The organism is Microbacterium sp. SORGH_AS_1204, from assembly GCF_030818935.1.
Lineage (GTDB): Bacteria > Actinomycetota > Actinomycetes > Actinomycetales > Microbacteriaceae > Microbacterium.
Map to the genome: position 1 here is coordinate 2,288,578 of NZ_JAUTBD010000001.1, position 55,333 is coordinate 2,343,910.

Sequence of the window (55,333 nt, forward strand, 5' to 3'; positions counted from 1 at the left end):
TCACGCCCCCACCAATGCCCCCTCCCCGGCCCGCGAAGACGTCGCTCGCGTCTCCGACGGCACGACCGACGCCGTCGACACTTCCGTCGGGATCGGCTCCGGCAGCGCTCCCCCACGCGCCTCCTCCCCCTTCGCGAACACACTGCCCAGCGTGCGCTCCGCCGCCGCGGCATCCGCCGCCACCCGCGACGCGAGCAGCCGGACGCGAGCGACGACGCCGCACGCCGGCCCCGCCGGCTGCGCACCGAGCGCTTGCGCTGCGGCATCCATCACGTCCGACAGTCGCTCGTCATGGCAATGAGCGTCGTCGGAGGCCACCCACTCGAGAAGACGGGTGATGGTCCAATCGGGGGCGAGTGGACCGAAGAACGGGGGCTGGGGCGAGATCGATCGGGTCATTGGCCCAGAATCGGGGGGTATGACCCTCGTCGACAGAGCCACTTCCGGCCTGGTGGACCACCGCACGGCCATCGTCTCGGCCGAACGCCTCGCCGAGCGCCTGGGCAAATGGGCACGCACGGACGCGACCCTCGCGGCGAGCCTCGCCGACGGCATCGCCCGGCTCGTCCGCGAGGGCGAACTTCGAGGCGGCGACCGGCTGCCCTCGGAGCGCACGCTCGCCGCCACCGTCGCCGTCTCGCGCGGCACGGTCGTCAGCGCCTACGCACGGTTGTACGACGACGGCATCCTGGACCGCCGGCAGGGCAGTGGAACGCGCGTCGCGGGCACGGCGCCGGCCACGCCTCGTCAGGCCGCCGGCCGCGGCGAGGCGTTGTACGCATCGCTGTCGTCGAACATCGACCTGCTCCGCGCGGTGCCGGCGATCGCACCCCGCGCCGTCGAGATCGTGCACCGACACCGTCCCGTGCTCGACGCGACCACGGTCGAGGCGGACCCCGCAGGACTCCCCGCCCTGCGCGAACTCATCGCGCGAACGATGACCGATGACGGCACGCGCACGACAGCCGCGCAGATCCTCGTCACCCACGGCGGCCAGCAGGCGCTGAGCCTGCTCGTCGACGAACTCGTCGCGCCCGGCGACACGGTTCTGACCGAGGACGTGAGCTGGCCCGGACTCACGGATGCCGTGCGGCGACGCGGGGGCCGGGTCCACGGCATCCGCCTGACCCCCGACGGCGTCGACGTCGACGAACTCGAAGCGGCGATCGTGGTGCGTCGACCCGTTCTCATCGCTCTGAATCCGCACAACCACAACCCCACCGGTCTGCAGACGCCTCCGCGCGTGCGGCAACGGATCGCCGATCTCGCCGCGGAGCACGGCGTCACCGTGGTCGAGGATCGCGTGCTCGCCCACATCTCGTTCGACGGACGCACTCCCCCGTCGCTGGCCGCGCTGCGCCCGGATGCGCCCATCGTCGTCGTCGAGTCGCTGTCGAAGTGGGCATGGGAGGGGCTGCGCGTGGGATGGATGCGCGCAGACCCCGTGCTCGTGCGACGATTGCGCGGACTTCGTCAGGTGAGCGACCTGTCGACGAGCGTGCCCGCTCAGTTGCTCGCGCTCGACCTGCTCGCCGAGGCGCCCGCGCTCCGCCGCGACGCCGCCGTCTCCCACCGGGCGGCCGCCGTCCGCGCGGGCGCGCTGGTGCGAGCGCACCTGCCCGAGTGGGAGTGGCGGCCTCCTCGGGGCGGATTGTGCATCTGGGCCCGGATGCCGTCAGGCTCCGCCTCCGTCTTCGCCCGTCATGCCGCCTCTTTCGGCGTCTCGGTGGCCGGGTCGACGCAGTTCTCGTCGGATGTGGACACCGACGACCACATCCGCATCCCCATCACCTCCTCCTTCCTCGACGAGGGCCTGATCCGGCTCGGTGAGGCGTGGCGGCGGTACCGCAGCGCGCCGCAGGCATGATCCCCCGGGAATGTCCGACCCTCTCTCTACGCTGAGGTGAGGGGCGCGGCGAAAGGCGGGACGCATGCAAGGACTCGAGATCACGGTCCTGTTGGGCCTGTCCATGCTCGTGGGCACGGTGCTCGCACCACGTCTACGCGTGGCAACGCCGCTCGTTCTCCTCGTCATCGGCCTCGCACTCGGCTTCATCCCGGAACTGCGCGCCATTGAACTGCCGCCCGAGACGGTGCTGCTGCTGTTCCTGCCCGTCATGCTCTTCCGCGAGGCGTGGACGACGTCTCTGCGTTCGGTACGCCGGTCGCTGCGCTACATCATCCCGATGAGCACGCTGCTGGTCGTGGCATCCGCCTTCGCCGTCGCGGGCGTCGCGACGTGGATGGGCGTCCCATGGGAGGCCGCGCTCGTGCTGGGCGCCGCCGTCGCCCCACCCGACGCGACCGCCGTCGCCGCCCTCGGCCGCCTGCTCCCCGCCAAGACGTTCATGAAGCTGAAGGCCGAGAGCCTCACCAACGACGGCACGGCGCTGGTGCTCTACGCCATCGCCGTGGCGCTCCTGCTCGGCGACCAGATCACGCCGCTGCAGATCACCGGCATGGTGCTGCTGTCGTACCTCGGCGGCGCCGCAGCGGGCATCGCCGTCGCCGTGCTGGCCTTCTTCGCGCTGCGTCGCATGCAGTCAACGCTCACCATCAACCTGACCCTGGTGCTCGTGCCGTTCGTCGCGTTCCTCATCGCCGAGCTGATCGAGGCATCCGGCGTCCTGGCCGTCGTGTTCGCCGGTCTCATCGTGGCCTGGGTGTCGCCGCGCATCACGACCGCCATCTCCCGGCGGGCGGCGGATGCCACGTGGCCCTTCGGCGTCTATCTGCTCAACGGGGCCCTCTTCGTGCTCATCGGCCTCGAGGTGCAGCTCGTGCTGCACGAGATCTCGCCCTCCGAGATCGGCATCCTGCTGCTCGTCACCGTGGCGGCCTGGCTCGTGCTCGGAGTGGTGCGCTACCTCTTCCAGTGGCTGTTCTCGCCGTTCTCCCGGCCCCCCGCCGGCTCGTCGAGGTCCCTCCGGCACCGGTCGCGCGTGGTGAGTACGGTGGCCGGTTTCCGTGGGGCCGTATCGCTGGCGATCGCCCTGTCGGTGCCGACGGTGACCGCCGCCGGCGAACCCGTCCCTGGCAGGGATGCCGTGGTCTTCGTCACCGCGGGCGTCATCGTGCTGACCCTGCTGGTGCAGGGCCCGCTGCTGCCCGCGGTCATCCGGTGGGCGAAGCTGCCGAGCGACGACGCTGCGATCGAGGAATACGAGCTCGCCGAGCGGGCGATCTCGGGGGCGGCGCTGGCCTCGCTCGACGACCTCGCCGCCGAGCACGGGGTGAGCGACCGCGTCCGCGACCGCGCGCGACGCGAGGGATACGAACGGCTCGAACTGGCCAACGCCCGGGCCGTCGCTCGTCAGCGCGCCGCGGAAGAACGCGACCTGGCCGAACTCGACGCATCGCTCGACGATGACGCGCCCTCGACGATGGGCCCCGTGCCGCCCGGGGCTGCCGACGACGATGGTCGCTCCCGTGCGAAGCCGGCGTCCGGGCCACCGACGAGAGTGCCGTCCGGCACGGGCGACGGGCCTTTCGCGTCGGGCCCGCTCGAGATGATCGCCGTCAGCGACGACATCGACCTCACTCAGCGCTCGCCCCTGCTGCGCCACAAGGAGGCGCAGCGATTGCGCCTGGCCGTCCTCGACCGCAAACGCGAAGTGCTGCTGCGTCTGCGACGCGACGGCACCATCGACGATCTCGTGGCGCGCAAGATCCTGGCCGGCCTCGACCTGGAAGAGATCCGCGCCCGCGGGGCCGACAAAGCGGTCGAGTGACCGGCAGGGCCACCGTCTCGAGCGGCGGAGGGACCAGCAGTGCCGTCGTCTCGAGCGGTGGAGTGACCGGCAGAGCCACCGGCTCGATCGGTCGGTGACCGGCGGGCGGCCCCGGTCTGTGCGGTGGGGCACCTGCGTGTGTCATCGTCCCGGGTGCTGATGCGGCGCCGCCGACTCGCGGCGAACGGCTCGAGCGACTCACGCCCGACGGGCGAGGGTTCTGGCGTCAGACCCGGGAGTGCGCGGACGCGCGCTGCACCTGCTCCGCGGTGGGAGTGACTCCCGTGTACCTCGCGAACTGGCCCGCGGCCTGCAGGGCGATCACCTCCGCACCGCTGATCACAGGCCTCCCCGCGGCGCGCGCGGCACGAATCAGCGGCGTCTCGGCGGGGAATGCCACGACGTCGAAAACGGTGCCGGCCGCGGCGATGTGCGCGGGCGAGAACGCCAGAGTCTCGGCATCCGCGCCGTGCATGCCCAACGGCGTGACGTTGACGATGATGCGCGCGCCGGGCTCCGGATCGTCGGCCACCCACCGCGCGTCGTACATCGCGGCGAGCGCGGGGCCCGCCTCGGCATTGCGGGCAACGACGGTGATGTCGGTGAAGCCCGCTCCGTGGAAGGCGGCGACGACGGCCTTGGCCATGCCGCCCGACCCGCGAACGAGCACGGATGCCGCAGGGTCGAGCGCGGTTGCTTTCGATCAAGCTCGCGATGGCTTCGTAATCGGTGTTCGACGCGGTGAGCACCCCGTCGTCGTTCACGATCGTGTTGATGGAACCGATCGCCTCGGCCGACGCCTCGATGCGGTCGACGAGCGGGATCACCGCCTCTTTGAACGGCATCGACACCGAGCAGCCCCGGATACCGAGCGCTCGCACTCCCCCGATCGCCGCAGCGATGTCGGTGGTGGTGAAGGCCTTGTAGACGTAGTCGAGACCGAGCTCGGCGTACAGGAAGTTGTGGAAGCGGGTGCCGATGTTCGACGGGCGTCCCGACAACGAGATGCACAGGGTGGTGTCTTTGCTCAGCTCGGGCACGGGTGTCGTCTCGTCTCGGTTCGCGGGTGGATTCCCCATGCTACGGCCGGGCGGGATGACGACCCGTGACCGTCGCGGCCCACGCGCGACGAAGGGCCGACGCCCCGCGGCATCCGAACCCGCCGTGCTGTGTCGCGGCCCACCCACGACGAAGCGCCGGAGCCTCACGGCATCCGACCCCGCCGTGATGCATCGCGGCCCACCCATGACGAAGCGCCGAAGCCTCACGGCATCCGACCCCGCCGTGCCGCGTCGCGGCCCACGCACGACGAAGGGCCGGAGCCTGGCGGCATCCGACCCTGTCGTGATGAACCTCACGAAGAGGTTCGGACGGCTACAACCCGCCGTTGATGACCGACAGGTACGACCCGAAGGGCCGTTCGGTCTCGGTGGCGGCGAAGTCGTCGGCGAGGCCCTCGTGAGGCGCGTTGTCGTTCTTCATGTCCCGAGTGTCGCGGAGCGCGCGACGACGGGCACGCCGCTTGACACACGGAGATATCTCACCTAGTTGACTACTTGCTCTTCTAGGCTTTCGATCCGTTGCTCGAGGTACGCGATGTACTCCGCCATGTACGCCAGCTTCGCCTCGAGGCGGTCCAGGCGCGGGCTGATGTGCCCCTGGTTGAAGCTGAAGGGCACCTTGAGCGGATTGTCGGTGTCGATCTTGGCGATCACCGCGCGCAACCGGTTCGCATCTCCCGGAACGTTCGTCATGGTCGTCAGCGTACGCGGGGCGTTCACTCCGACACAGGCGTTGACGGGGCGAGCACGATGATCCCCGCCCCCACGAGCGCGACGGCCGATCCGATGTAATCCCACATCGTGGGTCGGAAGCCGTCGACCACGATCCCCCACGCCAGCGACCCGGCGACGAAGACACCCCCGTACGCGGCGAGTACGCGCCCGAAGTGGGCATCGGGCTGCAACGCGGCGACGAAACCGTACGCCCCGAGGGCCAGGATGCCGAGCAGCGCGAGCCACCATCCGCGGTTCTCGCGCACCGCCTGCCAGATGAGCCATGCACCGCCGATCTCGGCGACGGCGGCGAGCGCGAACAGGACGACGATGCGAGCCGTGGTCATGACGCCATTATCCGGCGGTCGGTTCGAACGATAGGTGTCCCCCGACGCGGAGTGGTCAGACGCGGGCGCACGCAGGACGGATGACCGATCGTCGATGCGAACCGCGACGGGCTCCCCCTCTCACGCGTGACGCCGGGGTCCGACCACGTGCCTACCCTGGATGCCGTGACGTCGCGCGGATGGCACGCGAAAGGACCGGTGCCATGTCGAACACCCACGATCGGGCGAGCAGCCATCGCATCGCGCTCCGGACGGCGGGCGTCCTCTTCATCGCGGCGGCTGTGGTGTACGTGGGCACCGAGGCGATCGCCGGCGCAGCCTTCCCCGGCTACAGCTACGCGCAGAATTACATCAGCGACCTCGGAGTCCCCGAGGTCGGCCCGTACGACGGCCGGTTCCTCGACTCGCCGCTGCACGCGGTGATGAACGCCGGCTTCCTCGCGCAGGGCGTGCTCTTCCTCCTCGCTACGGTCGTCGCGGCCCGAGGACTCCCCGCCCGACCGGCCGCTCCGTGGGTGGGCCTCGCCGCGCTGCACGCCGTCGGGATCACTCTCGTGGCATTCGTCCACGGCGGCCCGCAGTCCGCGGCATCCGGGTTCATCGTCTTCCACGTCATCGGTGCGGGGCTCGCGATCGTCTGCGGCAATCTTGCCTCGATCGCCGGCGGGGTGGCTCTGGGCGCACGACGGTTCCGCGCGTTCAGCGTGGGGATCGCCGCGGTCGGCCTCCTCTGCCTCGTGGGACTGCAGCTGCAGCCGTCGCTCGCCGGTGCCGATGTGCCCGACGGGGTCTGGGAGCGGGGCAGCGTCTACGCCATCACCGCGTGGGAGCTCGCGGCCGGGGTGGTGCTGATCACCCGCGGCCGCGCGGGCCGACAACCGGCGCGAGACAGCGCGGCCTGACAGCGGGCTGCCGCGCGCGCCGACAACCGGCCCGAAACAACGGGGCCTGACGGCGGGTCGCCGCGCGCGCCGACAGCCGTCGCGAGACAGCGCCGCCTGGCAGGTGGGTCGCCGTCCCGCAACCCCGACGGGAAGAACGTCGGTGTTCTGGAATGCTCGCGGGGTGAAATCGTTCCGGTGCCGCGTGTGCGGCAATGCCCTGTACTTCGAGAACTCCGTCTGCCTGTCGTGCGGCACCGGTCTCGGATACTCGCGCGCGGAGCGCGAGATCGTGCCGGTGGATGGCAGCGGACGGTACACGGATGCCACGGGCCTCATCTGGCATGTGTGCCGTAACCTCAACCTGTCGGGGTGCACGTGGCTCTCACGCTTCGAGGGCGGGCAGTGCTCGGCGTGCGATCTCACCCGCGTGCGGCCCAACGATGCGGATGCCAAGGGGCTGTCGCAGTTCCCGGTCGCCGAGCGCGCGAAACGATGGCTGCTGGTCGAGCTCGATCGGCTGGGGTTCGACGTCGTGGGCAAGGCCCAAGATCCCGAGCGCGGCCTCTGCTTCGACCTGCTGTCGAGCGTCGCCGAAAACGTCACGATCGGTCACGACGACGGGGTCATCACCATCGACCTCGCCGAGAGCGACGACGCGTACCGCGTGCGCGTGCAGGAGCAGCTCGGCGAGCCGTACCGCACGATGCTCGGACACTTCCGCCACGAGGTGGGGCACTACATGGAGTGGCGTCTCGTCGAGGGCACCGATCGCATCGACGAGGCGCGTCGGCTCTTCGGCGACGAGACCGCCGACTACCAGGCCGAGATCGACCGCCACTACTCCGAGGGACCGCCGGCGGACTGGCCGGAGCGCTACATCTCGACCTACGCCACCATGCACCCCTACGAGGACTTCGCCGAGACCTGGGCACACTTCCTGCACATGACCGACACGGTCGAGACCGCCCACATCTACGGCCTGGCTCGCATTGCCGGCCCCGAGGACTCGCCCACGTTCCGCGAATTCGTGACGGACACCTGGATGCCCCTGTCGACCGCGCTCAACATGGTCAACCGGTCGATGGGCAAGGCCGACCTGTACCCCTTCGTGCTCCCCGACCCGGTGCTCGACAAACTCGACTTCATCGCGTCGCTCGGGCCGCGGAGCTGATGGTGCGCCACGCCGCTCGGCCGACCCCCTCGCTTCGCGGCGCGCGCAGGCCTACGCTCGCCCCATGAGGAAGATCGGCGCCGTCGCCGCGACATTCCTGCTGACCGCGAGTCTCACCGGCTGCGGGGCCCTCCCCGTCGGCCGCTCCGCCGCGTCCCCGACGCCGACGGCCGTCGCCGAGTCCCAGGCTGCGGAGGCCTTCGCCCAAGAATCGGCCTATCTGAGCGCCCTCCGCCAGCAGCTGCGGACGACCGACTTCTCCGCGCCCCAGCTGTGGATCGATCTCGGCCGCGCGGTGTGCAAAGGGTTCGACGAAGCGATGACCCCGAAAGAGATGTTCGACTCGCTGAAAGACGCCGGACTGTCGGAACCGGAGGCGAGCGCGGTGGTCGTGATCTCCGGCATCCACCTGTGTCCGGAGTACGCGCCCGCACCGTAAGGCTGTGGGTCGCGGGTGGGACGACGGGGACCGGGCTCGAAGCGAGGGTGCTGCTCGATCGGGGCGCGGTGCGCGTCGACCGGGCGGGTGGACGTCAAGCGCCGCCCGTCGCGCGGCGGGGAGGGCCCGTCTCAGCGCGTCGAGCAGAATCGGGCCCTCCGCCGAAACGGAAACCCGCGACGATGCTCATCAGCCCGACGAGTGCCGTCGGGGCGACGCTGACGAGCCAGTAAAGGGCGGCGGCGAAGAGCACGTACGTGAAGGCTCCGAGCAGGAGCGACAAGGTCCAGATCGCCAGCGGGGCCCACCGCCAGCGCCGCGGTACCGTTGGCGATCGCAGAATGCTCAGCGAGGCGGCGAGCGAAGAGAACAGGGGCACGAGGATGTTCGCCACCCAGAACGCCGTGAGGGCGGACTCGGCCGCACGGTAAGCCTCCAGGCCCTCGTCGTAGGTCGCCTGGTTCATCGCGGGAAGAGTTGGGGCGATCAGCGCGGCGGCGAGCGGCCACGCCGCGAGGACGAGCATCGCGATCAGCCCGCCCGGACGACGGTCGACCACGCTCTCGGATCGCCGCAACCCCACTGCGAGCAGCAGGAGCCCGATGGCCGTGAGCAGATCGGCCGTCACGGTCAGGATCTGCACCACCTCAGAGGGGGCACGGAACGCCGCCTCCAGCTGCGCCATGCGGATGAGCGTCCCGACGAGAATCACTACCCCCGCGGCCACCCACGTCTTGCCTGCCGGTGTTCGCATCGCCCGTCCCTCCGCCGGCGCTGAAGGTGCCGTCTCGCCCCGACGGTACGGCATCGTCGGGGTGCATCCGCGCAGTCGGCCAGCGCAGGCCCGACCTGGCGCGCATCGGGCGAGTGGTGTCAGCCGGCAGGACGCACCGACCCCGCAGCGCTGCGCCCCACCACGCCTCCGTAGATCACACGCGTCCGCAACGCCGCGCGATCGGCTCCTACAATCGCTTCACGCGTGTCCGCGCGTGCCGCGAGGGGAGCTTCCGGATGCCGCACACCATTCGAGTCGTCTATTGCACGCAGTGCGCGTGGATGCTGCGCGCCGCCTGGATCGCGCAGGAGCTGCTCACGACCTTCCAGGACGAGCTCATGGGCGGTGGCGCCACCCTCGTGCCCGGCACCGGCGGCATCTTCGAGGTCTACGCCGACGACGAGCGCGTGTGGTCGAGGAAGACGGACGGCGGTTTCCCCGACATCGTCGAGCTCAAACGCCGCGTGCGCGACCGCATCGCACCGGACCGCGTGCTCGGTCACGCCGACCGCGCGGCCCGGACCTGACGGCGTACGTCCACGCATTCCGCACCGCCTCGGCGTCTTGACTCCGAGGTGCCGCTGACGCTGAGGTGTCGACATCCGGGCCGATAGATTGACCGCATGCCACCCACTCCGAGCCCGACGCCGCTTCTCATCGAGATGGTCGGCAGCGACAGCACATTCTGGGACTCACCGCTGTTCGGAGCGTTACTCGCCCTCTTCGGCGTCATCGCCGGCGCTGTGTTGACCTTCGCTCTCAACCACCTGCAGGATCGTCAGCGGACCGTGCGAGAGACTCAGATCCGCTGGGACGAGAGGATTCTCGAGGTCATGTCGCGCGTGATGAACACGGTCGAGGATTACGCCCAGACGGCCGCCGTGACAGGACCAACCCGACACGACGATCACACACTGTTCGATGCTCATCAGGCCCTCGCGAGAGAGCTCTTCGCTCTTCAGCTGATCGCACCCCCTGATGTGCGCACGGTGGCGTCTGCCATGGCGCCGGTCATGCGTGCCGTACTCACTGCCAGCGACGAAGGCGACATGATGGACAAGGTCTCCACGCTGGAGATGCAGAGGGATCGGCTCGCAGAAGCGGTCCGCGCGCACTTCGGGCTGCAGTCGGCGCAGCCGGTCTCGTGACACCACCCCGCCCATCGGCGCGGCCAGTCGTCAGGGCATCGAAAGTCAGCGATCTCGTCCGGCCTGCGGTCAGACGAACTATGCGGCGTCGTGCGCGACACATGACAGAAGCCCCGGAATTTCACATTTCTGCGTGATTCCGGGGCTGTCTTCTGTCGGGATGACAGGATTTGAACCTGCGACCCCCTGACCCCCAGTCAGGTGCGCTACCAAGCTGCGCCACATCCCGTTGTTCACTTTTCAGGCTGAACCAGCCGCTACCGCACTTGACCCCCGGTCAAGTGCGCTACCAAGCTGCGCCACATCCCGTTACCCGCGAGCGGGCAACTCGTCTATCTTAGCCGCTCCGCGGGCGTCTCGCGAACCGGCGGCACCCCGGGCGTGTGCTGCGGTCTCCGAACTGGGGGCGACACCGACATCGCCAGGCGTATGCCGGCATGCTCCGGTGGTCCCGACCGACCGGTGCCGCGTCCGGCCGCTTGCGCGCAACGCGTTGATCGATGTCGGACCCCCTCGCTACGGTCACGGCATGACGATCGAGATCCTGCCCGCGACCGGTGACCGGTTCGACGACGCCGAGACGGCACTCGACAGCGGCGACGGCCCTGCGTGCCAGTGCCAGTGGTGGCTGCTGACCAACGCCGAGTTCCAGAAGAACGCCCGCGACGAGCTCGAGGAACGCTTTCGCGCCGAGTTCGATGGCATCCGTCCCCCGGGGCTGATCGCGTACGTCGACGGACAACCCGCCGGGTGGGTGCGCGTGGGCCCGCGCACCGCGCAACCCCGCCTCGGCCGCACGCGCGACGTCACCACCGCGACCGCCGAACCGCTCGACGCCGACGACGTCTGGGCCGTGTCGTGCTTCGTCGTCCGCACGCAGCATCGCGGTCAGGGCCTGATGAAAAAGCTCCTGGATGCCGCTGTCTCTGCGGCCCGTGACGGCGGCGCGCGCGTGGTCGAGGCCTACCCCCTCGACCCCACCGTCTCGAGACGCTCGGCGAATCAGCTCTTCCGCGGCACCGTGTCGGTGTTCGAAGACGCCGGGTTCGACATCGTCGCCCGCCCGAAACCCGACCGCGCGCTCGTCGCCCTCACGCTGCGGGGCTGACTGTCCGGCCGATTGGCCGCAGCCGACGCGGCGACCCGCGCGCTCCGGCTCCCACGCAGCGCCCCGCCCTACGATGGAGGTTCGCCCTCGAAGGACCTGAGATGACGGATGCCACGACCACCGCGCGCGTCGACGCGTGGCTGTGGGCGGTGCGCGTGTACAAGACCCGCTCGGCGGCGACGACCGCGTGCCGTGCGGGGCACGTGCGTGTCAACGGCGAACGAGCGAAAGCCGCGCAACCCGTGCGACCCGGCGATGAGCTGCGTGTGCGCATCCAGGGGTTCGACCGCATCCTCGTCGTGAAGAAGACCATCGCCAAGCGCGTCGGCGCCGCGCTCGTCGCCGAATCCGTCGACGACCGCACTCCCCCGCCGCCCTCGAAAGAGAGCATGCCGTTCGTGCCCGTGCGTGACCGCGGCGCGGGACGGCCCACCAAGCGCGATCGGCGCGAGATCGAGAAGCTCCGCGGGCGCGAGCTCGAGTAGCGGGGACGCGGCTTGCGGAGACTTCGACACGCTCAGCCTCCTCGGTGCACAGCTCCCTGAGCCCGTCGAAGGGACCGAAGCCACAGCACGGGGAGACGTCGCCGCCCCACCAGGTCCCTGAGCCCGTCGAAGGGACCGGAACCCGCGACTGACAAAGCCGCCGGCCAACTCAGCCTCGTCCCCCATCAGGTCCCTGAGCCCGTCGAAGGGACCGGAACCCGCGACTCCCGAAGCCGCCGAAGTGCGCGGATTCGCGTCAGTCCAGCTGTTCCCGCAGCCACCGAGCCCCGCGCACGGACGCGCCGAGCGCCTCGACACGCGCGGCGAGCTCGCGGTCGCTCGTGACGACGATCACCGGGTTCCACGAGCCGACGAGCTTCTGCGCCACCCGCACGATCTCGTCATCCCCCGAACCCGACGCCCGCCACACCGCGACCTGGTCGTGGAAGACGTCCGCCGCGCGGGCCTCGCCCTCGAGCACCGCCCCGACGAAGGGGAACCACCGCGTCGCCGTCAGCCCGAGCTCGGCGGCATCCACTCCCTCGTGAGCGAGGCCCGAGAGGCGCGTCAACAGTCGACCGGCGGCGCCGGCGCGGTCTTTCCACCACCCGTCGGGCATCGAACCCACGACATTGGCGACGTCGACGAGGATGGCCGGCCGCACCGCCAGCGCCGCGCGCAGCGCGGGCCACGCCGACGCGAAACCCGGATGCAGCGGCAGCGTCTCGACCTCGTCGACGGGCACCCATTCCAGTGCGACGCTCTCGGGATCGCTGATCACGGGTTCGAACGGCACCGTCACGTCGGCGACGAGTGTCGAGTACGACCAGATACCGAGATCCAGCACGCTCTCGAAGCGCGCCTGCACGGCATCCGCCGGCACACCCGCCTCTTCGCCCGATTCGCGCAACGCGCCGTCTCGGGCCGACTCGCCCTCGTGTCGCGCCCCGCCGGGAAGAGCCCACGTGTTGCCGAAATGACTCCAGGCCACGCGGTGCTGCAGCAGCACCCCCCGCTCGGCATCCACGGCCAGGAGGCCGGCAGCACCGAAGCGACCCCAGTACTTCTCACCGGTGGGCGCGACGACCCACGCGTCGCCGGGGTCGCGGGGCCCGTGCGGACGCCGCGGTTCACCCGGGGCGGGAGGCTCGATCATCATCCCTCTCAGCCTCCCACACCCCAGCCGCACGGGACCGGCCGAACGTCACATGGCGCCGCGCGTTGCGCGCGGCTGCGGTCGTGACACCCCGCGGACCTGCGCGACGCAACGCCGGGCGACACCGCCGCCCCGTCAGTCGAACCGCGCGCCCTCCGATCGCGGCCCCCGCACCGTGAACACCACGAGCACCAGGATGCCGACGAGCGGCACGACCCCGATGAGTACCCAGAGCCCGCTCCGGCCGGTGTCGTGCAGCCGCCGCACGAGCACCGCCAGCGTCGGGATGACCGTCGCCACCGCCCAGATCGCCCAGACGAACGTGAGGATGATCCCGAGCGGACCCGTGACCGTCAGCGATCCGTCGGCCTCGAGACGCACCCCGTCGGTCAGGGTCGGCAGCGCGTTCAGCACGCTGCCGACGACGGCGGCGAACAGCACCCACCACCAGTACTCGCTTCGGCTCGCCCGTCCGCGGAACGTGGCGTACTTCGCGAATCCTCGACGCACCGCTGCGCCGATCGGAGCGCCGTGATGCGGCTGATCGAGGGGCGGTGCGACGTGGGTCATGCGTGTCTCCCGTGCGATTCCGGATGCCACGACGGCACCGTCGGGGAACAGTATCGGGGCTGCGCGGCAAAACGCCCGCGCTTGCGGACGCCCGCGGGGCGCCCCCACGCGCGAGACGGTATCTCGCTTCGACGAGGGAGGCGGCGCCGTCCACGACACCACCGCACAGGTGAGTGAACCCGTCGAAGCCACCGGGACGGACGACACCGGTCCTTTCGACGAGCTCAGGGACCTCCGCGCCGGCCAACGGTGGATGAAGCGCAGGTACCGGTGCCTTCGACACGCTCAAAGACCTCAGCGCAAACCGACCGTCGGTGAAGCGCCGGCGCCGGTCCCTTCGACGGCCGGTGAAGCGCGGGCGACGGGCCCCGACGCGCGAACGCCCCGGCCCCCGCACGGGGACCGGGGCGTTGGTCGCGGCCGACGTCAGCGCTGGCGCTTCTCGCGGATGCGCATGTTCAGCACGATCGGCGAGCCCTCGAAGCCGTAGATCTCGCGCAGGCGTCGCTGGATGAACCGGCGGTAGCCCGGGTCGAGGAACCCGGTCGTGAACAGCACGAATGTGGGCGGACGCGTCGCCGCCTGCGTGCCGAACAGGATGCGGGGCTGCTTGCCGCCGCGCAGCGGGTGCGGGTGCTCGGCGACGAGCTCCGACAGGAAGGCGTTGAACTTGCCCGTGGGGATGCGGGTGTCCCACGACTCCAGCGCCGTCTCGAGCGCCGGCACGAGCTTGTCGAGGTGACGGCCGGTGCGCGCCGAGATGTTCACGCGCGGCGCCCACGCGACGTGCGCCAGGTCTTGCTCGATCTCGCGCTCGAGGTAGCGGCGACGGTCCTGGTTCTCCATGTCGTCGTCGTTCAGGCGATCCCACTTGTTGAACGCCAGCACGAGCGCGCGACCCGACTCGAGCACGAGGTCGATGATGTTCAGGTCCTGCACGCTGATCGGCTGCGAGACGTCGAGCACGACGACCGCGACCTCGCTCTTCTCCAGCGCGGTCGAGGTGCGCAGCGACGCGTAGAAGTCGGCGCCCTGCGACAGGTGCACGCGACGACGGATGCCGGCGGTGTCGACGAGCGTCCAGAGCTTGCCGCCGAGCTCGACGACCTCGTCGACGGGGTCACGGGTGGTGCCCGCGAGCTCGTTGACGACGACGCGCTCTTCGCCGGCGGCCTTGTTCAGCAGCGACGACTTGCCGACGTTCGGCCGGCCGAGGATCGCGACGCGACGCGGTCCGCCGATCTCGTACTTCGCCACCGCCGAGACCTCGGGCAGCACCTTCATCAGCTCGTCGAGCAGGTCGGCGACGCCGCGGCCGTGAATGGCCGACACCGGATGCGGCTCTCCGAGGCCCAGGTTCCACAGGGCCGTGGCCTCGGGCTCCTGGCGGGCGTCGTCGACCTTGTTCGCGATCAGGAAGACGGGCTTCTTGCTCTTGCGCAGCAGCTTCACGACGTGCTCGTCGGTCGAGGTCGCGCCCACCGTGGCATCCACCACGAACAGCACGACGTCGGCGAGGTCGATCGCGACCTCGGCTTGGGCTGCGACCGAGCGGTCGATGCCCTTCGCGTCGGGCTCCCAGCCGCCGGTGTCGACCAGCGAGAAGCGGCGGTCGAGCCACTCGGCCTTGTAGGTCACGCGGTCGCGCGTGACGCCGGGGGTGTCTTCGACGACGGCCTCGCGGCGGCCGAGGATGCGGTTCACCAGCGCCGACTTGCCGACGTTCGGGCGCCCGACGATCGCGACCACCGGCAGCGCCGGCAGGAACTCGATCGCGCCCTCGCCCGAGGCCAGCCCCGCCAGGAGAGCCGCGTCGTCCTCGTCGAGGTCGAAGTCCTCGAGGCCCGCGCGAAGCGCCTCGGCCCGCTGCTCGGCGAGCACCTCGTCGAGGTTCTCCATCTTCTCGGCGAGCTGGTCGGGCCCGCCTTCGTACTCGTCTTCAACGCCCATCGCGGGCTCCCATCGTGGTCTCGACGACGCTCAGCACGGCGTCGACGGTCTGTGCGAAATCGAGGTGGGTCGAGTCGACGACCTCGACGCCGGGGGCGGCGGTGAGGAAGTCGACGACCGTGGAATCGGCGGCGTCGCGCCGATGCAGGGCAGCCGCGACCGCGGCGGCATCCTGATTCGTGAGTTCTTTGCTGCGGCGCGCGGCCCGCACCTCGGGAGCCGCGGTCAGCAGGATGCGCACGGGCGCATCGGGGTACACCACCGTGGTGATGTCGCGTCCTTCGACCACCACGCCGGAAAGACCCGAGGAGGCCACGAGCCGGCGGAACAGCTCGTTCACGGCCTTGCGCACGGGCGCGACGCGGGCCACGCCGCTCACCGCGTCGGTCACGCGGGGCTCGCGGATCGCGGCGGTCACGTCCGTCGTGCCGACGCGCACCCACCGGTGGTCGGTGTCGAGCGAGATGGCGTAGTCGAAGTCGCCGAAGACCTCGAGCACAGCGGTGGAGTCCGAGGTGTCGACCCCGTGCTCGAGCGCGTGCCAGGCCAGTGCGCGGTAAGCGGCACCGGTGTCGAGGAAGCCGTAGCCGAGTCGCACGGCCGCGGCCTTCGACACGCTCGACTTGCCGCTGCCGGCGGGACCGTCGATCGCGACGACGACGGGGGCATCGGATGCCGAGCCGCCGGGCGCGGAGCCCTCCGCGGGCGCCGCGGAAGCCGGCCCGGTGGGTGCGGGGGTCGAGAGGCGTTCAGTCATGGGTGGTGCTCGCAATCCGCCATCCGCGCTGCTGGAGTCCGTCGACGGCGCGCCGGACGGCGCCCGGCACGACGCTGATCTCGGCGAGGCCGAACGGTGCTCCGGGCGAGTGCTCGAGGCGCAGGTCTTCGACGTTGACGTCGAGGTCGCCGAGTTCGCCGAAGAGGCGGCCCAGCTGGCCGGAGGTGTCGTCGACCATGACGACGAAGGTATCGAAACGGCGGTTCTGGCCGTGCTTGCCGGGCAGGCGCTCCACGCCCTCGTTGCCGCGGCGTATGGTGTCGGCGACCGCGCGGCGCGCGCCCGGCACGTCGGGATCGCGCAGGGCGTCGGCGACCTCGCGGAGATCCGCGGCGAGCTCATCGAGCACGGCGACGACGGGAGAAGCGTTCGCGCCGAGGATCTGCACCCAGAGCTCCGGGGCGGATGCCGCGATGCGCGTCGTGTCGCGCACACCCTGGCCCGCGAGCCGGAGCGACCCGTCGGGCGCCTCGACGAACCGACCGGCGAGCAGGCTCGCCACCAGCTGCGGCACGTGCGACATGAGCGCGACCGACTCGTCGTGCTCTTCGGGGGTCATCTCGATCAGGGTCGCGCCGAGGTCGAGAGCGAGCCCCTCGACGAGCGAGAGGTCGTGCGCGGAGGTCTCGGCATCCCGGCAGACCACCCACGGGCGACCGATGAAGATGTCGGCGCGTGCGGAGATCGCTCCCCCGCGCTCGCGCCCGGCCATCGGGTGCGAGCCGATGTAGTGCGTCAGGTCGACGCCGCGCTCGCGCAGCGTGCGCAGCGGCTCGAGCTTCACACTCGCCACATCGGTCACGACGGCATCCGGAAACGCCTCCAGCTCGCGCTGCACCACGTCGGCGATCACGTCGGGAGGCGTGGCGACCACGATGAGCGACGGCTGGTCGTCGGGGCGCTCGGCGCGGCCGGCCCCGTAGTCGATCGCCAGGCGCAACTGCGCGGGCGACGCGTCGACGAGCACGACGTCGACGCCGCGGGCACTCAGGGCGTGGCCGATGCTCGCGCCCAGCAGTCCCGAACCGACCACGCGCACCGTACCGCTCGTGCGGGTCGCCAAAGGCGCGGCCGCGCGCGCGGACGTTCCGTTCGGTTCGGTCATCGGGTCTCCTGCTGCCCTGGGCGGTGTCGGACGCACCGCGAGACGCCCACCGGGCTCACTCCGAGGGAGCGTCACCGTCCCGACGGGACAGTGTGAGCAGGGCACCGCGTTCCACTTTAGTCAACTCGCGTGCCTTACCCACCGGGAGAGTTCCCAGGTGAAGGGGCCCGAACTGCCGTCGCACCAGTTCGATCACCGGGTGGCCCACCTCGGCCATCATGCGACGCACGATGCGGTTCTTGCCCGAGTGCAGGGTCAGCTCCACCAGGCTCTCCCCGCGGGAGGAGTCGAGCAGCCGCGCCTTGTCGGCCGCGATCCGCCCGTCTTCGAGCTCCACGCCCTTGATCAGGCGCTGGATCGTTTGCGGCAGCACCTGCCCGTCGACCTTGGCGATGTACACCTTCGTCACCCCGAACGACGGGTGGGCCAGAACGTGCGCCAGGGCGCCGTCGTTGGTGAGCACGAGCAGGCCCGAGGTGTCGGCATCCAGGCGTCCGACGTTGTAGAGCCGCTCGTCCCACTGGTCGGCCCACTCGCGCAGGTCGCGGCGCCCGCGGTCGTCGTTCATCGAACTGACCACACCGGTGGGCTTGTTGAGGATGACGTAGCGCTTCGACTCGTCGAGCTGGATCGCGGTGCCGTCGACGTCGACGAGGTCGGTCTCGGGGTGGATGCGGCGGCCGAGCTCGGTCACCGTCTCGCCGTTGACGCGCACCCGCCCCTCGACGATCATCTGCTCGGCGACGCGGCGCGACGCGACCCCGGCGTTGGCCAAGACCTTCTGCAGGCGGATGCCGTCGTCGCTCGCCGAGCCGGTGCCCCCGGTCGCTGAGCCGGAGCCCCCGGTCGCTGAGCCTGTCGAAGCGTCATCGTTCATTTCAGGACCTCTCCGTCGAATCCGTCGGCGCCGTCGTCGAGCAACGGCGAGATGTGGGGCAGCTCGTCGAGCGAGTTGATGCCGAGGTGCACCAGCAGCTGGTCGGTGGTGCCGTAGTGGATGGCGCCCGTGTCGGGGTCGGTGAACACCTCGGTGATGAGACCGCGGGCCAGCAGCGTCCGCACGACCGAGTCGACGTTCACGGCGCGGATGGATGCCACCTGCCCGCGCGTGACGGGCTGTTTGTACGCGATGACCGCCAGGGTCTCCAGCGCCGCCTGCGACAGGCGTGAGGGCGCCTGGGTGTTGACGAACTCCGACACGACATCGTCGTGCTCCTCGCGCACGTACAGCCGCCAGCCCCCGCCGACCTCGCGGAGCTCGAAGCCGCGGACCGGTCCCCCGGTCTCGCCGTCGTAGTCGGCGACGAGACCCTCGACAGCCTGGCGGACGGCCGCAACCGGCGCGCCGACGGCCGCGGCGAGGCTCACGAGGCTCTGCGGTTCATCGACGACGAGCAGGATCGCCTCGAGACGACGGGCGACGGATGCCGCATCGCTCGGGCGAGGCGCAGAGTTCGGGGCCGGCGCGCGGCCGGGGGCATCTGCGGCGGAGCGGGAGGGCGTCGGCCATCGCGGCGTCGGCGGAAGCCGAGCCGGCGGGCGCGGCGTCGGGCACGCGGTCGAGCGGGGTCACGGATTCAGCGGTCATAGTCGGCTCCCAGGGCGGCGAGGTTCTCTTCCGACCACCGCTCGGCGGTCCAGCGCAGGGTCAGTTCACCCAGCGGTTCGAGTTGCTCGAACGACAGGGCGGCGTGGCGGTACAGCTCGAGGATCGAGAGGAAGCGGGCGACGACGACACCGGTCTCGGTGACGCCGGCGACGAGGTCGCGGAAGTTCAGCGTTCCGGCCGAGCGCAGCAGCGTCACGACGATCGCGGCCTGCTCGCGGATGCTGACGAGCGGGGCGTGCAGGTGGTCGAGGCCGACGGTGGGCACCTGCTTCGGGGCCATCGCGACCACGGCGAGGGCCGCGAAGTCGTCGGCGCTGAGCGTCCACTTCAGCTCCGGCACGGCGCTGCGGTACTTCTCGTCGAGCCGCACGGTGCGGGTGTGCCGCCTATCTTCCCGCTGCAGGCAGCGGGCGAACCACGCCGACACCTCTTTGAACGCGCGGTACTGCAGCAGACGGGCGAACAGCAGGTCGCGCGCTTCCAGAAGCGCCACGGACTCGGCATCCACGAGTTCACCCTGCGGGAGGAGCCCCGCGATCTTCATGTCGAGAAGGGTCGCGGCGACGACGAGGAACTCGCTCGCCTCGTCGAGGTCGCCCTCGGGACCCATCGCGCGCAGGTAGGCGATGAACTCGTCGGTGACGCGGCTGAGCGCGACCTCGGTGATGTCGAGCTCGGCGCGCGAGATGAGCGTGAGCAGCAGGTCGAACGGCCCGTCGAAGACGGGAAGGCTGACGCGGAAGCCGTCGGGCGCCGGAGCGTCGGACCCTTCGACAGGCTCAGGGACCGACTGCGGCTCGGGGACCGACTGCGGCTCAGGGACCGACTGCGGCTCGAAGGCCTCGGACGCGAGGGGGCTGAGCCCGTCGAAGCCCCCGGAACCCGCCGCGGCCACGGGCGCGCCGACAGGCACCGGTGAGAGGGTGTCGTCAGGCGACGGCGCCACGCGCGACCAGCTCCCGCGCCAACCGCAGGTAGGCCTGGGCGGCGGCGTGCTCGGGCGCGAACTCCGTGATGGGCATGCCCGAGACCGAGGCATCCGGGAACTTCACCGTGCGGCCGATGACGGTCTCGAGCACGTCGTCGCCGAACGCCTCGACCACGCGCTCGAGCACCTCGCGCGAGTGCAGCGTGCGGGGGTCGTACATCGTGGCGAGAACGCCGTCGAGCTCGATCGCCGGGTTCAGGCGGTCGCGCACCTTGTCGATGGTCTCCACCAGCAGAGCGACACCGCGCAGGGCGAAGAACTCGCACTCGAGAGGGATCAGCACGCCGTGCGCCGCGGTCAGCGCGTTCACGGTGAGCAGGCCGAGCGAGGGCTGGCAGTCGATGAGGATGACGTCGTAATCGGCCGCGACCTTGCGCAGCACCCGGGCGAGGATCGTCTCGCGGGCGACCTCGTTGACCAGGTGCACCTCGGCGGCCGAGAGGTCGATGTTGGCCGGGATGACGTCGAGACCCTCGACGCGCGTGCGCACGATCACCTCGTGCGGGTCGCGCTTGGTGTCGAGCAGCAGGTCGTAGATGGTCGCGGCGTCGTGCGTCTGGATGCCGAGACCCGCCGACAGCGCACCCTGCGGGTCGAAGTCGATCGCCAGCACCCGTCGGCCGTAGCCGGCCAGGGAGGCCGCGAGGTTGATGGTGGTCGTCGTCTTGCCGACGCCGCCCTTCTGGTTGCACAGAGCGATGATGCGGGCGGGGCCGTGTCCATCGAGCGGTTTCGGGGTGGGGAACCCCTGGTAGGGGCGTCCGGTGGGGCCGAGGATGACCTCGTCTGCGCCCTTCTTCGTGCCCTTCGTGCTCGCCGACACCGAGTCTCCCGCCTTCGTCATAACGAGACCCGAGTCTACCCGTCGCCCGTCCCGCCGCCCGGCGTGACCCGCGGGCGGGCGCGCTTCCCCGCCGAGACCGCACGCGTTCGTCGACGACGCACTCGTTGGGTCACAATCGCGTACATCCTCGACAATCGCGTACGTTCTCGGCGCAGCCGCCCCAGGTCCCTGAGCCCGTCGAAGGGACCGAACCCCCCGACCGCGGAGGCTTCGACAGGCTCGGCCACCGCTGCGTTACGCGACCTCGTGCCCGGCCGCCGCGCGCCGCCGCATCTGCACCAGCACGGCCAGCAGCACGGTTGCCACGCCCCAGGCGGCCGCGACCTTCACCAGCACGCCGTAGACGAGGTGCGTGGGCGTGTACTCGGCGCCGAAGCCGCCCTCGACGGCGAGCGCGACGACGGAAGCCACGACCAGCGCGAGCGGCAACGACAGCCACCACGTCACTCGCACGGCATCCGGAAGCACCCGGCCGACCGACTGCGCCCGCCGCCGCGAGAGCCACCACAGACCGAAGATCCCGAGCCCCACGAGCCCGAACACTCCCGAACCGTACTGCAGCCACTTCACGCCCAGCAGCGGACCCCATTGCTGCTCGAGAGCGGGGAACAGCGCATCGCCCGCCCGGCCCTCGTGGGTGAAGAAGTCCCAGGCGACGTGCGTGACCACGCCGAGGGCGAGCGAGAGCACGAGCCACAGGATGCCGACCACTCCCCCGCTCAGCGTCTCGCGTGCGGCCGCGAGGGCTCCGGCATCCCACTCGTCGGGCAGTCGTTCGGCGATGCGCCGCGGTACCAGCTCGCGCGTCGCGGGGCGCAGGACGCACCGCCACACGAGCAGCAGCACGAACGCCATGATCACCGTCACGGGCAGCCACGCGAGATCGTGCGTCACGGCATAGCCGGGCACGATGCCGCGCAGGAACAGCGGCAGGTCGGGGGTCATCGCCCCGATCGCGATCGCCGCCGGCACGAGCGGCGTGCGCAGGAAGGGCAGCGCGACGACCGCGTGGCTGACGGTGAACGGCATGTCAGCTGAGGAACAGCCCCGCGAGCGTCTTCTTGCCGCGCCGCAGCACCGAGACCCCGCCGGGGAGCGTCCCCTCGACGACCTGATCGTCGCTCGTGACCTTCGCGCCGTCGAGCGTGACGCCGCCCTGGGCGATCGCGCGGCGGGCGTCGCTGAGGCTCGACGACAGACCCGTCGCGGTGAGCGCCTCGAGCACCGTACTGCCCGCGTCGACCGTCGCGTGCGGCAGCTCCTCGAGCGCCGTGCGCAGCACCGTGGCATCCAGAGCCGTCACATCGCCCTGACCGAAGAGCGCCTCGGTCGCCGCGATCACGGCCTCCGTCGCCTCGACCCCGTGCACGGTCGTGACGACCTCGCGGGCCAGGCGCTTCTGCGCCGCGCGGCGGAAGGGCTCGGTCTCGACGAGTCCCGCGTACTCCTCGATCTCGGCGCGCGTGAGGAAGGTGAACACCTTCAGGCGCTCGACCACGTCGCGGTCGTCGGTGTTCAGCCAGAACTGGTACATCACCCACGGGCTGCACATCTCGGCATCCAGCCAGATGGCGTTGCCCTCGCTCTTGCCGAACTTCGTGCCGTCGCTGTTCGTGATGAGCGGCGTGCCGATGGCGTGGACCGAGGCCCCCTCGACCTTGCGCACGAGGTCGGTGCCACTGGTGAGGTTGCCCCACTGGTCGCTGCCGCCGGTCTGCAGCACGCAGCCGTACTGCCGGTACAGCTCCAGGTAGTCCATGCCCTGCAGGATTTGGTAGCTGAACTCGGTGTAGCTGATACCCGCCTCGGAGTTCAGGCGCGCGCTGACGGCATCCTTCTTCAGCATCGTGCCGACGCGGAAGTGCTTGCCGATCTCGCGCAAGAAGTCGATGGCGCTGAGCGGCGCCGTCCAGTCGAGGTTGTTGACCATACGGGCGGCGTTGTCGCCCTCGAAGCTCAGGAAACGTTCGACCTGCGCGCGCAGGCGCGCCACCCACTCGGCGACCGTCTCACGCGTGTTCAGCGTGCGCTCGGCGGTGGGCCGCGGGTCGCCCACCAGACCCGTCGAGCCGCCGACGAGGCCGAGGGGACGGTGTCCGGCGAGCTGCAGGCGGCGCATGGTGAGCAGCTGCACGAGGTTTCCCAGGTGCAGGCTCGGCGCGGTCGGGTCGAAGCCGCAGTAGAACACGATCGGGTCGCCGCCGAGGAGCTCCCGCAGCTCGTTCTCGTCGGTCGAGACGTGGATGAGTCCGCGATACACCAGCTCGTCCCAGACGTTGTCGAAGGTCGGGTCGTTGGCGGGATGCAGGGCGCTCACGGGCGCCGCGTCGATCGGTGCAGACACGAGACGAGGGTATCAGCGGGACTTTCGGGCTCCGGATGCCACCCGCCCGGCTGCCGTGAGGATGCGACCCGTGCCGCGGGGCCGAGCGTGCCGCGTCAGCCGGGGGCGATGCCCCACGACACCAGGAACGCCGCCGCGAGAGCGGCCACCCAGCTCACGAGGCTGCCGATGAGGAAGTACTCCGCGCGGTCGCCGCCGTCGCCGTCGCGCGAGATCTCGGGAAAGCGCACGATGCCCTTGGCCGCCAGCACGGCCGCGATGAGGGTGTAGGCGCCTGCCAGCGTGAGCGCGAAGACGAGGATGCGCTCCAGCGGTCCGATGAGCCGGCCACCCTTCAGCGTCGGCGCTGCGGCCTCGTCGGGCGTCTCGCGGGCGCCCATCTCGGAGCGCAGCGCGATGCGCACCACGGCGTTGCCCGATTCGAGCAGGAAGACCAGGCACCCGATCACGAGCACCACCACATCGGCCGACACGGTCTCGCCCGGTCGATACGACGCCCACAGCTCACCCAGGATGCCGGGGCGCGCCCGCCCGGGAGCGACCACGACGCACGCCGCGGCGGCGAGCGCCAGTAGCGCGACCGGCCACAGCCCCGCACGGGCGGGTCCCTGCTCGGGGACCACCCACGTCCAGATCGCGGCGACGGCGACGGCGAGCGCACCGGCGACGACGGCGTCGAGACCCGCCGCCACGACGACGAGCAGAACGCCGGCGACCGCGAAAGCCACTCCGCGTCGCGCGCGGATCATCTGACGCAGCAGATCGACCGCGCCCACGGCGAGCAGCAGCAGGCCCGCCGCGATCATGCGCGCGCTCCCCTCGTCAGCACGGCGAAGCCCTCGACGATCGCGGCCGATCCGGCGGAGGCGAGCGCCTGCGACACCGCCGACTGGCTGATGCCCTCGCCCTCCGCGAGATCGCGCTGCGAACGCCCGAGGCACCGCCCGCCGGTCAGACGCCGCGTGCGCTCGCTCATCGCCGAGACGAGCTGATCGCGCGCGAGGGCGTACGCCGTGGCGATGGTGACGGTATCGACCATGGCGGCATCCTCCCCCTCGGCGGCGGTGATCCACGTGCGCGCGAACGGCGCGGCGCGCTGCTGCATCCGCTCGACGGTCTCGACGGCCTGGCGCGCCGCCCACCACGCCGGCCCCTCGGGCACGGTGCGGTCGTCGAGGGCGATGGGACGCACCTCGCCCACGCCCACCCCGAAGCGGCAGTCGATGTCGTCGGGCAGGGCGAGACGCACCAGCAGGAGGGAGGCGAGCGCATCGTCGAGGCGTGCGTACTCCCCCTGCAGTTCGTCACCGACGGTCGCGGTGAGCGGTCGGCGCGCCACCGGCAGGTCGGTCTGGACGTGCTCGATGACCCGTGCGATCTGCCGCTGGGCGGCGGCGCGATCGTCGAGCCGCCGGGAAGCGACGATGTCGGCGATCACCGCGACGGTCATGACATAAGCTTATCACTTATTTTCTCCGCGTGATAAGCAAAAGACTGATACCTACGCGATGAGGGTACGCGCCGCCGCCTGCGCACGCGCCACGAGTTCTTCTCGCTGCTCGCGCACGCGGTCCGGGGCCGTGCCGCCCGCGCCCGTGCGGCTGGCGACCGAACCCTCGATCGTGAGCACCTCGCGTACGGCGGGAGTCAGCGACGGCGACACGGACGCCAGCAGGGCGTCGTCGGCGTCTTCGAGGCCGATCTCGCGCTCCTCGCACGCCCGCACCAGGGCGCCCGAGATCTCGTGGGCGTCGCGGAAGGCGACCCCCTGACGCACGAGCCATTCGGCGACATCGGTGGCGAGCGAGAACCCCTCCGGGGCGAGCTCTGCCATGCGGTCGGTGTGGAAACGCAGGGTCGCGATCATTCCCGAGAAGGCCGGGAGCACGAGCTCGAGGGTGCGCACGGAGTCGAAGACGGGCTCCTTGTCTTCTTGCAGGTCGCGGTTGTACGCCAGCGGCAGGCCCTTGAGGGTCGCGAGCAGTCCCGACAGGTTGCCGATGAGGCGCCCCGCCTTGCCGCGTGCGAGCTCGGCGATGTCGGGGTTCTTCTTCTGCGGCATGATGCTCGACCCGGTCGAGTACGCATCGTCGAGGGTGACGAAGCCGAACTCGCGCGTGTTCCACAGGATGATGTCTTCGGACAGACGCGACAGGTCGACGCCGATCATCGCGGTGATGAACGCGAACTCGGCGACCACGTCGCGCGAGGCGGTGCCGTCGAGGGAGTTCTCGGCGGGACGAGCGAGACCCAGCTCGTCGGCCACGAGCTGCGGGTCGAGCCCGAGGGTGGCCCCGGCCAGGGCGCCGCCGCCGTAGGGCGAGACCAATGCGCGCGCCGACCAGTCGCGCAGGCGTTCGATGCCGCGTGTGAACGCCCAGCCGTAAGCCTGCAGATGGTGAGCGAGCAGCACCGGCTGCGCGTGCTGCAGGTGGGTGCGCCCGGGCATGATGGCGCCCTCGTGCGCCTCGGCCTGGGCCACGAGCGCGTCGACGAGGCGCAGCACCTCGCGCGTGATGGTGCGGGCGTGATCGAGCAGATACAGCCGCACGAGGGTGGCGATCTGGTCGTTGCGGCTGCGGCCGGCGCGGAGCTTGCCGCCGACGGCGGCGCCCACGGTCTCGATGAGCACCCGCTCGAGGGCGCCGTGCACGTCTTCGTCGCCGGGAGCCGCGACGAGCGACCCGTCGCGCACGCGCGCGGCGAGCTCGTCGAGGCCGTCGTGCATGATCCGCGCTTCGTCGGCGGTGAGATAGCCCGCGGCCTCGAGGGCGGCGGCGTGCGCGTGCGAACCGGCGATGTCGTAGAGCGCGAGGTCCCAGTCGAAGTGGGTCGAACGGCTCAGCGCCGCCAGTTCGGGAGACGGTCCACCCGAGAAACGGGCCCCCCACAGGGCGCCCTCGTTCGTCGTCTGACCGTTCTCGTGACTCATGCTCCCAGCCTACCGAGGGCCGCCGACACCGCCGGAGCCAGGAGCCGGGCTATCGGCATCCCGGTCGCGCCCGACGACGAGACGCACCACCGCGTCGATCACCCACTCGAGCGGCCCGCGTCCGAGGGTGAGCGCCCAAGCCGTGCACCCGATGACGAGGCCCACGGTGAGGGGCACGAACAGCCCCGCCTCCCGGATGCCGAAGAGGTCGCCCGTGTCGCCGAGCAGGGCGAGCGCGACGATCGCCCACACCACGAGCTGCAGCACGTACGCCGTGAGCGGCATCGAGCCCACCGCCCGCAGCGGCACGGCCGGCCACCGCAGCGGGGTGCGGCACAGCAGCAGGCACACGCCGATCACCACGAGAGCGAACCCGCCCGAGCCGATCACCTCCCACAGCCCCTGCGAGTGATCCTCCGCCGTCAGCACGGCCGCCAGGTAGCGATTGCCGGCCGCGACCGGCGCCGTGAAGAGGGCCGCGCCATAGCCGAACAGCATCAGTGCCCCGCCCGCCATGACGAGAGCGCCCTGCACCTCCACCCGCCGCAGATCGAGCCGTCCAACGCCCATCCCCGCCAGCAGATACGCGATCCAGACGGTGAAGGGGTAATGCCAGCCGAGCGCCGCGTCGATCTCCGCGCCCGCCCGCCCGGCCCACAGGGGGGCGGCGTCGAGCACGGGCTGGAGCCACGGCATCACCAGCGCCAGCGCCCCCGCGGTCGCGAACAGCCCCCGCGGCCGCATCCCGAGGAACGGCAGGGCCAGCACGAACAGCAGCGCGTAGGCGGGCAGGATGACGTAGACCGGCACGCCGGTGGCCACCAGCAGCATTCCGATCACCCACAGCAGCGCCCCGCGCAGCGCCAGGCGCGCCGCAGCGCGAGGACGACGCTCCGGCGCAAGCGGCCGGGGTCCTCCCGTCACCAGGGCAATCGAGACGCCCGCGAGAGTGGCGAACAGGATCGACGATCGGCCGTTCACCAGCGTGACCCAGGTCTCGGGGTCGATGGTGAGACGGCGTTCGGTGTCGAGCAGGTGCGCGGCCAGCATCCCGAGCACGGCGAGACCGCGCGCGAGATCGATGCCGACCAGTCGGCCCGGGCCGTCGAAACGTGCCCAGGCCCGACCGATCGGCGAGGAGGTCACTGCTGACGCAGCAGCCACACCAGCAGCGCCTTCTGGGCGTGGAGTCGGTTCTCGGCCTCGTCCCACACCACGCTCTGCGGCCCGTCGATCACCTCGGCGTCCACCTCGTATCCGCGGTCGGCGGGCAGGCAGTGGATGAAGATGGCGTCGGAGGCCGCGCGGGTCATGAGGTCGGTGGTGACCTTGAATCCGCCCAGATCGCGGATGCGTGCGATCTTCTCCTCTTCCTTGCCCATCGACACCCAGGTGTCGGTGACCACGACGTCGGCTCCGGATGCCGCGGCCTCGGGGTCGGCGGTCAGGGTGATCGATCCGCCGGTGGAGGCGGCGATGCGCTCGGCATCCGCGATCACGTCGGCGCGGGGCGCATAGTCGGCGGGGGCGGCGACACGCACGTGCATGCCGGCGGTGACGCCGGCGAGCACGTAGGAGTGGGCCATGTTGCTCTGGCCGTCGCCGAAGAACGACAGCGTCAGCCCCTTCAGCTCGCCCTTGTGCTCGCGGATGGTGAGAAGATCGGCGAGCAGCTGGCAGGGGTGGAAGTCGTCGCTGAGCGCGTTGACGACCGGCACGCGGGTGCCGCGCGCCATCTCTTCGAGGCCCGCCTGCGCGTACGTGCGCCACACGATCGCGGCCACCTGGCGCTCGAGCACGCGCGCGGTGTCGGAGGGCGTCTCTTTACCGCCGAGCTGGCTGTTGGCGGTCGAGATGATCAGGGGCGATCCGCCGAGGTCGGCGATCCCGACCGCGAACGACACACGCGTGCGAGTGGACGACTTGTCGAAGATCACCGCGACCGTCTGAGGCCCCTCGAGCGGCTTCTGCGCCCAGCGGTCCTTCTTCAGCTCGATCGCGAGGTCGAGGATCTCGGCCTGTTCGGCCGGGGTCAGGTCGTCGTCACGCAGCAGGTGGCGGGTCACGCGGGGGCTCCTTCGAGGATCAGGGCATCGGAGACGGTGGCGAGCGCGGCGCCGAAGAGCGCGAGGAAGTCGGCCACCTCGGCATCCCCGATCGTCAAGGGCGGGGCGATGCGGATACTGTCGTCGTTCGCGGCGTTGACGATCAAGCCGTGCTCTTGCGCTGCGGCAACGACGGCCTTGGCGACGGGGCTCGTGAGACCGATGCCCAGCAGCAGGCCGCGGCCGCGGACGCCGCCGACCAGCGGCGATCCCAGCGCGGCGATGCCCTCGCGCAGCTGCGCCTCGCGACGGGCGGCGTTCTCGACGAGGCCCGCCGATTCGATCTCCTGCAGCACCGCGCCACCGACGGCGGTGCCCAAGGCGTTGCCGCCGAAGGTCGAGCCGTGGGTTCCGGGGAAGAACAGGTCGCTCGCGGCCCCGAAGGTGATGAGTGCCCCGATGGGGAAGCCGCCGCCGATGCCCTTGGCCACGGTGATCGCGTCAGGCGTGATGCCGGCGTGCTGGAACCCGAACCAGGCGCCGGTGCGGCCCGCGCCGGTCTGGATCTCGTCGACGATCAGCAGCGCGCCGTGTCGCGCGGTGACCTCGCGCGCGGCCTGCAGGTAGCCCTCGGGCAGTTCGACCACGCCGGCCTCACCCTGGATGGGCTCGACGAGCAGGGCGGCGACGCGCTCGTCCATCGCGGCTTCGAGCGCCTCGATCGTGGCGTCGATGTGCTCGACACCCGGGACCATCGGCAGGAAGTCGGCCTGGAGTGCGGGCTTGCCGGTGAGGGCCAGCGCGCCCATCGTGCGGCCGTGGAAGCCGCCCTTCAGCGTCAGGACGCGGGTGCGGTCGGTGCCGCGCCCGTGCAGCCGCGCGAGCTTCAACGCGGCCTCGTTCGCCTCGGCGCCGGAATTGCCGAAGTACACCCGGCCCGACTCCCCCGTGCCCGCGAGACGCTTGAGGCGCGCGGCCATCGCGAGCTGCGGCGGGGTGGCGAAGTAGTTCGACACGTGCGACAGCGTCGACGCCTGCGCGGTCAGCGCCTCGACGAAGACCGGGTGGGCGTGACCGAGGGCGTTGACGGCGATGCCGGCGAGGAAGTCGAGGTACTTCTTGTCGTCGCCGTCCCAGACGTAGGCACCCTGCCCGCGCACGAACAGCGCCATGCGGTCGCCGAAGCTGCGCACGAGGTCGCGACCGGCGTCCTCCTGCCACGGGGCGCGCGTCGTCGTGGGTTTCTGAGTCGTGTCCGCGTTCACGCGACCACCTCCGTTCCGATTCCCTTGCTGGTGAACAGTTCGACGAGCACCGAGTGCGGTACGCGTCCGTCGATGATGGCGGCCGTCGGCACGCCCCCCTCGACCGCGTCGAGGCAGGCCTGCATCTTCGGGATCATTCCCGACTCCAGCTTCGGGAGCATGCCGCGCAGTTCCGTGGAGGTGAGGTGCGACACGAGCGAGTCACGGTTCGGCCAGTCCGCGTAGAGCCCGGGCACGTCGGTCAGCACGACGAGCTTCTTGGCGTTCAGCGCAACGGCCAGCGCCGCGGCGGCGGCATCCGCGTTCACGTTCAACGACGTGCCGGGGTGGTCGAGGTCGGGCGCGATGCTCGAGACGATCGGCACGCGTCCCGCGGCGAGGTGGTCGAGCACAGGCTGCGGGTCGACGGTGACGACATCGCCCACTCGGCCGAGGTCGTGCTCGACCCCGTCGACGACGACGCCGCGACGGCGCCCGCCGAACAGGCCGGCATCCTCCCCGCTGAGGCCCGTGGCGAGCGGCCCGTGCGCGTTGACCTTCGCCACGAGCTGTGGGTTGATCTGGCCGGTGAGCACCATGCGCACGACGCCGATCGCCTCGGTCGAGGTGACCCGGTAGCCGCCGCGGAACTCGCTGGGGATCTCGAGCCGGTTGAGCATCGACGAGATCTGGGGACCGCCGCCGTGCACCACGACGGGCTTGACCCCGACGTAGCGCAGGTAGGCGATGTCGGCGGCGAATGCGTCCTGCAGCTCATCGCTGACCATCGCGTTGCCGCCGTACTTCACCACCACGACCTGGTCGCGATACTTGCGCACCCACGGCAGCGACTCGACGAGGGTGATCGCCCGTTCGCTGGCTTCGGCCGGATCGGTGTCTTGGAGGTCGACGTGTGTCATGAGGAGTAGGCGCTGTTCTCGTGGACGTACTCGTGCGTGAGGTCGTTCGTGCGGATGGTGGCCGATGCCTCGCCGACGCGCAGGTCGACGACGAGGTCGGTCGCGCGCGGCGTGAGGTCGACGTCTTCTCGGGGGCGGTCGGGGCCGCCGGCCGTGCATACGCGCACGCCGTTCATCCAGACGTCCACGTCGTACGGGTCGAACGCCGCGTCGGTCGTGCCGATGGCGGCGAGTACGCGGCCCCAGTTCGCGTCATTACCGAAGATCGCGGCCTTGAACAGGTTGTTCCGCGCGATCGAGCGGCCCACCTCGACGGCGTCGTCCTCGCTCGCGGCGTTGACGACCCGGATGGTGATGTCGTGGCTCGCGCCCTCGGCGTCGCCCTGCAGCTGCGCGGCGAGGTCGTCGCACACGGCAGTGAGGGCCGCGGCGAACTCGTCGGCCGGAAGGTGGATGCCACTGGCCCCGCTCGCCATCAGCGTGACCTGGTCGTTGGTCGACATGCAGCCGTCGGAATCCAGCCGGTCGAAGCTCACGCGCGTGGCGGCGCGGAGCGCGGCATCCGCCTCCGCCGTGTCGAGAACGACGTCGGTGGTGATCACGACGAGCATCGTGGCCAAGCCCGGTGCGAGCATGCCCGCACCCTTGGCCATGCCGCCGATCGACCAGCCGTCGCCGACGTGGACGGCGCGCTTGGGCTGGGAGTCGGTGGTCATGATGGCGAGCGACGCGTTCTCGCCGCCGTCGGCGGACAGTGCAGCCACGCCCTCCTCGACGCCCTGGAGCACCTTGGCGCGGAACTCCTCGTCACCGGTGCCGATGAGCCCCGTCGAGCACACGACGACGTCGCCCGCCCCGACGCCGAGGAGCTCGGCGGCTCGTTCGGCGGTCTGATGCGTGGTCTGGAATCCGAACGACCCGGTGAAGCAGTTCGCACCGCCCGAGTTCAGCACCACGGCCTCCACGACACCGTCTTTCACGACCTGCTCCGACCACAGGATCGGATTGGCCTTCGCACGGTTGGACGTGAAAACGGCGGCGCCCACCTTGAGGGGGCCGCGGTTGACGACGAGGGCGACGTCACGCGCGCCGGTCGACTTCAGTCCGACGGCGACTCCGGCCGCTTCGAATCCGGCGGGGGCGGTCACACTCACGGGGCGACTCCGTTCACGGGGAGGGCGGTGGTCTCGGCGAGACCCAGCGCGATGTTCATGGACTGCACCGCGGCTCCGGCGGTGCCCTTGACGAGGTTGTCGACCGCGGCGACGACGATGACGCGGTTCGCGGCCCGGTCGATCGCGAGACCGAGCGAGGCGATGTTCGCGCCCAGCACGTCGGCCGTGCGCGGGAAGACGCCCGCGGGCAGCAGCTCGACGAACGGCTCGTCGGCGTAGGCGGTCTCCCACGCGGCGCGGATCTCGGCATCCGTCGCGTCGCCCTGGATCGGGGCGGTCGAGGTGGCGAGGATGCCGCGCGCCATCGGCACGAGCACGGGAGTGAAAGAGATGCGGATGCCATCGGCCGGTGCCCCCGCGGCGGCCAGGGCCTGCCGGATCTCGGGAATGTGGCGATGTGTGCCGCCGACGGCATACGGGTTCGCGGTGCCGAGGATCTCGCTGGCCAGGAGGTTGGTCTTGGCCGCCTTGCCGGCACCGCTCGGGCCGACGGCGAGCACCGACACGATGTCGCCCGCGTCGATCACGCCGGCGGCGACACCCGGGGCGAGCGACAGCGCGACGGTGGAGGCGTTGCATCCCGGTGCGGCGATGCGCGTCGCGCCGCGAAGGTGCTCGCGCTGCTTGACGCCGTCGACGCTGAGTTCGGGTACGCCGTACGCCCACGGCTCGGGGTGCTCCCCGCCGTAGAAGGCCGCCCAGTCGTCGGGCGAGGTGAGCCGGTGGTCGGCGCCGGCATCGATGACGAGCGGGGTGTCGGCCAGGGCATCGGTGTATTGCGCCGACTGTCCGTGCGGGAGGGCGAGGAAGACCACGTCGTGCCCGGCGAGCACCTCGGGCGTGGTGGCCTGCAACTCGAGGTGCGCGAGCGAACGCAGGTGCGGCTGATGGGCGACGAGGGGCTGGCCGGCGCTGGAGTGCGCGGTGACCGTGCGGACCTCGACATCGGGGTGGGCGGCGAGCAGGCGCAGGATCTCGCCGCCCGCGTAGCCGGAAGCGCCGGAGACGGCGACCGAGAGGGTCATGTTTCTACCTTAGGAGTCGGGACTGTGCTGTATCAGCGTGAACCGGGGCGGCGACGCCCGCATGCCCGACCGTCGGCGGGTTTACGAGGTCGCCGAGAGTCGGCGCGTGACCCGACGTCGACGCTCGCCACCGGTGCTCACGAAGAGCTCCTCGGTGCGCACGGTGTTCGACGACATGTGGCGAGGGTAGCGGCCCCGCGGGCAGACGGGCAAATCGACCCGTTCGCTTCCGGGTGGCTCAACGCCGAAGCGCCGCGCGGCGGACCGTGCGGCGCTTCGGCGTGGAGAGAGCTCAGTCGCGGATCGCCGCGCCGAAACGGTCGGCGGCGACGGCGACACCGGCGAGCTTCGCCTCGGTGGCCTCGGCCGCGGTGAGCGTGCGGTCGTCGGCGCGGAACCGCAGCGCGAACGTCAGACTCTTCGCGCCCTCGGCGAGGCCCGGCCCGCGGTAGTCGTCGACCAGGCGGGCACCTTCGAGCAGCGGTGCGCCACCCTCCAGCAGCGCCGCCCGCACGGCACCCGCCGACACCTCGACGGGCAGGGTCAGCGAGACATCCTGCGTGGCGGCGGGGAACCCGGAGAGGGATGCCGCGACCACGCGCGCCTGGGCGAGCTCGAGCATCGCGTCGAGGTCGAGCTCGGCCACGAGCACACGACCCGGCAGGTCGGCGGCCGCCGAGACGGCGGGCAGCAGTTCGCCGACGTAGCCGATGTCGGCCCCTCCGGCGAGCACGCGCGCCGTGCGCCCCGGGTGCAGGGCGGCGCGCTGCGCCTGCACGAGCTCGATGTCGAGACCGGCAGCCGCAGCCAGCACGCGCACGGCGTCGACGGCGTCCGCGAGGTCGGCCGCGATCGCCGCCTGCCCGGGCTGCTTCGGCACGGTGTGTCCGGTGAGCAGCACGGCGACGTGCCGCCGCTGCGGCGGGATCGAGGCATCGAGAGCCGCGAGCGTCGCGGCATCCGGACGCACCGCCAGCGGCGGCACCGACGCGGTGCCGTACTGCACGCCGGGCTTGGGCAGGAACACGGTTCCGACCTCGAACAGCGCGAGGTCGACGATGCCGCGCGAGACGTTGCGGTGCGCCACCTGCAGAAGCGCCGGCACGAGCGAGCGTCGCAGGAACGGCGCGAGACCGTCGAGGGGGTTCGCGAGCTTGACGCTGGGCAGCGTGTCACCCGACGGCGAACCGTGCAGGGCGTTCTGCTCCTCGGTCGTGAACGGGAACGACGGCGTCTCGACGAAACCCGCGGCGGCCAGGGCGTTCGACACGCGACGACGCCCCTGCTGCGCGGCGGTGAGGCCGCGACCCGACGGCGGGGTCGGCAGCACCGACGGAATGCGGTCGTAGCCCTCGATGCGCGCGACCTCTTCGGCCAGGGTCCACTTGTCGGTGAGGTCGGGGCGCCACGACGGCGCGGTCACGGCCCAGCCGCCGTCGCGCTGCTCGACCGTGCAGCCGATGAGCTGCAGCGCCGACACGGTCTCGTCGTCGGTGTAGTCGACGCCGATCAGGCCCGACACGAAGCCGGCGGGGAGCGTGATCGCTTCGCGGCGGTAGGTCGAGCCCAGCGAGCCGCCCAGCTCGGTGTCGAGCGTGCCGCCGGCCAGCTCCACCATCAGCGACGCCACGCGCTCGGCGGCCACATAGGGGACGAGCGGGTCGACACCGCGCTCGAAGCGGCGGGAGGCCTCGGACGGCAGCTTGTGCCGACGCGCGGTGCGCGCGATCGAGACCTGGTCGAACGTCGCCGCCTCGATGAGCACGTTGCGGGTCGCGTCGCTCATCTCGGTGGGGCCGCCGCCCATGACGCCGGCGAGGCCGATCGGCCCCGACTCGTCGGTGATCAGCAGGTCTTCGGCGTTCAGCGTCCGCACCTGACCGTCGAGCGTCTCGAGCTTCTCGCCCTGCTCGGCACGACGCACCGTGATACCGCCCTGCAGGCGATCGAGGTCGTAACCGTGGATCGGCTGGCCCAGCTCGAGCATCACGTAGTTGGTGATGTCGATGAGCACGCCGAGCGAGCGGATGCCCGCCAGCGACAGGCGCGTGATCATCCACGGCGGGGTCGGGCGCGAGGGGTCGACGTCGCGGACGATGCGCGCCACGAACTCGGTGGCGCCGTTGCGACCGCGGATGGGCGCCCGGTCGTCGACCGTGATCGGGAAGCCCGCGGGCGTGCGTGACACGGCGTCGTCGTGGCCCGCACCCGGGTCGCGGTAGTCGGCGCCGGTGGCGTGCGAGTACTCGCGCGCCACGCCGCGCAGCGACAGGGCGTAGCCGCGGTCGGGCGTGACGTTGATCTCGACGGCGAGGTCGTCGAGACCCAGCAGCGCGATGGCATCCGTTCCGACGGGCGCGTCGATCCCGAGGTCGACCAGACGCAGGATGCCGGAGTGCTCGCTGCCGAGACCCAGTTCCTTCGCGGAGGCGATCATGCCGTCGGAGACGTGCCCGTAGGTCTTGCGCGCCGCGATCGGGAACGGCCCGGGCAGCACGGAGCCGGGGAGGGTCACCACGACCTTGTCGCCGGCGAAGAAGTTGCCGGCGCCGCAGACAATGCCGCGCACTCCCCCGTGCTCGTCGCCGACGTCGACCTGGCACCACCGGATGGTCTTGCCGTTCGACTGGGGCTCGGGGGTGAACTTCTTCACTTCGCCGACGACGATGGGGCCGGACAGCTCGAAGCGGTGCACGTCTTCTTCTTCGAAGCCGACGGACACCAGCGCCGCGAGGACGTCTTCCGGCGTGGCCTCGACGGGCACGTCGACGTACTCGCGCAGCCAAGAGAGCGGGACGCGCATCAGACCACCATTCCGAACTGCTCACTGAAACGGACATCGCCCTCGGCCATGTCGCGCATGTCTTGCACGTCGCTGCGGAACATGAGCGTGCGCTCGATGCCCATGCCGAAGGCGAAGCCCGAGTACTCCTCGGGGTCGATGCCGGCGGCCCGCAGGACGTTGGGGTTCACCATGCCGCAGCCGCCCCACTCGATCCAGCGCGCCCCGCCCTTGAAGGTGGGATGCCACAGGTCGAGCTCGGCGCTCGGCTCGGTGAACGGGAAGAAGTTGGCGCGGAAACGCGTCTTGGCCTCGGGTCCGAACAGCACGCGCGCGGCGTGGTCGAGGGTTCCCTTGAGGTGGGCCATGGTGATGCCCTTGTCGACGACGAGGCCCTCGAACTGCGTGAACACCGGCAGATGCGTCGCGTCGAACTCGTCGGTGCGGTAGACACGGCCCGGGCACAGCACGTAGATCGGCAGGTCGCGCTCGAGCATGGAGCGCACCTGCACGGGGCTCGTGTGCGTGCGCAGCACGAGGTGACGGGCGACCGGGTCGACGAAGAACGTGTCCTGCATCTGACGCGCGGGGTGATCGACGTCGAAGTTCAGCGCGTCGAAGTTGAACCACTCGTGCTCGAGCTCGGGGCCCTCGGCGATCTCCCACCCCATGCCGACGAAGATGTCGGAGACCTGCTCCTGCAGGAGCGAGATCGGATGCCGTGCACCCACCCGCGCGCGCTGCGGGAGCGCCGTGACGTCGATGCGTTCGGCCTCGAGCTGCGCGGCCGTCTCGGCTTCGGCGAGCTCTCTCTCGCGGGCGGCGAGCGCCTGGTTGACCTGGCCGCGGGCCTGGCCGACGAGCTTGCCGAACGCGGCCTTCTGGTCGGGGGCGACGTGGCGCATCTGGGCGTTCAGCCGCGCGAGGGCGGACTGCTCACCGGTGTGCGCGGAACGGGCGGCTTTCAGCTCGGCCGTGGTCGCGGCGGCGGCGATGGCGGCAAGCGCCTCATCGACCGCGCCGGCGACGGCCTCGGGGGTGATCTCGGGTGCGTCGGACACGAGATGAGAGTCTACCGACGGGCGGGGACACTCCCCCGCCCGTCGGTCGCGTCACAGACCGCTGGAGTCGAACTTGCCGACGCCGCGCTGCGCCGCGATCAGCTCGGTGTCGGTGCCGGTCTGCCCCGGAGGTTGCGCACCGGCCACGCGGGCCCCCTTCGGCGATCGACGCAGACCGATCTCGACCCGATGCGCCGTGTACGACAGCGCGAGACACATGGCGACGTAGATGACGCTGGCCACCATCGCCGCGGGGATCAACGGCGACCCGTACTCGCCGTTCGACCCGAGCAGGCGCGCGAAGTACAGCAACTCCGGGTACGTGATGATGAAGCCGAGCGCGGTGTCCTTCAGGGTCACGACGAGCTGCGCGATGATGACCGGCAGCATCGCGCGGATCGCCTGCGGGAGCAGGATCAGACGCAGGACTCCCGACTTGCGCAGACCGACCGCATAACCGGCCTCGCTCTGACCGCGAGGCAGGGCTTCGACGCCGGCGCGGATGACCTCGGAAAGGACCGAGCCGTTGTACGCGATGAGCGCGATGACGACAGCCCAGTACGACGACATCTTGATGCCGATGACCGGGAGCCCGTAGTACAGCAGCAGCATGAAGATGAGGACCGGGATGGCGCGGAGGATCTCGACGACCCATCCGACCGGCATCCGGACCCAGGCGTGATCCGACAGGCGTCCGATGGCGAGGACGAACCCGAGGACCAGGGCGCCGACGGCGGCGACGGCGAATGCGGCGAGAGTGGCGAGGGTCGCCTCGCCGAAGCGCACCCAGATGGCGCTGTAGGTGAAGACGTTCCACTTCGCGGCCGAGAACTGTCCGGTGTCGATGAAGCGCCAGACGACGAAGCCGATGATGGCCGCGACGACAGCCAGTGTGATGACGCCGAGGATGCGATTGCGCAGCTGCGCCCGGGGGCCGGGGACGTCGTAGAGGACCGAGGAGCTCATCGGGCGACCTTCCACTTCTTTTCGGCTGCGTTCTGCAGCGCGGCCAGCACCAGGACCAGGATCACGAACACCGCCATGACCAGCAGGATCGTGACGAGCTGGTTCTCGCCGTTCTCACTCATGGTGGCGCGGATGTTTCCCAGGTTGACCACCGAGAAGCCCGCGGCGACCGTGGTGTTCTTCAGGAGTGCGATGAAGACGCTCATCATCGGGGGGATGACGGAACGCGTCGCCTGTGGCAGGACGATGAGCGTCATGACCTGCCCGAATCCGAGACCCAGCGCTCGCGCTGCTTCCGCCTGCCCGACAGGAACGGTGTTGATGCCGGAACGGATCGTCTCGGCGACGTACGTCGCCGTGTAGATGCCCAAACCCACGACCGCCAACTGCAGGAAGCTCCCGCGCGGCACGTCGACGAGCAGCGGCACGCAGAACGCGAAGAAGAACAGCACGAGCGTCAGCGGCGTGTTGCGGATCCAGTTGACGTAGACGGCCCCGACCGCCCGCGCGATGGGCACCGGCGAGACACGCATGGCCGCGACGATGAAGCCGAGCACGAGAGCGATCAAGCCGCCCCCGATGAAGAGCACGACCGTTCCCCACAACGCCTGTGCCCACAGGTCGGGGTAGTCGAAGATCTGATTCACCGCACGCTGTCCGTTCTCTGTCGTCGATTCTTCGGGTGGTGCGGGCGGCGCACCGGGCGCCGCCCGCACCCGAGGCTCAGCTGACGGGGTCGACCGCCGGCTGCTCGCCGGAGACGCCCGAGGCGCCGAGGTTGGCCTCGAAGATGGCCTGCCACGTGGATCCGCCGTCGGTGAACATGGTGTTCACGAACTCCTGGAAAGCGGTGTCGCCCTTGGCGAGACCCACGCCGTAGCGCTCCTCGCTGAAGGGCTCACCGGCGATCTTCAGGTTCTCGGGGTCCTGTGCCGCGTACCCGAGGAGGATGGCCTCGTCGGTGGTGACGGCATCCACTTCGCCGTTCTTCAGCTTCTCGACGCACTGCGAGTAGGTGTCGAACTCGACGACCTGGGCGGGGGTCTGCTCGCGGATGCGCTGGATCGGCGTCGAGCCGGTGACGGAGCACACGGTCGTCTCAGCGGTCAGCGAGTCCTTGCCGGTGATGGTGTCGTTGTCGGCGGCGACGAGCAGGCCCTGGCCGGTGAGGAAGTAGGGGCCGGCGAAGGCGATCTGCTCCTTGCGCTTGTCGGTGATCGAGTAGGTGCCGACGTAGTAGTCGATGTCACCGTTGATGATCGCCTGCTCGCGGTTGGCAGAGGCGATGGCCTTGTACTCCACTTTCGACGAGTCGGCGGGGTCGAACCCGAGCGACGCGGCGATCCAGCGGGCGACGTCGACGTCGAAGCCCTTGCGCTCGCCCGAGACGGGGTCGAGGTAGCCGAGGCCGGGCTGGTCTTCCTTCACGCCGACCACGATCTTGCCGGCCGAGGTGATCTTGTCGAACGTCGGGCTGCCCTCGATGGTGACGTCGGAGGCGACCGCGCCGTAGACGGGCTCGTCGCCGGCGCCGCCGCCCGCGCCGGGTTCGGTCGAACCGGGGGTGCCGCTGTTGCAGGCCGTCAGGGCCAGCAGGCCGGCGGCGACGATGCTCGCGCCGGCGAGAAAACGTGTCTTACGCATGTGATGTCTCCTTGGTTACGTGTGCTGTGCGGATAGATGGGTCTGGGGGGATGGCACGGCGAAACACCCACGGGTGGGGACGCTCGCGCTTCGGCAAAGAACCTCCTCGTTCGTCGCCGTCATGGGGGTGCCGTCAGTGCGTGATGAGCTTCGACAGGAAGTCTTTGGCCCGGTCGGACTGCGGGTTGGTGAAGAACTGCTCCGGAACCGCCTGCTCGACGATCTGCCCGTCGGCCATGAACACGACGCGGTTGGCGGCCTTGCGGGCGAAGCCCATCTCGTGCGTGACGACGATCATGGTCATGCCGTCTTTGGCGAGACCGACCATCACGTCGAGCACTTCGTTGATCATCTCGGGGTCGAGCGCCGAGGTCGGCTCGTCGAACAGCATGACCTTCGGCTTCATCGCCAGGGCGCGGGCGATCGCCACGCGCTGCTGCTGACCACCCGAGAGCTGCGCCGGGAGCTTGTCGGCCTGTTGTCCGACGCCGACGCGGTCGAGAAGAGCACGCGCCTCTTTCTCGGCATCCGCCTTCTTCATCTTGCGGACCTTGATGGGCCCCAGCGTGACGTTCTCGAGGATCGTCAGGTGCGCGAAGAGGTTGAACGACTGGAAGACCATCCCCACGTCGGCGCGCAACTCGGCCAGGCCCTTCCCCTCTTTGGGAAGCTCCTTGCCGTCGATGGTGATCGAGCCGCTCGTGATCGTCTCGAGGCGGTTGATGGTGCGGCACAGCGTCGACTTACCGGAACCCGAGGGGCCGATGACGACGACGACCTCGCCGCGATCGACGGTGAGATCGATGTCTTTCAGAGCCTGGAACTGCCCGTAGTGCTTCTGGACGTCGGAAACGACGACCAGGGGCTCGGAGCTCGTCGGGGGAACGGATGCCATGAGCACAACCCTATGAGGATGCCGAGCGACCGACCACCTTCCGGCGCGCGCCTTAACCGTTCTGTAACAGCGTCCGTCAGCGCGCCCGCTGCGCAAACGCCGTCTCGTACAGGCAGACGCTCGCCGCGGTGGCGAGGTTGAGCGACTCGGCGCGGCCGTAGATCGGCAGGCGCAGCGCCAGGTCGGCGCGCGCGAGCGCCTCGTCTTCGAGACCGCGCGCCTCGTTGCCGAACAGCCACGCGGTCGGCTCGGAGAGGAGGTCCCGGGAGGCCAGGAAATCCTCGCCCTGCACATCGGCGGCGACGACCCGCAGGCCCGCCTCGTGCATGCGCTCCACCACATCGGCGAGCTCCAGGTCGACCGCGACCGGCAGGTGGAACAGAGAACCCGTGGTCGAGCGGACGACCTTCGGGTTGTACGGATCGACCGTCCGGCCGGTGAGGATCACGGCATCCGCACCCGCAGCGTCGGCCGCACGGATGATGGTGCCGAGGTTGCCCGGGTCGCGCACCTCCTCGCAGATCGCGACGAGACGCGGGCCCGCCGCGAGCACGTCGCGCAGAGCCGTGGGCGATTGTCGCGCCACCGCGACGATGCCCTGCGGGGTCACCGTGTCGGCCATGGCGTCCAGGACCGCCTCCGTCGTGTACTGCAGATCGATGCCGGCCTCTTCGGCGGCATCGCGCACGTCGGCGTGCTTCTCGAGCGCGGCCGGTGTGGCGTACACCTCGAGCACCGTCTCCGGCGCGAATGCGAGGGCCTCTCGCGCGGCCTGCGGCCCCTCGAGGAGGAACAGGCCGGTCTCCTGACGGGCGGCGCGCTTGCTCAGCTTCGCCACGGCGCGCACGCGGGGCGAACGGGGGTTCTCGAGCACGCCCTCAGTGTATGGCTCCCCCGGCATGCGCTCTGAATGCCGCGCGGGGTCGCCGCAACGCACGCCGTTCGAGCCACCGCGGGAGTCGTGCGCGACGCGCGCCCCGGCGGGAACGACGGAACGGGCGCCCTCCGAAGAGGACGCCCGTTCCGGGAGAAGACGCGACTTACGCGGACTTCGGAGCGTTGACGTCGCTGGGCAGCGCAGCCTTGGCGGTCTGCACGAGCGAGGCGAACACGGCCGGCTCGTTCACGGCGAGCTCGGCGAGCATGCGACGGTCGACCTGCACACCCGCGAGGCCGAGGCCCTGGATGAAGCGGTTGTAGGTCAGGCCGTTCTGGCGCGACGCGGCGTTGATGCGCTGGATCCACAGGCGACGGAAGTCGCCCTTGCGCTTGCGACGGTCACGGTACGCGTAGACGAGCGAGTGGGTGACCTGCTCCTTGGCCTTGCGGTACAGGCGCGAACGCTGACCGCGGTAACCGGAGGCGCGCTCGAGGATGACGCGACGCTTCTTGTGGGCGTTTACAGCCCGCTTGACTCTAGCCATTTCTGTTTCTTCCTAACGTGCGTCGGCGCTCAGAGGCCGAGGAGCTTCTTGGCGACCTTCGAGTCACCGGCGGCCAGGACCTGCTCCTGGTTCAGGCGGCGGGTGCGCTTCGAGGCCTTGCCTTCGAGGTTGTGGCGCATGCCGGCCTGCTGCTTCATGAGCTTGCCGCTACCGGTGAGCTTGAAGCGCTTCTTGGCGCCCGAGTGGGTCTTCTGCTTCGGCATCTGTCTTCCTTCGTTGGTGTTCCCGCCGGAGCGGGAGTCTGGAGGCGTTACTCGGCGGGGGCCGAGGGGGGCGTTGCTTCCGGGGCCGAGTCGCCACGGGCGGCGCTGCGCGCAGCCTCGCGGTTCGCCGCGCGCTGCGCGTTCTGCTCGGTCTTGACCTCGGACTTGTTCTTGTGAGGAGCGACCACCATCACCATGTTGCGACCGTCGATCGTGGGGTTCGACTCGACGGTGCCGAACTCGGCGACGTCTTCGGCGAACTTGCGGAGCAGGCGCACACCCTGCTCCGGACGCGACTGCTCGCGGCCGCGGAACAGGATCATGGCCTTCACCTTGTCGCCCGCCTGGAGGAAGCCCTCGGCGCGCTTGAGCTTGGTGATGTAGTCGTGGGCCTCGATCTTCAAGCGGAACCGAACCTCTTTGAGGACCGTGTTCGCCTGGTTACGACGCGTTTCCTTGGCCTTCTGAGCGGCCTCGTACTTGAACTTGCCGTAATCCATGATCTTGACCACGGGCGGCTTCGAGCTCGGCGCAACCTCGACCAGGTCGAGGTCCGCTTCCTGGGCCAGGCGCAGCGCAGCTTCGATGCGGACGATGCCGACCTGCTCGCCGTTGGGTCCGACGAGACGGACCTCCGGGACTCGGATGCGCTCGTTGGTGCGGGGATCGCTGATGCGGAACTCCTCTTGTGTGCGGATGACGGCCGCCGCGATCCGATCGAATCGCGGGCGAAGAGGAGAAACACGCCACCCGGCACGGTGCTGTCAGCACCGGCTTCTGCACCCAGACGACACCATGCAAGACGGAGCGGAGTGCGGGAACCCGGTAGCCTGGAGCGGCAAGCGCGGGTGGGATGCGATCCTCTTTCGTACGGAGCGGAAAGCTCCGAAGCCCGCAACAGTCTAGCAGAGAGAACCACGTGGACACGATCCCCTCCGACCAGCCCGCCGACGACCACCCCGCGCACCGCCACGGAGGCGAAGACGAACGGCTCGCCCGCTGGGAAGAGCAGGAGCGCGCGGCATCCGCCGCCACCCGCGACATCGCCGACGTGCCCGCGGTCGAGGTCATCACCACCGCGGCCGTGCACCTCATGAGCGCCGCCGCCGTCAAGACCGGCCTGGCCGACGACCCCGCCAACCAGCTCGACCTCGACGAAGCCCGCAAGCTCATCAACGCCCTCGCCGGCCTCATCACGGCCGGAGCCCCCGAGATCAGCGACATGCACGCGCGATCGCTGCGCGACGGGCTGCGGTCGCTGCAACTCGCGTTCCGCGAGGCGTCGACCATCCAGGACCCCATCGGGAAGGGACCGGGGGAGAAATGGACGGGTCCCGTCACGTAGGTCGTTCGTTCTGGGGGTACCGGCTACGGGGTGCCCCTTGTCTGAGGTCGAGAACGGGGCCCCTTCCCCGATCGACCTCAGACAAGGGGCACCCCTTCGCCTGTGCCGCAGGACGACTCCTCCGTAACACCCAGGCAGGTATGGAGCTTGGAGCCCCACCCCAGTTGCCTTGAGAAGGGGGCATCACTGCGCCCTGTGCCGCAGGATGACTCCTCCGTGACACCCGAGGGGTATGGAGAACGGGGCCGCTTCCCCGATCGACCTCAGACAAGGGGCACTCCTTCGCCTGTGCCGCAGGACGACTCCTCCGTGACACCCGAGGGGTATGGAGAACGGGGCCGCTTCCCCGATCGACCTCAGACAAGAGGCACCCCTTCGCCTGTGCCGCAGGACGACTCCTCCGTGACACCCGAGGGGCGACCGCGGGGCCCGCGACCTTCTTCGTGCGCCGGCGCGAAGGGTCAGCGGGGGCGGGTCGTCAGAAGGTGGTGGGTGATCTCGGCGAGGGCATCGTGCTGCGCGGCGTCTGCGGCGAGGCGCCGAGCCGCCGAACGGTACGACGCCTCGGACAGCACGGCATCCACCGCCCGCGCGATCGCGGCCGCATCGGGGGTTCCGGTGCGCAGATCGATGCCGGCGCCCGTCCACGCGACGCGCGCGGCGACCTCGGGCTTGTCCTCGGTGTCGCCGGCCACCACCACGGGAACGCCCGCGGCCAGCGCCGCCTGCACACCCCCGAAGCCGCCGTTCGTGACGAAGACATCGGTGCGGGGCAGCAACAGGTCGTACGGCAGATAGCTCGCCGCACGGGCGTTCGCCGGCAGCGGCCCGAGATCATCGACCTGCCGGCCGCCGGCGCTGACGACGACGGTGACGTCGCGGTCGGCGAGGGCCGCCAGCGTCGGACGCACGAGCCGACCGAAGTCGTGGTTGTCGATCGTGCCCTGCGTGACGTGCACGATCGGGCGCGTCGCGTCGAGGTCGTCCCACCACGGCGGCAGCGGCGCACCCGAGCCCGGCTGCGGCAGGACGCCGACGAAACGGGTATTGCCGTCGAGGTCGGGGCGCGGGTACTCCAGGCTCGCCGGCCCCGTCTGCAAGAACCGGTCGAACTGGCCCGAGAGGTCCATGACGAAGCCCCGCGGTCCCGCACCGCAGCGCGCGAGCGCGCGCACCGCAGCTCGCTGGGTGGGCCGGAAGACCAGGCGCCGGGCCGCGATGTTCATCACCGCGAAGCGTGCGCGATCCATCGCATTGCGGGCGGGCGCGAGAGCCATGCCGTACGGTCCCAACTCGCGCGATGACTGCGACAGCGGCGTGACCCCGAGCGCGAGGATCGGCGGGCGATCGGCATCCCGGTCCAGAACGGGAAGGACACCGCCGAATGCGCCGTCGACGAGCACCGCGTCGGGGCGGAGGGAGGCGATCGCCTCCGCCACTGCGGCGTACTGGTCGGGGATGGGTTCGATGAAGATCGTGCGGATGTCGTACTGGGCCTGCTTCAGCCCGCGGTACTTCCCGCGCTCGGGCAGATACAGGTCGGGGCGCCGGTCGTCGTAGTCGGCGACTCCGCCCAGAGCCCGGAAGTCCGCGCCGATGGATGCCACACGTTCGCGAAAGCGCGTGCCGGTGAGCACTGTGACGCGGTGTCGCTCGCGTACGAGGTGCGCGGCGACCTGCAGGATCGGGCCGACGTGCCCGTGAATGGGGTTCGAGGCGAGGAGGACGGTCACCATGGGTGCACCCTTTCCGAGGGAGGGTCGCTCCCACGGTAGCGTCGCCGGCGTCCCCGGCCTCTTTTCCCGACGCGCTCAGGCGGCGGTACTGCGGTGCAGCTTCACGGTGAGCGAATCGACCAGAACCGCGATACGGTCGTCGGCGGCCCAGCGGCGGGCGACGCGCGCCAGCACGGCATCCAGTTCCTCTTGCTCGAGGCCCGCCATCAGCTGCAGATGCACGACGAGCTCGGGGCCGCGAAGACGCCCGGTGGGATCCCCCGACTCGACGGCCAGGTCGAGCACGGCGAGCTCCCCGGAGATGCTCTCCTGCAAGCCCGTGAAGATCGTCGGCGACGTGTGCGCCGGCTCCCACGGCTCGCCCTGGGCGATGGCCCACACGGCGGGGCGACGGATGACGAACTCCGTCTCCGAGGCCGGGTCGATGACGATGAGGTCAGTGTCCTCCGAGGCCGCGGCCAACGCCGTACGCCGACCGTCGGCGGGAACGGGGCGGGCCAGTGCATCCCACGTCTGCAGCGCCGTGACGGAGGTGAAGACCGGCAGCACCTTGCGGCCATCGGGCGCGGCGACCGTGACGATCGACAGTTCCTGCGTCTTGTCGACCTCCAGCCCGTGCGCGCCGACCCCGTGGTCGCCCTTCTCGGCGACGAGCGGAATCAGCAGCCGCGCCTCACGGTAGGCGTCGACCACGGCGCCCGCTCCCCCTTCGCCCGCGCGGAACGCCAGCAGAGCGGACAGCAGCGCCGGATCGGCCGAGCCGTCGTCGCCCGCGTGCGGGTTCGCCTCGAAACTCCGGCCCTCCCAGGGGACACCGGCGGAGTCGCCATCGGCCCCGAGGGGACCGTGGCCGTGCGATGCGCCGTGGTCGGAGGTGCCGTCAGTGTCCGGCGACATCCAGGGCCTCAGCGAGCGTGAACTGCCCCGCATAGAGCGCCTTGCCCACGATCGCACCCTCGACGCCCAGGGGAACGAGGTCGCGCAGCGCCGCGATGTCGTCGAGGCTCGACACGCCGCCCGAGGCGACGATCGGCTTGGGGGTGCGCTGCGTCATCTCGCGCAGCAGCTCGATGTTGGGGCCGCGCAGCGTTCCGTCCTTGGTGACGTCGGTGACGACGTAGCGGCTGCAACCGGCGTCTTCGAGACGCTCGAGCACGGTCCAGAGGTCACCGCCGTCGCGCGTCCACCCGCGAGCCGCGAGGGTGGTGCCGCGCACGTCGAGACCGACCGCGATGGCCTCGCCGTAGCGGTTGATGACGTCGGCCGCCCACTCGGGGTTCTCGAGGGCCGCGGTACCGAGGTTGATGCGGCTCGCGCCGCTCTCGAGCGCAGCTTCGAGCGTGCGGTCGTCGCGGATGCCGCCGGACAGCTCGACCTGCACGCCCTTGACCTGCTTGATGACCTTGCGCATCACGTTCGCGTTGCTGCCACGTCCGAAGGCGGCGTCGAGATCCACCAGGTGGATCCACTGCGCACCCTGGCGGGCGAAGTCCGCGGCGGCATCGACGGGGTCGCCGTAGCTGGTCTCGGTACCGGCCTCACCCTGGGTCAGACGGACGGCCTTGCCGTCGGCGACATCGACCGCGGGAAGCAGCACAAGTTCGGGCGTGGACGCGAAATCGTTCATGGCTCCTCGCACCCTTCGGCGCATCTCGCCGAGCCGGGGCACGAGGTCACACAGTAGTCGTGCGCAGCCCGTCGATCCAATTGGACAGAAGGCGGATGCCGGCTTCGCCCGACTTCTCAGGGTGGAACTGCGTCGCCGCGAGCGGCCCGTTCTCGACCGCCGCGATGAACGGTGCGCCATAGGTGCACCACGTCACGGACGGCTGCGGGAAGGGCGGTGTGACCTCGAGCGACCACTCCTGCGCACCGTAGGAGTGCACGAAGTAGAAGCGTTCGTCTTCGATGCCCTCGAACAGGCGCGAGCCCTCGCCGACGGTGACGGTGTTCCAGCCCATGTGGGGCAGCACCGGAGCCTGCAGTTCGGCGATCGTACCCGGCCACTCCCCCAGTCCGGGGGTGTCGGCGCCACGCTCGATGCCGCGGTCGAACATGACCTGCATGCCGACGCAGATGCCGAGCACCGGGCGCCCGCCCGCGAGACGGCGATCGATGATCTCCCCGCCGCGGCTCGCGTTCAGCGAGTCCATCACCGCGCGGAAGGCGCCGACGCCCGGCACGAGCAGCCCGTCCGCGTCGAGCAGCAGCGAGCGGTCGGAGGTCAGGCGCGCATCGGCACCGGCCTCGACCAGCGCCTTGACGGCCGAGTGCACATTGCCCGACCCGTAGTCGAGGACCGCGACGATCGGTTTGGCGGTCACAGTGCCCCCTTGGTGCTGGGGATGCCGTCGACCAGCGGATCGAGCGCCTTGGCCTGACGGAAAGCGCGGGCGAGTGCCTTGTACTCGGCCTCGGCGATGTGGTGGGGGTCTCGTCCCCCGAGCACCCGCACGTGCACCGTGAGCCCGGCGTGGATCGAGATGGCCTCGAACGAGTGCCGCACGAGCGATCCGGTGAAGTGCCCGCCGATCAGGTGGTGCTCGAAGCCCGCGGGCTCGCCGGTGTGCACGAGGTACGGGCGACCGCTGATGTCGACCACCGCCTGCGCCAACGCTTCGTCGAGGGGGACGAGGGCGTCGCCGTAGCGCGCGATGCCCGACTTGTCGCCGAGAGCCTGCCGAATGGCCTGGCCGAGCACGATGGAGGTGTCTTCCACCGTGTGGTGGGCGTCGATGTGCGTGTCGCCCGTGGCGCGCACCCGCAGGTCGGTCAAGGAGTGCTTCGCGAACGCGGTCAGCATGTGGTCGAAGAACGGCACCGTGGTCTCGATGTCGCTGGCACCGCGCCCGTCGAGGTCGAGTTCGAGCTGGATGTGCGACTCGCTCGTCTCGCGGGTGATCGAGGCGGTACGGGGCGAGGCGGGGGCGGTCATGACCGCGATCCTACCGACGCGAGCGCGTCGAGGAACGCGGTGGTCTCGTCTTCGGTGCCGGCCGACACGCGCAGGTGGTGGGCGATGCCGACGTCGCGGATGAGCACGCCGCGGTCATACAGCGCCTTCCAGGTCGCCGCGGGGTCGTCGACCCCTCCGAAGAGCACGAAGTTGGTCCACGACTCGTGCGCCGTGTAGCCGAGCGCCGACACGGTGGCCGAGATGCGGTCGCGTTGGGCGACGATCTCGTCGACCATCGCGAGCATCGTGTCGGCGTGGCCGAGGGCGGCGGTCGCCGCGGCCTGCGTGAGAGCACTCAGGTGGTAGGGCAGGCGCACCAGACGCAGCGCGTCGACGAACGCGGGATCGGCGGCGAGGTACCCGACGCGCGCACCCGCGAAGGCGAAGGCCTTGCTCATCGTGCGCGAGACCACCAGACGAGGGCGACCCGACAGCAGCGTGACGGCCGAGGGCTCATCGCGGGGGGCGAACTCCTCGTAGGCCTCGTCGACGATCACCACACCGTCGGTGGCGTCGTAGACCGCCTCGATGACGTCGAGCCGGAGCGGGGTTCCCGTGGGGTTGTTCGGCGCGCAGAGGAAGACGATGTCGGGCCGGTGCGCACGCACCTGCGCCGCAGCCGACTCGGCGCTGAGGGCGAAGTCGTGCTCGCGCTCCCCCGCGATCCAGCGCGCACCGGTGGCGCGGGTGAGGATCGGGTACATCGAGTAGGTGGGGGCGAAACCCATCGCCGTGCGGCCGGGTCCGCCGAACGCCTGCAGGATGTGCTGCAAGACCTCGTTCGAGCCGTTCGCGGCCCAGATCTGCTCGGGACCCAGGCCGTGGCCGAGGTAGTTCGCGAACGCCTCGCGCAGCCTGGTGAATTCGCGGTCGGGGTAGCGGTTCACGTCGCGGAGAGCCCGGGCGACGGCGTCGAGGATGTCGTCTGCGACGTCGGCCGGAACGGGATGCGTGTTCTCGTTCACGTTCAGCGCCACGGGCAGCGGGGCCTGGGGCGCTCCGTACGGGGTCATGCCCCGCAGATCGTCGCGAAGAGGGAGGTCGTCGAGGCGTACGGTCACCTCACCCATCGTAGGCGGCACCGGGGTCGGGGACTCGCGAGGCACGGGACGAGGACGGTCGGCGTCGGGGCGACGGCACGCGCGGCGCGACCCGCTCAGTCGGCGGGCGCGTACTCAACCGGGATCGCGATGCGCTGACCCGCCGCCACGGACCCGCCCGACAGCGCGTTCAGCCGCGAGATCTTCGCGATGACGTCACGCGGATCGGCGGAGGGTGCCACCTCTTCGGCGATCGACCACAGCGTCTCACCGCTCATCACGGTGATCTCGGTGAAGGAACCGGCGGGGGCACCCGCGTCGTTGGATGCGAGGGCAGACCCTCCACCCACGATCGCGAGGCCGAGCGCCATGACGATCGGCAACGCCACCAGGAAGGCGACGATGCGGCGACCGCGCGGCGTGATGCGCAGGCGGGTGGTGGGGGCGGTGATGACGATGCTGCTCATGGTGTGCTCCTCAGTGGGGAGAGATTCGCACCCCACCCTCGGCCGGGAGGGCGAGGGTGCGAATCTGTATTCCGAATCTATATTCGATACTGCGAGGGTGTCAACAGCCGCGTTCTCGGAAACGAATCGAACGCGACACGCGCGCAGTTCCGTGTCATTCGGCTCGCCGACCGGATACGGTTTCGACACGGAGACCTCATCACCAACCTCCGACATTCGAATTTCCGCCGCCCTCCGCGGCGCGAGGGGAGCATCAGATGACCGACGCGACGACCGCCGGCCGCGACCGACCGCAGACGCGTCGGCGCAAGAGCCTCAGCGACAAGCAGCTCGCGATCCTCGAGGTCATCCAGCGCTCCATCGCCCGTCACGGCTATCCGCCGAGCATGCGCGAGATCGGCGACGCCGTGGGCCTGAAGTCGCTGTCGAGCGTCACCCACCAGTTGAACCAGCTCGAGCTCAGCGGCTACCTGCGGCGCGACCCCGGCAAGACCCGCGCGATGGAGGTGCTCATCGACCTCCCGGGCGCCGCCGCCGAGAACCCGGCCGACACCGCGCCCGCCCTCGGCGATGCGGCCCTCGTGCCGCTGGTCGGCCGGATCGCGGCGGGTGTGCCCATCACCGCCGACCAGCAGGTGGAGGAGATCTTCCCCCTCCCCCGCCAGCTGGTGGGCAAGGGCGAGCTGTTCATGCTGAAGGTGTCGGGCGATTCGATGATCGACGCCGCCATCTGCGACGGCGACTGGGTGGTCGTCCGCTCACAGGCGAACGCCGAGAACGGCGAGATCGTCGCCGCGATGCTCGACGGCGAGGCGACGGTCAAGACGTTCCGTCGTCGCGACGGCCACACGTGGCTGCTCCCCCGCAACAGCGCGTTCGAACCCATCCTCGGCGACGAGGCCGTCGTTCTGGGCCGTGTCGTGGCGGTGCTGCGCGCGGTGTGAGGCGGCGCCGGCGACCGTATGACGACGTCGGCGCACCGCGTTGTCGATCGTGCTCGCTCGATCGACGCGCCAGAGGGCTCCGGTGGCGTTGTCGGAGGCTCTCCCTAGGCTGGGGTGATGGCAGACTCCCTTCCTCACGGCTCCTGGCCCTCGCCCATCACCCCCGAATCGGTGTCGCAGTCGTCTCCCCGCGTCGACGGTGCACGACTCGTCGGCGCCGAGGTGTGGTGGGGAGAATCCGTCCCCACCGAGGCGGGTCGCGTCGCGGTGAAGCGGCGCCTCGCCGACGGAGCGGTCGAGACCGTACTGCCGGCTCCCGCCAACGCCCGCTCCGCCGTGCACGAGTACGGCGGCGGCGCCTGGACGGCATCCGACGACGGCGAATTGTTCTACGTCGAGAAGGCCGATCAGCGCGTCTACGCCCTGCGGCCCGGGCGCTCGGCGCGGGCACTGACGCCCGCCGACGACGCGGTGCGGCACGGCGGCCTGCGGTTCGAGCACGGCATGCTGTTGGCCGTGCGCGAGACGCACGGCGACGGGCGGGTTCCGGCGCGCGCGATCGTGCGCATCGCGACCGACGACTCCGGTGCGGTCGAGGTACTCGCCGACGGGAGCGACTTCCTCGCTCAGCCCGCCCTCTCCCCCGACGGCGGTCGCCTCGCGTGGGTCGCCTGGAACCACCCCGACATGCCGTGGGACGCCACGATCCTGCGTGTCGCCGACCTGTCGACCGGCGAGGTCGTCGACGTCGCACAGGGCCGCGATCGGGCCCCACTGCAGCCGGTCTGGCTGGCCGACGACGAGCTGCTGTACGCCGACGACCCCGACGGCCGGTGGAATCTGTTCCGCCACCCCCTCGCCGGCACGGCGCAGCCCGTCGCGCCCGCCGACGCCGACACCGGCGGCGCACTGTGGGTGCTCGGAACGCGGTGGTTCGGAGCCGCTGACGACGGCCGCATCGTCGCCGTGCGCACCAACGGCGGCGATGAGATCGTCGAGATCGCGCCCAGTGGCGTGCGTCCGGTCGACGTCCCCGTGGTCGCGGGCGCCGCGATCGATGACGTCCGCGGCGCCCGCGCGCTCGTGTCGGGTGCCGACGCCGGCGGTCGCTCGGGTCTGTGGCTCGTCGACCTCGATTCCGGTGCGACCGAGCTCGTCACCGGCGGCGCAGGCTCCTGGGGCGAGGAGTGGATGCCGGCCGCCCGCGCCCTGTCGACCGACGGCCCCCACGGCCCGGTCCACGCCTTCGCCTACGCCCCCACGAATCCCGATGTCGCACCGGCCGCGGGCGAGCGTCCGCCCTACGTCGTGCTCGTCCACGGCGGGCCGACCTCGCACGTCGGACCCGCTCCGTCGGCGAAGACGGCGTTCTTCACCAGCCGCGGCATCGGCGTGCTCGATGTCAACTACGGCGGCTCCACCGGCTACGGCCGCGCGTACCGGGATCGCCTCAAGGGGCAGTGGGGCGTCGTCGATGTCGACGACGTCGCCGCCGCGGCATCCGCCCTCGCCGACGCCGGACTCGCCGACGCCGAACGTCTCGCCATCGCGGGAGGCTCCGCGGGCGGGTGGACCGTGCTGGCCGCCGTCACGAACACCGACGTCTTCTCGGCCGGCATCTCGCGGTACGGCGTCGGTGACGCCCGCGCCCTCGCCGACGATACCCACGACTTCGAGGCCCGTTACCTCGACGGGCTCATCGGTCCGCTCCCCGAGGCGGAGGCGATGTACATCGAGCGGTCGCCGCTCAGTCGGCCGGAGCGGTTCCGCATCCCCCTGCTGATCCTGCAGGGCACCGAAGACCGCGTCGTCCCTCCGTCGCAGGCCGAGGCCATTCGCGACGCCCTCGCCGCGCACGGGGTCCCCCACGCGTACGTGCTGTACGAGGGTGAGGGCCACGGCTTCCGCCGGGCCGAGACGGTGGTCGATTCGCTGCGACGCGAGCTGGGATTCCTCGGGGCGGTGTTCGGCTTCGACACACCCGGTGTCCCGCCACTCGAACTCGACTGAGAGGCGGCGGTCCTGCCCCCGGTGCCGGCGAAGTGTGCGCTCCGGGAACGGGCAGGCCGCCGCGTTGACGCGTGAGCATTGCCGGGAGCCTGCGCGATGCGCGCCACGGGGCAGGGCAGCGTGCGCTCCCGGGAACGAGCAGGCCCCGGCGCCGAAGCGCAGGGGCCTGCGGGGACGTGCACTGCACTCAGGCGGCGAACGGCTCCAACTCCGCCGCGAGTCGCGCGCCCACGTGGGCGTGCAGGAACGTTCCGCTCTCACGGTGCTCCTGCGCGACGATCAGCCCGCTCTCGTGGACGGCCGAGACGAGATCGCCCCGGTCGTACGGCACGACCGCCTGCACCTCGACGGCGGGCCGGGGAAGAGCGTCTTCGATGGCCGCCCGTAGGTCGTCGATGCCCTCCCCGGTGCGAGAGGACACGAACTTCGCGTTCGGCGCGAGTCCGCGCAGCACGAGCCGCTCGTCCTCGCTGACCAGGTCGGCCTTGTTGAAGACGACGATCTCCTGTCCGAAGTTCGCGTCGACGTCGCCCATCACGTCGCGCACCGTCATGAGCTGCGCCGCCGGGTCGGGGTGCGAGGCGTCGACGACGTGCAAGATGACGTCGGCGTCGCCGACCTCCTCGAGCGTCGACCGGAAGGCCTCGACGAGCTGGTGCGGGAGGTTCCGCACGAAGCCCACCGTGTCGGTCAGCGTGTAGACCCGGCCGTCGCTCGTCTCGGATCGGCGCACCGTGGCATCCAGTGTCGCGAACAGGGCGTTCTCGACCAGGACGCCCGCGCTGGTGAGGCGGTTGAGCAGACTGGACTTGCCGGCGTTGGTGTAGCCGGCGATGGCGACAGACGGGATCGTGTGACGCTTGCGCTCGGCGCGCTTGGCTTCACGCGCGGGTGCGAAGTCGCGCAGCTGCTTGCGCAGCAGCGCCATCTTCGTGCGGATGCGACGACGATCGAGCTCGATCTTGGTCTCACCGGGTCCGCGCGAGCCCATGCCCGCGCCGCCGGCACCGACCTGTCCACCGGCCTGGCGCGACATCGAGTCACCCCACCCGCGCAGACGCGGGAGGAGGTATTCGAGCTGGGCGAGTTCGACCTGCGCCTTGCCCTCGCGGCTCTTGGCGTGCTGGCTGAAGATGTCGAGGATCACCGTCGTACGGTCGATCACCTTGACCTTCACGACGTCTTCAAGCGCGCGACGCTGGCTGGGGGCGAGTTCGGTGTCGGCGATCACGGTGTCGGCGCCGACGGCGGCGACGATGTCGCGTAGCTCCTGCGCTTTTCCTCGGCCCACGTAGGTGGCCGGGTCGGGGTGGGGACGCCGCTGCAGCACGCCGTCGAGCACCACGGCACCGGCGGTCTCGGCCAGCGCCGCGAGTTCGCGCAGCGAGTTCTCGGCATCCGTCTGCTCACCCTGCGGGTGCACGCCGACGAGGACGACGTTCTCGAGGCGCAGCTGCCGGTACTCGACCTCGGTGACGTCTTCGAGTTCGGTCGACAAGCCGGCGACACGGCGCAGTGCTGCGCGCTCCTCGCGGTCCCACTGGTCGCCGTCGGTGTCGCCGCCGTTCGCGGTGGTGCTGTCTTGAAGGGCCTGTGCAGCACCGAAGACCCGGACCCCGCGATGCGCTTCGGCGCGCGAGAGCACTCGGTCCACCGGGTCCACCGGAGACGCGTCGGTGCTCAGGGGTGTGGTCTGTTCGGTCATGTGTTCCTTTCGACCGCGGGTGTTCCCGCGTGTTCTGGCACTTTATCCGTCCCGGCGCCCGCGGGGCCGGTCCGATATCCTGATGTGATGGGGAGCGAGCACTACTTCAGCGCGTCGCCGTCGAGTCCCGAGCAGCTCCGCCGCATCCGCGTGACGCTCGCCGGTCGAGAACTCGAGGTGGTCACGGCGGGCGGCGTCTTCAGCCCCGATCATGTGGATGCCGGGACCGGAGTGCTGCTGGCCAACACCCCTCCCCCTCCCGCCGGCGGGAACGTCCTCGACCTGGGGTGCGGATGGGGTCCGATCTCGTTGTCGCTGGCGCTCGCCTCACCGCACGCGACCATCTGGGCGGTCGACGTCAACGAGCGTGCTCTCGATCTCGTGAGGCGCAACGCGCAGGCGTCCGGCCTCACCAACATCAACGCCGTTCGTCCGGAGGATGTTCCCGACGACGTGTCGTTCCGCAGCATCCGCTCGAATCCACCGATTCGTGTGGGCAAGAACGAACTGCACGGGATGCTGCAGCACTGGATCCCCCGCCTGGCGGAGCGCTCCGACGGATGGTTCGTGGTGCAGCGCAATCTCGGCTCCGATTCGTTGCAGCGCTGGCTCGCAACGACCTTCGACGACGGCTACAGCGTGCAGCGGGCGGCGACCGGCCGCGGCTTCCGCGTTCTGCGCGTGCGCCGCCACGGCTCGCCGCCGAGTGGACCGATCGACGTCATCGCCTGACCGCGGCGATCCGCGCGCCCGGCCGGGTGCCGAGAACGCACGTCCTGTGTGAAAGCGCGTGCGCCGTTCCCGCGCCCGGCCGGATGCCGAAAGCGCATGTCGTCCGCGCGATCGCGCGCGCGCCGTTCACGCGCCCGGCCGGATGCCGAAAGCGCATGTCGTCCGCGCGATCGCGCGCGCGTGCCGTTCACGCGCCCTCGGGCTGATCGTCTGCTCGCGATCCCCCGGCAGCGCGAGTCGGCATCCCTCAGGCGAGAGCGACCTCGCCGGTGAACACCAACGACGCCGGACCCGAGAGGAAGACCCGCCCGTCGGACATCCGCACGCCGAGTGTTCCGCCCGGGGTGTCGACGACCCAGTGATCGGGGGCGGCAGCACCCGCCCAATGCCGGACGGCGAGCGCCGCCGCGGCGACACCCGTGCCGCAGCTCAGCGTCTCCCCGACGCCGCGCTCGAACACGCGCAGGCGGATGGCTCCCACACCGTCGCGCACCAGCGGATCGGCGGGCACGACGAACTCGACGTTCGCCCCGTGCCGGGGAACGGGGTCCAGCACCGGCTGGTAGGCCAGGTCGAGTCCGTCGAGCTCGGCATCCGATGACAGCGCCACCACCACGTGCGGATTGCCCACGTCGATGCCGACGCCCGGACGCGCGACCGGCAGGCCCTTGGCGCGGACCAGGGTCTCCTCGGCGTCGACGGTGAAGACACCGAGGTCGACCTCGAAACCGCGATCGCTGCGGGTGAGCGTCTTCACCCCGGCTCGCGTACCGATGCGGAGGCCGTCGTCGATGGTGGCGAGCCCGGTGTCGGTGAGGTACCGCGCGAACACGCGCGTGCCGTTGCCGCACATC

General features: G+C 70.6%; 56 protein-coding genes, 1 tRNA gene and 1 pseudogene (1 of these 58 cut by a window edge). 13 read left to right on the forward strand and 45 right to left on the reverse strand.

Annotation, left to right across the window (positions count from 1 at the left end):
- Entirely contained in the window at window positions 1-399 is a 399-nt protein-coding gene (locus tag QE410_RS10530) for a hypothetical protein (protein WP_307331483.1), read from the reverse strand.
- A 19-nt stretch (window positions 400-418) separates the two neighbouring features.
- Here QE410_RS10530 and QE410_RS10535 point away from each other — a divergent pair, with 19 nt between their 5' ends.
- Window positions 419-1,867 (forward strand): PLP-dependent aminotransferase family protein, encoded by a 1,449-nt coding sequence (locus QE410_RS10535; protein WP_307331488.1) that lies wholly within the window; start codon window positions 419-421, stop codon window positions 1,865-1,867.
- 64 nt (window positions 1,868-1,931) lie between these two features.
- A complete protein-coding gene (locus QE410_RS10540; protein WP_307331490.1) occupies window positions 1,932-3,731 on the forward strand; it encodes a Na+/H+ antiporter in 1,800 nt (599 codons plus the stop codon).
- A gap of 226 nt (window positions 3,732-3,957) precedes the next feature.
- On the opposite strand, the pseudogene QE410_RS10545 reads toward QE410_RS10540, so the two are convergent.
- From QE410_RS10545 to QE410_RS10555, 3 genes and pseudogenes are all read right to left on the reverse strand, one after another.
- Window positions 3,958-4,771 (reverse strand): annotated as a pseudogene (locus QE410_RS10545) (shikimate 5-dehydrogenase).
- Between the two features lie 504 nt (window positions 4,772-5,275).
- Complete coding sequence (locus QE410_RS10550; RefSeq protein WP_307331493.1) at window positions 5,276-5,485, reverse strand: hypothetical protein; 210 nt, start codon at window positions 5,483-5,485, stop codon at window positions 5,276-5,278.
- A 23-nt stretch (window positions 5,486-5,508) separates the two neighbouring features.
- Window positions 5,509-5,853 carry a YnfA family protein gene (locus QE410_RS10555; RefSeq protein WP_307331496.1) on the reverse strand — a complete coding sequence of 115 codons (345 nt, stop codon included), beginning with the start codon at window positions 5,851-5,853 and terminating at the stop codon, window positions 5,509-5,511.
- Between the two features lie 203 nt (window positions 5,854-6,056).
- On the opposite strand from QE410_RS10555, the gene QE410_RS10560 reads away from it, so the two are divergent.
- The 3 genes from QE410_RS10560 to QE410_RS10570 all read left to right on the forward strand — a co-directional run bounded on the left by QE410_RS10560 (window position 6,057) and on the right by QE410_RS10570 (window position 8,347).
- Window positions 6,057-6,755 (forward strand): DUF998 domain-containing protein, encoded by a 699-nt coding sequence (locus tag QE410_RS10560; protein ID WP_307331499.1) that lies wholly within the window; start codon window positions 6,057-6,059, stop codon window positions 6,753-6,755.
- 163 nt (window positions 6,756-6,918) lie between these two features.
- Complete coding sequence (locus QE410_RS10565) at window positions 6,919-7,908, forward strand: putative zinc-binding metallopeptidase (protein WP_307331503.1); 990 nt, start codon at window positions 6,919-6,921, stop codon at window positions 7,906-7,908.
- Between the two features lie 64 nt (window positions 7,909-7,972).
- Complete coding sequence (locus QE410_RS10570; RefSeq protein ID WP_307331505.1) at window positions 7,973-8,347, forward strand: DUF732 domain-containing protein; 375 nt, start codon at window positions 7,973-7,975, stop codon at window positions 8,345-8,347.
- 94 nt (window positions 8,348-8,441) lie between these two features.
- Here the strand turns inward: QE410_RS10570 and QE410_RS10575 are convergent, their stop codons facing one another.
- Window positions 8,442-9,101, reverse strand: a complete 660-nt coding sequence (locus QE410_RS10575; protein WP_307331507.1) for a hypothetical protein — start codon at window positions 9,099-9,101, stop codon at window positions 8,442-8,444.
- Between the two features lie 257 nt (window positions 9,102-9,358).
- Here QE410_RS10575 and QE410_RS10580 point away from each other — a divergent pair, with 257 nt between their 5' ends.
- Window positions 9,359-9,649, forward strand: a complete 291-nt coding sequence (locus QE410_RS10580; RefSeq protein WP_307331511.1) for a SelT/SelW/SelH family protein — start codon at window positions 9,359-9,361, stop codon at window positions 9,647-9,649.
- 135 nt (window positions 9,650-9,784) lie between these two features.
- Window positions 9,785-10,270 carry a hypothetical protein gene (locus QE410_RS10585; protein ID WP_307331513.1) on the forward strand — a complete coding sequence of 162 codons (486 nt, stop codon included), beginning with the start codon at window positions 9,785-9,787 and terminating at the stop codon, window positions 10,268-10,270.
- Window positions 10,271-10,425: 155 nt separating this feature from the next.
- Here the strand turns inward: QE410_RS10585 and QE410_RS10590 are convergent.
- Window positions 10,426-10,499: transfer RNA gene (locus QE410_RS10590), tRNA-Pro, on the reverse strand.
- 300 nt (window positions 10,500-10,799) lie between these two features.
- Here QE410_RS10590 and QE410_RS10595 point away from each other — a divergent pair.
- Together QE410_RS10595 and QE410_RS10600 are read left to right on the forward strand one after the other, a co-directional pair.
- Complete coding sequence (locus QE410_RS10595) at window positions 10,800-11,378, forward strand: GNAT family N-acetyltransferase (protein WP_307331516.1); 579 nt, start codon at window positions 10,800-10,802, stop codon at window positions 11,376-11,378.
- Window positions 11,379-11,479: 101 nt separating this feature from the next.
- Window positions 11,480-11,863 carry an RNA-binding S4 domain-containing protein gene (locus tag QE410_RS10600; protein ID WP_058232338.1) on the forward strand — a complete coding sequence of 128 codons (384 nt, stop codon included), beginning with the start codon at window positions 11,480-11,482 and terminating at the stop codon, window positions 11,861-11,863.
- Between the two features lie 256 nt (window positions 11,864-12,119).
- On the opposite strand, the gene QE410_RS10605 is transcribed toward QE410_RS10600, so the two are convergent.
- From QE410_RS10605 to infC, 30 genes are all read right to left on the reverse strand, one after another.
- Window positions 12,120-13,022, reverse strand: a complete 903-nt coding sequence (locus tag QE410_RS10605; RefSeq protein ID WP_307331519.1) for an NUDIX domain-containing protein — start codon at window positions 13,020-13,022, stop codon at window positions 12,120-12,122.
- A gap of 132 nt (window positions 13,023-13,154) precedes the next feature.
- On the reverse strand, window positions 13,155-13,589 hold the full coding sequence (locus tag QE410_RS10610; RefSeq protein WP_307331522.1) for a DUF805 domain-containing protein: 435 nt from the start codon (window positions 13,587-13,589) through the stop codon (window positions 13,155-13,157).
- Between the two features lie 426 nt (window positions 13,590-14,015).
- Entirely contained in the window at window positions 14,016-15,539 is a 1,524-nt protein-coding gene (gene der / locus QE410_RS10615) for a ribosome biogenesis GTPase Der (RefSeq protein WP_307331526.1), read from the reverse strand.
- Window positions 15,529-16,296, reverse strand: coding sequence for a (d)CMP kinase (gene cmk / locus QE410_RS10620; protein ID WP_307331529.1), 768 nt, complete (start codon window positions 16,294-16,296; stop codon window positions 15,529-15,531). Before cmk ends, der begins: the two co-directional genes overlap by 11 nt.
- The gene (locus tag QE410_RS10625) at window positions 16,289-17,422 is read right to left on the reverse strand and encodes a prephenate dehydrogenase (RefSeq protein ID WP_307331532.1); all 1,134 of its coding nucleotides are present in this window, start codon (window positions 17,420-17,422) and stop codon (window positions 16,289-16,291) included. Before QE410_RS10625 ends, cmk begins: the two co-directional genes overlap by 8 nt.
- Window positions 17,423-17,477: 55 nt before the next feature.
- Window positions 17,478-18,299, reverse strand: a complete 822-nt coding sequence (locus tag QE410_RS10630) for a pseudouridine synthase (RefSeq protein WP_373459338.1) — start codon at window positions 18,297-18,299, stop codon at window positions 17,478-17,480.
- The gene (gene scpB / locus QE410_RS10635; RefSeq protein ID WP_307334471.1) at window positions 18,296-18,823 is read right to left on the reverse strand and encodes an SMC-Scp complex subunit ScpB; all 528 of its coding nucleotides are present in this window, start codon (window positions 18,821-18,823) and stop codon (window positions 18,296-18,298) included. The genes QE410_RS10630 and scpB overlap by 4 nt, the downstream gene beginning before the upstream one ends.
- A 176-nt stretch (window positions 18,824-18,999) precedes the next feature.
- Window positions 19,000-19,734, reverse strand: coding sequence for a ScpA family protein (locus QE410_RS10640; protein WP_373459371.1), 735 nt, complete (start codon window positions 19,732-19,734; stop codon window positions 19,000-19,002).
- A gap of 226 nt (window positions 19,735-19,960) precedes the next feature.
- The gene (locus QE410_RS10645) at window positions 19,961-20,863 is read right to left on the reverse strand and encodes a ParA family protein (protein WP_307331537.1); all 903 of its coding nucleotides are present in this window, start codon (window positions 20,861-20,863) and stop codon (window positions 19,961-19,963) included.
- 234 nt (window positions 20,864-21,097) lie between these two features.
- Window positions 21,098-21,892, reverse strand: coding sequence for a DUF4184 family protein (locus tag QE410_RS10650; protein ID WP_307331539.1), 795 nt, complete (start codon window positions 21,890-21,892; stop codon window positions 21,098-21,100).
- A gap of 1 nt (window position 21,893) precedes the next feature.
- Window positions 21,894-23,207 carry a tyrosine--tRNA ligase gene (gene tyrS, locus QE410_RS10655; protein WP_307331541.1) on the reverse strand — a complete coding sequence of 438 codons (1,314 nt, stop codon included), beginning with the start codon at window positions 23,205-23,207 and terminating at the stop codon, window positions 21,894-21,896.
- Between the two features lie 95 nt (window positions 23,208-23,302).
- The gene (locus QE410_RS10660; RefSeq protein ID WP_307331544.1) at window positions 23,303-24,013 is read right to left on the reverse strand and encodes a hypothetical protein; all 711 of its coding nucleotides are present in this window, start codon (window positions 24,011-24,013) and stop codon (window positions 23,303-23,305) included.
- On the reverse strand, window positions 24,010-24,657 hold the full coding sequence (locus tag QE410_RS10665; protein ID WP_307331547.1) for a SatD family protein: 648 nt from the start codon (window positions 24,655-24,657) through the stop codon (window positions 24,010-24,012). The genes QE410_RS10660 and QE410_RS10665 overlap by 4 nt, the downstream gene beginning before the upstream one ends.
- A 51-nt stretch (window positions 24,658-24,708) precedes the next feature.
- Window positions 24,709-26,139 carry an argininosuccinate lyase gene (gene argH, locus QE410_RS10670; RefSeq protein WP_307331550.1) on the reverse strand — a complete coding sequence of 477 codons (1,431 nt, stop codon included), beginning with the start codon at window positions 26,137-26,139 and terminating at the stop codon, window positions 24,709-24,711.
- Window positions 26,140-26,148: 9 nt separating this feature from the next.
- Window positions 26,149-27,303, reverse strand: coding sequence for a heparan-alpha-glucosaminide N-acetyltransferase domain-containing protein (locus QE410_RS10675; RefSeq protein ID WP_307331553.1), 1,155 nt, complete (start codon window positions 27,301-27,303; stop codon window positions 26,149-26,151).
- Complete coding sequence (gene argF / locus QE410_RS10680; protein ID WP_307331557.1) at window positions 27,282-28,205, reverse strand: ornithine carbamoyltransferase; 924 nt, start codon at window positions 28,203-28,205, stop codon at window positions 27,282-27,284. The genes QE410_RS10675 and argF overlap by 22 nt, the downstream gene beginning before the upstream one ends.
- Window positions 28,202-29,449, reverse strand: coding sequence for an acetylornithine transaminase (locus QE410_RS10685; protein WP_307331560.1), 1,248 nt, complete (start codon window positions 29,447-29,449; stop codon window positions 28,202-28,204). Before QE410_RS10685 ends, argF begins: the two co-directional genes overlap by 4 nt.
- Window positions 29,446-30,348: an acetylglutamate kinase gene (gene argB, locus QE410_RS10690; protein ID WP_307331563.1), complete on the reverse strand. Its 903-nt coding sequence runs from the start codon at window positions 30,346-30,348 to the stop codon at window positions 29,446-29,448. Before argB ends, QE410_RS10685 begins: the two co-directional genes overlap by 4 nt.
- On the reverse strand, window positions 30,345-31,502 hold the full coding sequence (gene argJ, locus QE410_RS10695; RefSeq protein ID WP_307331566.1) for a bifunctional glutamate N-acetyltransferase/amino-acid acetyltransferase ArgJ: 1,158 nt from the start codon (window positions 31,500-31,502) through the stop codon (window positions 30,345-30,347). The genes argB and argJ overlap by 4 nt, the downstream gene beginning before the upstream one ends.
- A complete protein-coding gene (argC, locus tag QE410_RS10700; protein WP_307331569.1) occupies window positions 31,499-32,548 on the reverse strand; it encodes an N-acetyl-gamma-glutamyl-phosphate reductase in 1,050 nt (349 codons plus the stop codon). The genes argJ and argC overlap by 4 nt, the downstream gene beginning before the upstream one ends.
- A 292-nt stretch (window positions 32,549-32,840) precedes the next feature.
- The gene (gene pheT, locus QE410_RS10705; RefSeq protein ID WP_307331573.1) at window positions 32,841-35,351 is read right to left on the reverse strand and encodes a phenylalanine--tRNA ligase subunit beta; all 2,511 of its coding nucleotides are present in this window, start codon (window positions 35,349-35,351) and stop codon (window positions 32,841-32,843) included.
- Complete coding sequence (gene pheS / locus QE410_RS10710) at window positions 35,351-36,391, reverse strand: phenylalanine--tRNA ligase subunit alpha (RefSeq protein ID WP_307331577.1); 1,041 nt, start codon at window positions 36,389-36,391, stop codon at window positions 35,351-35,353. Before pheS ends, pheT begins: the two co-directional genes overlap by 1 nt.
- A 51-nt stretch (window positions 36,392-36,442) precedes the next feature.
- The gene (locus QE410_RS10715; protein WP_307331581.1) at window positions 36,443-37,357 is read right to left on the reverse strand and encodes an amino acid ABC transporter permease; all 915 of its coding nucleotides are present in this window, start codon (window positions 37,355-37,357) and stop codon (window positions 36,443-36,445) included.
- Window positions 37,354-38,004, reverse strand: coding sequence for an amino acid ABC transporter permease (locus tag QE410_RS10720; RefSeq protein WP_307331584.1), 651 nt, complete (start codon window positions 38,002-38,004; stop codon window positions 37,354-37,356). The genes QE410_RS10715 and QE410_RS10720 overlap by 4 nt, the downstream gene beginning before the upstream one ends.
- 76 nt (window positions 38,005-38,080) lie before the next feature.
- Complete coding sequence (locus QE410_RS10725; protein WP_307331585.1) at window positions 38,081-39,001, reverse strand: glutamate ABC transporter substrate-binding protein; 921 nt, start codon at window positions 38,999-39,001, stop codon at window positions 38,081-38,083.
- A 133-nt stretch (window positions 39,002-39,134) separates the two neighbouring features.
- Window positions 39,135-39,896, reverse strand: a complete 762-nt coding sequence (locus tag QE410_RS10730) for an amino acid ABC transporter ATP-binding protein (RefSeq protein WP_373459339.1) — start codon at window positions 39,894-39,896, stop codon at window positions 39,135-39,137.
- A gap of 76 nt (window positions 39,897-39,972) precedes the next feature.
- Window positions 39,973-40,770 (reverse strand): RNA methyltransferase, encoded by a 798-nt coding sequence (locus tag QE410_RS10735; protein ID WP_307331588.1) that lies wholly within the window; start codon window positions 40,768-40,770, stop codon window positions 39,973-39,975.
- 166 nt (window positions 40,771-40,936) lie between these two features.
- The gene (gene rplT, locus QE410_RS10740) at window positions 40,937-41,320 is read right to left on the reverse strand and encodes a 50S ribosomal protein L20 (RefSeq protein WP_058232312.1); all 384 of its coding nucleotides are present in this window, start codon (window positions 41,318-41,320) and stop codon (window positions 40,937-40,939) included.
- Between the two features lie 29 nt (window positions 41,321-41,349).
- Window positions 41,350-41,544 (reverse strand): 50S ribosomal protein L35, encoded by a 195-nt coding sequence (rpmI, locus tag QE410_RS10745; protein ID WP_058232311.1) that lies wholly within the window; start codon window positions 41,542-41,544, stop codon window positions 41,350-41,352.
- A gap of 47 nt (window positions 41,545-41,591) precedes the next feature.
- Window positions 41,592-42,218 (reverse strand): translation initiation factor IF-3, encoded by a 627-nt coding sequence (infC, locus tag QE410_RS10750; protein ID WP_373459372.1) that lies wholly within the window; start codon window positions 42,216-42,218, stop codon window positions 41,592-41,594.
- A gap of 245 nt (window positions 42,219-42,463) precedes the next feature.
- On the opposite strand from infC, the gene QE410_RS10755 reads away from it, so the two are divergent.
- Entirely contained in the window at window positions 42,464-42,889 is a 426-nt protein-coding gene (locus QE410_RS10755; RefSeq protein ID WP_373459340.1) for a DUF1844 domain-containing protein, read from the forward strand.
- Window positions 42,890-43,350: 461 nt separating this feature from the next.
- Here the strand turns inward: QE410_RS10755 and QE410_RS10760 are convergent, their stop codons facing one another.
- The 7 genes from QE410_RS10760 to QE410_RS10790 all read right to left on the reverse strand — a co-directional run bounded on the left by QE410_RS10760 (window position 43,351) and on the right by QE410_RS10790 (window position 49,088).
- A complete protein-coding gene (locus QE410_RS10760) occupies window positions 43,351-44,625 on the reverse strand; it encodes a glycosyltransferase (RefSeq protein ID WP_307331597.1) in 1,275 nt (424 codons plus the stop codon).
- Window positions 44,626-44,700: 75 nt separating this feature from the next.
- Window positions 44,701-45,522 carry an SseB family protein gene (locus tag QE410_RS10765; RefSeq protein ID WP_307331600.1) on the reverse strand — a complete coding sequence of 274 codons (822 nt, stop codon included), beginning with the start codon at window positions 45,520-45,522 and terminating at the stop codon, window positions 44,701-44,703.
- Window positions 45,506-46,252, reverse strand: a complete 747-nt coding sequence (gene priA / locus QE410_RS10770) for a bifunctional 1-(5-phosphoribosyl)-5-((5-phosphoribosylamino)methylideneamino)imidazole-4-carboxamide isomerase/phosphoribosylanthranilate isomerase PriA (RefSeq protein ID WP_058232307.1) — start codon at window positions 46,250-46,252, stop codon at window positions 45,506-45,508. Before priA ends, QE410_RS10765 begins: the two co-directional genes overlap by 17 nt.
- Before the next feature lie 46 nt (window positions 46,253-46,298).
- Window positions 46,299-46,949 (reverse strand): imidazole glycerol phosphate synthase subunit HisH, encoded by a 651-nt coding sequence (hisH, locus tag QE410_RS10775; RefSeq protein ID WP_307331605.1) that lies wholly within the window; start codon window positions 46,947-46,949, stop codon window positions 46,299-46,301.
- The gene (gene hisB / locus QE410_RS10780; RefSeq protein WP_307331609.1) at window positions 46,946-47,560 is read right to left on the reverse strand and encodes an imidazoleglycerol-phosphate dehydratase HisB; all 615 of its coding nucleotides are present in this window, start codon (window positions 47,558-47,560) and stop codon (window positions 46,946-46,948) included. The genes hisH and hisB overlap by 4 nt, the downstream gene beginning before the upstream one ends.
- On the reverse strand, window positions 47,557-48,651 hold the full coding sequence (locus QE410_RS10785; RefSeq protein WP_307331612.1) for a histidinol-phosphate transaminase: 1,095 nt from the start codon (window positions 48,649-48,651) through the stop codon (window positions 47,557-47,559). The genes hisB and QE410_RS10785 overlap by 4 nt, the downstream gene beginning before the upstream one ends.
- Window positions 48,652-48,737: 86 nt before the next feature.
- Entirely contained in the window at window positions 48,738-49,088 is a 351-nt protein-coding gene (locus tag QE410_RS10790; RefSeq protein WP_307331615.1) for a LysM peptidoglycan-binding domain-containing protein, read from the reverse strand.
- Window positions 49,089-49,345: 257 nt separating this feature from the next.
- On the opposite strand from QE410_RS10790, the gene lexA reads away from it, so the two are divergent.
- Complete coding sequence (lexA, locus tag QE410_RS10795; protein WP_154921210.1) at window positions 49,346-50,032, forward strand: transcriptional repressor LexA; 687 nt, start codon at window positions 49,346-49,348, stop codon at window positions 50,030-50,032.
- 117 nt (window positions 50,033-50,149) lie between these two features.
- A complete protein-coding gene (locus tag QE410_RS10800; protein ID WP_307331620.1) occupies window positions 50,150-52,042 on the forward strand; it encodes a prolyl oligopeptidase family serine peptidase in 1,893 nt (630 codons plus the stop codon).
- 187 nt (window positions 52,043-52,229) lie between these two features.
- Here the strand turns inward: QE410_RS10800 and hflX are convergent, their stop codons facing one another.
- Complete coding sequence (gene hflX, locus QE410_RS10805) at window positions 52,230-53,747, reverse strand: GTPase HflX (protein WP_307331623.1); 1,518 nt, start codon at window positions 53,745-53,747, stop codon at window positions 52,230-52,232.
- Window positions 53,748-53,834: 87 nt separating this feature from the next.
- Here hflX and QE410_RS10810 point away from each other — a divergent pair, with 87 nt between their 5' ends.
- On the forward strand, window positions 53,835-54,479 hold the full coding sequence (locus QE410_RS10810) for a class I SAM-dependent methyltransferase (RefSeq protein WP_307331626.1): 645 nt from the start codon (window positions 53,835-53,837) through the stop codon (window positions 54,477-54,479).
- 247 nt (window positions 54,480-54,726) lie between these two features.
- Here the strand turns inward: QE410_RS10810 and dapF are convergent, their stop codons facing one another.
- Window positions 54,727-55,333: the 3' portion of a diaminopimelate epimerase gene (gene dapF / locus QE410_RS10815; RefSeq protein WP_307331628.1), read on the reverse strand. Its footprint extends 248 nt past the window's final position; 607 of the gene's 855 nt are visible here — the last part of the coding sequence; its start codon lies off the right edge, out of view — the gene reads right to left on this strand; it ends in the stop codon at window positions 54,727-54,729.

Excerpts from the sequence above, each read along its gene's own strand:
- QE410_RS10630 (WP_373459338.1), bottom strand. The coding sequence starts at position 18,299 with ATGAACGATGACGCTTCGACAGGCTCAGCGACCGGGGGCTCCGGCTCA.
- priA (WP_058232307.1), bottom strand. The coding sequence starts at position 46,252 with ATGAACGATTTCGCGTCCACGCCCGAACTTGTGCTGCTTCCCGCGGTC.
- QE410_RS10535 (WP_307331488.1), top strand. The coding sequence starts at position 419 with ATGACCCTCGTCGACAGAGCCACTTCCGGCCTGGTGGACCACCGCACG.
- QE410_RS10760 (WP_307331597.1), bottom strand. The coding sequence starts at position 44,625 with ATGGTGACCGTCCTCCTCGCCTCGAACCCCATTCACGGGCACGTCGGC.
- QE410_RS10730 (WP_373459339.1), bottom strand. The coding sequence starts at position 39,896 with ATGGCATCCGTTCCCCCGACGAGCTCCGAGCCCCTGGTCGTCGTTTCC.
- rplT (WP_058232312.1), bottom strand. The coding sequence starts at position 41,320 with ATGGCTAGAGTCAAGCGGGCTGTAAACGCCCACAAGAAGCGTCGCGTC.
- QE410_RS10600 (WP_058232338.1), top strand. The coding sequence starts at position 11,480 with ATGACGGATGCCACGACCACCGCGCGCGTCGACGCGTGGCTGTGGGCG.
- QE410_RS10725 (WP_307331585.1), bottom strand. The coding sequence starts at position 39,001 with ATGCGTAAGACACGTTTTCTCGCCGGCGCGAGCATCGTCGCCGCCGGC.
- der (WP_307331526.1), bottom strand. The coding sequence starts at position 15,539 with ATGGGCGTTGAAGACGAGTACGAAGGCGGGCCCGACCAGCTCGCCGAG.
- argC (WP_307331569.1), bottom strand. The coding sequence starts at position 32,548 with ATGACCCTCTCGGTCGCCGTCTCCGGCGCTTCCGGCTACGCGGGCGGC.
- pheT (WP_307331573.1), bottom strand. The coding sequence starts at position 35,351 with ATGCGCGTCCCGCTCTCTTGGCTGCGCGAGTACGTCGACGTGCCCGTC.
- argH (WP_307331550.1), bottom strand. The coding sequence starts at position 26,139 with ATGAGTCACGAGAACGGTCAGACGACGAACGAGGGCGCCCTGTGGGGG.
- QE410_RS10555 (WP_307331496.1), bottom strand. The coding sequence starts at position 5,853 with ATGACCACGGCTCGCATCGTCGTCCTGTTCGCGCTCGCCGCCGTCGCC.
- QE410_RS10530 (WP_307331483.1), bottom strand. The coding sequence starts at position 399 with ATGACCCGATCGATCTCGCCCCAGCCCCCGTTCTTCGGTCCACTCGCC.
- QE410_RS10575 (WP_307331507.1), bottom strand. The coding sequence starts at position 9,101 with ATGCGAACACCGGCAGGCAAGACGTGGGTGGCCGCGGGGGTAGTGATT.
- QE410_RS10560 (WP_307331499.1), top strand. The coding sequence starts at position 6,057 with ATGTCGAACACCCACGATCGGGCGAGCAGCCATCGCATCGCGCTCCGG.
- QE410_RS10810 (WP_307331626.1), top strand. The coding sequence starts at position 53,835 with ATGGGGAGCGAGCACTACTTCAGCGCGTCGCCGTCGAGTCCCGAGCAG.
- cmk (WP_307331529.1), bottom strand. The coding sequence starts at position 16,296 with ATGACTGAACGCCTCTCGACCCCCGCACCCACCGGGCCGGCTTCCGCG.
- QE410_RS10645 (WP_307331537.1), bottom strand. The coding sequence starts at position 20,863 with ATGACGAAGGCGGGAGACTCGGTGTCGGCGAGCACGAAGGGCACGAAG.
- hflX (WP_307331623.1), bottom strand. The coding sequence starts at position 53,747 with ATGACCGAACAGACCACACCCCTGAGCACCGACGCGTCTCCGGTGGAC.
- QE410_RS10785 (WP_307331612.1), bottom strand. The coding sequence starts at position 48,651 with ATGGGTGAGGTGACCGTACGCCTCGACGACCTCCCTCTTCGCGACGAT.
- QE410_RS10570 (WP_307331505.1), top strand. The coding sequence starts at position 7,973 with ATGAGGAAGATCGGCGCCGTCGCCGCGACATTCCTGCTGACCGCGAGT.
- QE410_RS10790 (WP_307331615.1), bottom strand. The coding sequence starts at position 49,088 with ATGAGCAGCATCGTCATCACCGCCCCCACCACCCGCCTGCGCATCACG.
- rpmI (WP_058232311.1), bottom strand. The coding sequence starts at position 41,544 with ATGCCGAAGCAGAAGACCCACTCGGGCGCCAAGAAGCGCTTCAAGCTC.
- QE410_RS10610 (WP_307331522.1), bottom strand. The coding sequence starts at position 13,589 with ATGACCCACGTCGCACCGCCCCTCGATCAGCCGCATCACGGCGCTCCG.
- QE410_RS10580 (WP_307331511.1), top strand. The coding sequence starts at position 9,359 with ATGCCGCACACCATTCGAGTCGTCTATTGCACGCAGTGCGCGTGGATG.
- QE410_RS10660 (WP_307331544.1), bottom strand. The coding sequence starts at position 24,013 with ATGATCGCGGCGGGCCTGCTGCTGCTCGCCGTGGGCGCGGTCGATCTG.
- QE410_RS10605 (WP_307331519.1), bottom strand. The coding sequence starts at position 13,022 with ATGATGATCGAGCCTCCCGCCCCGGGTGAACCGCGGCGTCCGCACGGG.
- QE410_RS10650 (WP_307331539.1), bottom strand. The coding sequence starts at position 21,892 with ATGCCGTTCACCGTCAGCCACGCGGTCGTCGCGCTGCCCTTCCTGCGC.
- QE410_RS10540 (WP_307331490.1), top strand. The coding sequence starts at position 1,932 with ATGCAAGGACTCGAGATCACGGTCCTGTTGGGCCTGTCCATGCTCGTG.
- QE410_RS10800 (WP_307331620.1), top strand. The coding sequence starts at position 50,150 with ATGGCAGACTCCCTTCCTCACGGCTCCTGGCCCTCGCCCATCACCCCC.
- argB (WP_307331563.1), bottom strand. The coding sequence starts at position 30,348 with ATGACACACGTCGACCTCCAAGACACCGATCCGGCCGAAGCCAGCGAA.
- QE410_RS10585 (WP_307331513.1), top strand. The coding sequence starts at position 9,785 with ATGGTCGGCAGCGACAGCACATTCTGGGACTCACCGCTGTTCGGAGCG.
- QE410_RS10595 (WP_307331516.1), top strand. The coding sequence starts at position 10,800 with ATGACGATCGAGATCCTGCCCGCGACCGGTGACCGGTTCGACGACGCC.
- hisB (WP_307331609.1), bottom strand. The coding sequence starts at position 47,560 with ATGACCGCCCCCGCCTCGCCCCGTACCGCCTCGATCACCCGCGAGACG.
- QE410_RS10550 (WP_307331493.1), bottom strand. The coding sequence starts at position 5,485 with ATGACGAACGTTCCGGGAGATGCGAACCGGTTGCGCGCGGTGATCGCC.
- QE410_RS10665 (WP_307331547.1), bottom strand. The coding sequence starts at position 24,657 with ATGACCGTCGCGGTGATCGCCGACATCGTCGCTTCCCGGCGGCTCGAC.
- QE410_RS10625 (WP_307331532.1), bottom strand. The coding sequence starts at position 17,422 with ATGACCGAACCGAACGGAACGTCCGCGCGCGCGGCCGCGCCTTTGGCG.
- lexA (WP_154921210.1), top strand. The coding sequence starts at position 49,346 with ATGACCGACGCGACGACCGCCGGCCGCGACCGACCGCAGACGCGTCGG.
- QE410_RS10765 (WP_307331600.1), bottom strand. The coding sequence starts at position 45,522 with ATGTCGCCGGACACTGACGGCACCTCCGACCACGGCGCATCGCACGGC.
- QE410_RS10715 (WP_307331581.1), bottom strand. The coding sequence starts at position 37,357 with ATGAGCTCCTCGGTCCTCTACGACGTCCCCGGCCCCCGGGCGCAGCTG.